The 54,828-nt window shown below is 62.1% G+C and carries 60 protein-coding genes and 1 pseudogene (1 of these 61 only partly in view); 26 read left to right on the top strand and 35 right to left on the bottom strand.

Annotated elements, in window-relative coordinates:
- Positions 1-746 carry the 3' portion of a TnsB C-terminal domain-containing protein gene (locus GTW25_RS15370; RefSeq protein WP_252913132.1) on the top strand. 193 nt of this gene lie to the left of the window's left edge, so 746 of the gene's 939 nt are visible here — the last part of the coding sequence; its start codon lies beyond the left edge, outside the window; its stop codon occupies positions 744-746.
- Here GTW25_RS15370 and GTW25_RS20755 read toward each other — a convergent pair.
- The 7 genes from GTW25_RS20755 to GTW25_RS15340 form a co-directional block, all read right to left on the bottom strand.
- Positions 670-915 carry an HD domain-containing protein gene (locus tag GTW25_RS20755; protein ID WP_443592670.1) on the bottom strand — a complete coding sequence of 82 codons (246 nt, stop codon included), beginning with the start codon at positions 913-915 and terminating at the stop codon, positions 670-672. The two genes, GTW25_RS15370 and GTW25_RS20755, sit on opposite strands and share 77 nt — an antisense overlap.
- Positions 916-1,116: 201 nt before the next feature.
- Positions 1,117-3,594: an AAA family ATPase gene (locus GTW25_RS15365; protein WP_252913131.1), complete on the bottom strand. Its 2,478-nt coding sequence runs from the start codon at positions 3,592-3,594 to the stop codon at positions 1,117-1,119.
- Positions 3,587-3,814: a hypothetical protein gene (locus GTW25_RS15360; protein ID WP_252913130.1), complete on the bottom strand. Its 228-nt coding sequence runs from the start codon at positions 3,812-3,814 to the stop codon at positions 3,587-3,589. The genes GTW25_RS15365 and GTW25_RS15360 overlap by 8 nt, the downstream gene beginning before the upstream one ends.
- 281 nt (positions 3,815-4,095) lie before the next feature.
- Positions 4,096-4,755, bottom strand: a complete 660-nt coding sequence (gene scpB, locus GTW25_RS15355; RefSeq protein WP_252913129.1) for an SMC-Scp complex subunit ScpB — start codon at positions 4,753-4,755, stop codon at positions 4,096-4,098.
- A gap of 2 nt (positions 4,756-4,757) precedes the next feature.
- Positions 4,758-5,711 (bottom strand): DUF1403 family protein, encoded by a 954-nt coding sequence (locus tag GTW25_RS15350; RefSeq protein ID WP_252913128.1) that lies wholly within the window; start codon positions 5,709-5,711, stop codon positions 4,758-4,760.
- Positions 5,712-5,832: 121 nt separating this feature from the next.
- Complete coding sequence (locus GTW25_RS15345) at positions 5,833-6,372, bottom strand: GNAT family N-acetyltransferase (RefSeq protein ID WP_252913127.1); 540 nt, start codon at positions 6,370-6,372, stop codon at positions 5,833-5,835.
- Entirely contained in the window at positions 6,369-6,647 is a 279-nt protein-coding gene (locus GTW25_RS15340) for a type II toxin-antitoxin system TacA family antitoxin (protein ID WP_252913126.1), read from the bottom strand. The genes GTW25_RS15345 and GTW25_RS15340 overlap by 4 nt, the downstream gene beginning before the upstream one ends.
- Before the next feature lie 197 nt (positions 6,648-6,844).
- On the opposite strand from GTW25_RS15340, the gene GTW25_RS15335 reads away from it, so the two are divergent.
- The 4 genes from GTW25_RS15335 to GTW25_RS15320 all read left to right on the top strand — a co-directional run bounded on the left by GTW25_RS15335 (position 6,845) and on the right by GTW25_RS15320 (position 9,242).
- Positions 6,845-8,050: a site-specific integrase gene (locus tag GTW25_RS15335; protein ID WP_252913125.1), complete on the top strand. Its 1,206-nt coding sequence runs from the start codon at positions 6,845-6,847 to the stop codon at positions 8,048-8,050.
- Between the two features lie 82 nt (positions 8,051-8,132).
- Positions 8,133-8,399 carry a type II toxin-antitoxin system prevent-host-death family antitoxin gene (locus tag GTW25_RS15330; RefSeq protein WP_252913124.1) on the top strand — a complete coding sequence of 89 codons (267 nt, stop codon included), beginning with the start codon at positions 8,133-8,135 and terminating at the stop codon, positions 8,397-8,399.
- Positions 8,396-8,818 carry a type II toxin-antitoxin system VapC family toxin gene (locus tag GTW25_RS15325; protein WP_252913123.1) on the top strand — a complete coding sequence of 141 codons (423 nt, stop codon included), beginning with the start codon at positions 8,396-8,398 and terminating at the stop codon, positions 8,816-8,818. The genes GTW25_RS15330 and GTW25_RS15325 overlap by 4 nt, the downstream gene beginning before the upstream one ends.
- 214 nt (positions 8,819-9,032) lie before the next feature.
- Positions 9,033-9,242 (top strand): hypothetical protein, encoded by a 210-nt coding sequence (locus GTW25_RS15320; protein WP_252913122.1) that lies wholly within the window; start codon positions 9,033-9,035, stop codon positions 9,240-9,242.
- 72 nt (positions 9,243-9,314) lie between these two features.
- Here the strand turns inward: GTW25_RS15320 and repC are convergent, their stop codons facing one another.
- The 7 genes from repC to GTW25_RS15285 form a co-directional block, all read right to left on the bottom strand.
- Positions 9,315-10,631 carry a plasmid replication protein RepC gene (repC, locus tag GTW25_RS15315; RefSeq protein ID WP_252913121.1) on the bottom strand — a complete coding sequence of 439 codons (1,317 nt, stop codon included), beginning with the start codon at positions 10,629-10,631 and terminating at the stop codon, positions 9,315-9,317.
- Positions 10,632-10,797: 166 nt separating this feature from the next.
- Positions 10,798-11,784, bottom strand: a complete 987-nt coding sequence (gene repB / locus GTW25_RS15310) for a plasmid partitioning protein RepB (RefSeq protein WP_252913120.1) — start codon at positions 11,782-11,784, stop codon at positions 10,798-10,800.
- A 75-nt stretch (positions 11,785-11,859) separates the two neighbouring features.
- Positions 11,860-13,065 carry a plasmid partitioning protein RepA gene (repA, locus tag GTW25_RS15305; protein ID WP_252913119.1) on the bottom strand — a complete coding sequence of 402 codons (1,206 nt, stop codon included), beginning with the start codon at positions 13,063-13,065 and terminating at the stop codon, positions 11,860-11,862.
- A gap of 276 nt (positions 13,066-13,341) precedes the next feature.
- Entirely contained in the window at positions 13,342-14,559 is a 1,218-nt protein-coding gene (locus GTW25_RS15300) for a sensor histidine kinase (protein WP_252913118.1), read from the bottom strand.
- Positions 14,560-14,603: 44 nt separating this feature from the next.
- The gene (locus tag GTW25_RS15295; protein WP_252913117.1) at positions 14,604-15,149 is read right to left on the bottom strand and encodes a putative pterin-binding protein; all 546 of its coding nucleotides are present in this window, start codon (positions 15,147-15,149) and stop codon (positions 14,604-14,606) included.
- A complete protein-coding gene (locus GTW25_RS15290; RefSeq protein WP_252913116.1) occupies positions 15,139-15,843 on the bottom strand; it encodes an FkbM family methyltransferase in 705 nt (234 codons plus the stop codon). Before GTW25_RS15290 ends, GTW25_RS15295 begins: the two co-directional genes overlap by 11 nt.
- A 3-nt stretch (positions 15,844-15,846) precedes the next feature.
- Complete coding sequence (locus tag GTW25_RS15285; RefSeq protein ID WP_252913115.1) at positions 15,847-16,473, bottom strand: response regulator; 627 nt, start codon at positions 16,471-16,473, stop codon at positions 15,847-15,849.
- Positions 16,474-16,797: 324 nt separating this feature from the next.
- Between GTW25_RS15285 and GTW25_RS15280 the strand changes: the two genes are divergently transcribed.
- Positions 16,798-17,088, top strand: coding sequence for a hypothetical protein (locus GTW25_RS15280; RefSeq protein WP_252913114.1), 291 nt, complete (start codon positions 16,798-16,800; stop codon positions 17,086-17,088).
- 60 nt (positions 17,089-17,148) lie between these two features.
- Here the strand turns inward: GTW25_RS15280 and GTW25_RS15275 are convergent, their stop codons facing one another.
- The 4 genes from GTW25_RS15275 to GTW25_RS15260 are packed head-to-tail and all read right to left on the bottom strand — an operon-like array spanning position 17,149 to position 19,463.
- Positions 17,149-17,634: a hypothetical protein gene (locus tag GTW25_RS15275; RefSeq protein ID WP_252913113.1), complete on the bottom strand. Its 486-nt coding sequence runs from the start codon at positions 17,632-17,634 to the stop codon at positions 17,149-17,151.
- A 22-nt stretch (positions 17,635-17,656) separates the two neighbouring features.
- On the bottom strand, positions 17,657-18,352 hold the full coding sequence (locus GTW25_RS15270) for a thermonuclease family protein (RefSeq protein ID WP_252913112.1): 696 nt from the start codon (positions 18,350-18,352) through the stop codon (positions 17,657-17,659).
- On the bottom strand, positions 18,349-18,885 hold the full coding sequence (locus GTW25_RS15265; RefSeq protein WP_252913111.1) for a thermonuclease family protein: 537 nt from the start codon (positions 18,883-18,885) through the stop codon (positions 18,349-18,351). Before GTW25_RS15265 ends, GTW25_RS15270 begins: the two co-directional genes overlap by 4 nt.
- The gene (locus tag GTW25_RS15260) at positions 18,882-19,463 is read right to left on the bottom strand and encodes a hypothetical protein (RefSeq protein WP_252913223.1); all 582 of its coding nucleotides are present in this window, start codon (positions 19,461-19,463) and stop codon (positions 18,882-18,884) included. The genes GTW25_RS15265 and GTW25_RS15260 overlap by 4 nt, the downstream gene beginning before the upstream one ends.
- Positions 19,464-19,630: 167 nt before the next feature.
- Here GTW25_RS15260 and GTW25_RS15255 point away from each other — a divergent pair, with 167 nt between their 5' ends.
- The 15 genes from GTW25_RS15255 (at position 19,631) to GTW25_RS15185 (ending at position 33,126) form a co-directional block, all read left to right on the top strand.
- Positions 19,631-20,512 (top strand): lytic transglycosylase domain-containing protein, encoded by an 882-nt coding sequence (locus GTW25_RS15255; RefSeq protein ID WP_252913110.1) that lies wholly within the window; start codon positions 19,631-19,633, stop codon positions 20,510-20,512.
- 54 nt (positions 20,513-20,566) lie between these two features.
- A complete protein-coding gene (locus GTW25_RS15250) occupies positions 20,567-20,860 on the top strand; it encodes a TrbC/VirB2 family type IV secretion system protein (protein WP_245414201.1) in 294 nt (97 codons plus the stop codon).
- A gap of 3 nt (positions 20,861-20,863) precedes the next feature.
- A complete protein-coding gene (locus GTW25_RS15245; protein WP_252913109.1) occupies positions 20,864-21,163 on the top strand; it encodes a VirB3 family type IV secretion system protein in 300 nt (99 codons plus the stop codon).
- A 2-nt stretch (positions 21,164-21,165) separates the two neighbouring features.
- Positions 21,166-23,580, top strand: coding sequence for a VirB4 family type IV secretion/conjugal transfer ATPase (locus GTW25_RS15240; RefSeq protein ID WP_252913108.1), 2,415 nt, complete (start codon positions 21,166-21,168; stop codon positions 23,578-23,580).
- Entirely contained in the window at positions 23,577-24,641 is a 1,065-nt protein-coding gene (locus tag GTW25_RS15235) for a lytic transglycosylase domain-containing protein (RefSeq protein WP_252913107.1), read from the top strand. Before GTW25_RS15240 ends, GTW25_RS15235 begins: the two co-directional genes overlap by 4 nt.
- A gap of 11 nt (positions 24,642-24,652) precedes the next feature.
- Positions 24,653-25,351, top strand: coding sequence for a type IV secretion system protein (locus GTW25_RS15230; protein ID WP_252913222.1), 699 nt, complete (start codon positions 24,653-24,655; stop codon positions 25,349-25,351).
- A 29-nt stretch (positions 25,352-25,380) separates the two neighbouring features.
- Complete coding sequence (locus GTW25_RS15225; RefSeq protein ID WP_372493190.1) at positions 25,381-25,572, top strand: hypothetical protein; 192 nt, start codon at positions 25,381-25,383, stop codon at positions 25,570-25,572.
- 9 nt (positions 25,573-25,581) lie between these two features.
- A complete protein-coding gene (locus tag GTW25_RS15220) occupies positions 25,582-26,592 on the top strand; it encodes a TrbL/VirB6 family protein (RefSeq protein WP_252913106.1) in 1,011 nt (336 codons plus the stop codon).
- A gap of 44 nt (positions 26,593-26,636) precedes the next feature.
- Positions 26,637-27,332 (top strand): VirB8 family type IV secretion system protein, encoded by a 696-nt coding sequence (locus GTW25_RS15215; RefSeq protein ID WP_252913105.1) that lies wholly within the window; start codon positions 26,637-26,639, stop codon positions 27,330-27,332.
- Complete coding sequence (gene virB9 / locus GTW25_RS15210; RefSeq protein ID WP_252913104.1) at positions 27,329-28,138, top strand: P-type conjugative transfer protein VirB9; 810 nt, start codon at positions 27,329-27,331, stop codon at positions 28,136-28,138. Before GTW25_RS15215 ends, virB9 begins: the two co-directional genes overlap by 4 nt.
- Entirely contained in the window at positions 28,138-29,355 is a 1,218-nt protein-coding gene (virB10, locus tag GTW25_RS15205; RefSeq protein ID WP_252913103.1) for a type IV secretion system protein VirB10, read from the top strand. Before virB9 ends, virB10 begins: the two co-directional genes overlap by 1 nt.
- Entirely contained in the window at positions 29,336-30,367 is a 1,032-nt protein-coding gene (gene virB11, locus GTW25_RS15200) for a P-type DNA transfer ATPase VirB11 (RefSeq protein ID WP_148914172.1), read from the top strand. The genes virB10 and virB11 overlap by 20 nt, the downstream gene beginning before the upstream one ends.
- On the top strand, positions 30,364-32,403 hold the full coding sequence (locus GTW25_RS15195; RefSeq protein WP_252913102.1) for a type IV secretory system conjugative DNA transfer family protein: 2,040 nt from the start codon (positions 30,364-30,366) through the stop codon (positions 32,401-32,403). Before virB11 ends, GTW25_RS15195 begins: the two co-directional genes overlap by 4 nt.
- Before the next feature lie 115 nt (positions 32,404-32,518).
- Positions 32,519-32,848, top strand: a complete 330-nt coding sequence (locus GTW25_RS15190; RefSeq protein ID WP_192568393.1) for a type II toxin-antitoxin system RelE/ParE family toxin — start codon at positions 32,519-32,521, stop codon at positions 32,846-32,848.
- On the top strand, positions 32,845-33,126 hold the full coding sequence (locus GTW25_RS15185) for a helix-turn-helix domain-containing protein (RefSeq protein ID WP_192568394.1): 282 nt from the start codon (positions 32,845-32,847) through the stop codon (positions 33,124-33,126). Before GTW25_RS15190 ends, GTW25_RS15185 begins: the two co-directional genes overlap by 4 nt.
- 119 nt (positions 33,127-33,245) lie before the next feature.
- Here GTW25_RS15185 and GTW25_RS15180 read toward each other — a convergent pair.
- Positions 33,246-34,474 (bottom strand): IS3 family transposase gene (locus GTW25_RS15180; protein ID WP_252913101.1). Its coding sequence is split into 2 segments (ribosomal slippage): positions 33,246-34,126 and positions 34,126-34,474, totalling 1,230 coding nucleotides; the frame shifts between segments, so codons are not numbered across the junction.
- A gap of 38 nt (positions 34,475-34,512) precedes the next feature.
- Between GTW25_RS15180 and GTW25_RS15175 the strand changes: the two genes are divergently transcribed.
- Positions 34,513-34,923 carry a hypothetical protein gene (locus GTW25_RS15175; RefSeq protein ID WP_252913229.1) on the top strand — a complete coding sequence of 137 codons (411 nt, stop codon included), beginning with the start codon at positions 34,513-34,515 and terminating at the stop codon, positions 34,921-34,923.
- 94 nt (positions 34,924-35,017) lie between these two features.
- Here the strand turns inward: GTW25_RS15175 and GTW25_RS20770 are convergent.
- The 5 genes and pseudogenes from GTW25_RS20770 to GTW25_RS15155 form a co-directional block, all read right to left on the bottom strand.
- Positions 35,018-35,152, bottom strand: a pseudogene (locus GTW25_RS20770) (DUF4143 domain-containing protein); the annotation flags it as partial.
- 57 nt (positions 35,153-35,209) lie between these two features.
- On the bottom strand, positions 35,210-35,374 hold the full coding sequence (locus GTW25_RS15170; protein ID WP_257810537.1) for a DUF4143 domain-containing protein: 165 nt from the start codon (positions 35,372-35,374) through the stop codon (positions 35,210-35,212).
- Positions 35,375-35,737: 363 nt separating this feature from the next.
- Positions 35,738-35,959, bottom strand: coding sequence for a hypothetical protein (locus GTW25_RS15165; RefSeq protein WP_252913100.1), 222 nt, complete (start codon positions 35,957-35,959; stop codon positions 35,738-35,740).
- Positions 35,960-35,968: 9 nt separating this feature from the next.
- A complete protein-coding gene (locus tag GTW25_RS15160) occupies positions 35,969-38,458 on the bottom strand; it encodes a relaxase/mobilization nuclease domain-containing protein (RefSeq protein ID WP_252913099.1) in 2,490 nt (829 codons plus the stop codon).
- Positions 38,458-38,853, bottom strand: coding sequence for a plasmid mobilization protein (locus tag GTW25_RS15155; protein ID WP_252913098.1), 396 nt, complete (start codon positions 38,851-38,853; stop codon positions 38,458-38,460). The genes GTW25_RS15160 and GTW25_RS15155 overlap by 1 nt, the downstream gene beginning before the upstream one ends.
- 277 nt (positions 38,854-39,130) lie before the next feature.
- Here GTW25_RS15155 and GTW25_RS15150 point away from each other — a divergent pair, with 277 nt between their 5' ends.
- The 3 genes from GTW25_RS15150 to GTW25_RS15140 all read left to right on the top strand — a co-directional run bounded on the left by GTW25_RS15150 (position 39,131) and on the right by GTW25_RS15140 (position 40,864).
- Complete coding sequence (locus tag GTW25_RS15150) at positions 39,131-39,832, top strand: ParA family protein (protein ID WP_252913097.1); 702 nt, start codon at positions 39,131-39,133, stop codon at positions 39,830-39,832.
- On the top strand, positions 39,829-40,185 hold the full coding sequence (locus GTW25_RS15145) for a hypothetical protein (RefSeq protein WP_252913096.1): 357 nt from the start codon (positions 39,829-39,831) through the stop codon (positions 40,183-40,185). The genes GTW25_RS15150 and GTW25_RS15145 overlap by 4 nt, the downstream gene beginning before the upstream one ends.
- 175 nt (positions 40,186-40,360) lie before the next feature.
- Positions 40,361-40,864 (top strand): helix-turn-helix domain-containing protein, encoded by a 504-nt coding sequence (locus GTW25_RS15140; protein ID WP_252913095.1) that lies wholly within the window; start codon positions 40,361-40,363, stop codon positions 40,862-40,864.
- A gap of 118 nt (positions 40,865-40,982) precedes the next feature.
- Here GTW25_RS15140 and GTW25_RS15135 read toward each other — a convergent pair whose 3' ends face one another.
- Positions 40,983-41,543, bottom strand: coding sequence for a hypothetical protein (locus GTW25_RS15135; RefSeq protein WP_252913094.1), 561 nt, complete (start codon positions 41,541-41,543; stop codon positions 40,983-40,985).
- Positions 41,544-42,069: 526 nt separating this feature from the next.
- On the opposite strand from GTW25_RS15135, the gene GTW25_RS15130 reads away from it, so the two are divergent.
- Positions 42,070-42,321 carry a WGR domain-containing protein gene (locus GTW25_RS15130; protein ID WP_257810527.1) on the top strand — a complete coding sequence of 84 codons (252 nt, stop codon included), beginning with the start codon at positions 42,070-42,072 and terminating at the stop codon, positions 42,319-42,321.
- A gap of 169 nt (positions 42,322-42,490) precedes the next feature.
- Here GTW25_RS15130 and istB read toward each other — a convergent pair whose 3' ends face one another.
- The 10 genes from istB to GTW25_RS15080 all read right to left on the bottom strand — a co-directional run.
- Positions 42,491-43,228 carry an IS21-like element helper ATPase IstB gene (istB, locus tag GTW25_RS15125; RefSeq protein ID WP_252913093.1) on the bottom strand — a complete coding sequence of 246 codons (738 nt, stop codon included), beginning with the start codon at positions 43,226-43,228 and terminating at the stop codon, positions 42,491-42,493.
- 11 nt (positions 43,229-43,239) lie between these two features.
- Positions 43,240-44,766: an IS21 family transposase gene (gene istA, locus GTW25_RS15120; protein WP_252913220.1), complete on the bottom strand. Its 1,527-nt coding sequence runs from the start codon at positions 44,764-44,766 to the stop codon at positions 43,240-43,242.
- Positions 44,767-45,005: 239 nt separating this feature from the next.
- Positions 45,006-45,329, bottom strand: coding sequence for a hypothetical protein (locus GTW25_RS15115; RefSeq protein ID WP_252913092.1), 324 nt, complete (start codon positions 45,327-45,329; stop codon positions 45,006-45,008).
- A 63-nt stretch (positions 45,330-45,392) separates the two neighbouring features.
- Positions 45,393-45,716, bottom strand: coding sequence for a DUF736 domain-containing protein (locus GTW25_RS15110; RefSeq protein WP_252913091.1), 324 nt, complete (start codon positions 45,714-45,716; stop codon positions 45,393-45,395).
- A 713-nt stretch (positions 45,717-46,429) separates the two neighbouring features.
- Positions 46,430-46,963: a hypothetical protein gene (locus tag GTW25_RS15105; RefSeq protein ID WP_252913090.1), complete on the bottom strand. Its 534-nt coding sequence runs from the start codon at positions 46,961-46,963 to the stop codon at positions 46,430-46,432.
- Positions 46,964-47,299: 336 nt separating this feature from the next.
- Positions 47,300-47,719, bottom strand: coding sequence for a hypothetical protein (locus GTW25_RS15100; protein ID WP_252913089.1), 420 nt, complete (start codon positions 47,717-47,719; stop codon positions 47,300-47,302).
- Positions 47,709-47,969, bottom strand: a complete 261-nt coding sequence (locus GTW25_RS15095; protein WP_252913088.1) for a type II toxin-antitoxin system prevent-host-death family antitoxin — start codon at positions 47,967-47,969, stop codon at positions 47,709-47,711. Before GTW25_RS15095 ends, GTW25_RS15100 begins: the two co-directional genes overlap by 11 nt.
- A gap of 163 nt (positions 47,970-48,132) precedes the next feature.
- Complete coding sequence (locus GTW25_RS15090; RefSeq protein ID WP_252913087.1) at positions 48,133-49,074, bottom strand: DUF2493 domain-containing protein; 942 nt, start codon at positions 49,072-49,074, stop codon at positions 48,133-48,135.
- A gap of 251 nt (positions 49,075-49,325) precedes the next feature.
- A complete protein-coding gene (locus GTW25_RS15085) occupies positions 49,326-50,375 on the bottom strand; it encodes a DUF7146 domain-containing protein (RefSeq protein ID WP_252913086.1) in 1,050 nt (349 codons plus the stop codon).
- A gap of 12 nt (positions 50,376-50,387) precedes the next feature.
- Positions 50,388-54,828 (bottom strand): strawberry notch family protein (locus tag GTW25_RS15080; protein WP_290128069.1); only part of this gene is annotated, 4,441 nt, incomplete at its 5' end.

Below are 54,828 nucleotides of genomic sequence, written 5' to 3'. Positions count from 1 at the left end.
GCCCTGGTCAGTTCAATGCCGCCAAGCCGAACGCCCTTTGGCAGATCGATCACACCATTGTCGACGTCATCGTTGTCGACGAACAGTTTCGTAAACCCATCGGTCGACCTGTTCTGACAATTGCCATCGACGTCTGCACGAGAATGGTCGCGGGGTTCCATTTATCACTGGAGGCGCCATCAAGTACGTCTGTTGGCCTCTGCCTTCTGCATGCGGTCTACGACAAGACTGCCTGGCTGGATGAGCGCGAAATCGACATCCCCTGGCCTGTCGCTGGATTGCCCGAGGTTCTTCACTGCGACAATGGCGCGGATTTCAGGTCACGGGCATTGTCCGATGCCTGCAAGGAGTATGGGATGAGACTCCAGTTCCGACCGCCGGCAACACCGCGCTTTGGGGGGCACATCGAGCGGCTGATCGGGACAATGATGGGCGCCGTGCATCTGCTGCCCGGCACAACATTCAGCAATGTGAAGATCCGGGGCGGCTACGATTCCGAGGGCCGCGCCCGTCTCACATTGCGAGAATTGGAGAAATGGATCGCCAGGCCCGAAAGACCTCCAGCGCGTTCACCCAATCCGCTTCCGTCATCCTCGTGGACATCGCCGACCTCCAGAATCAGTCGGCAATCTATGAATCAGACGGAATTCCTTGGCGGAACCCTCAAACCTATACCTGAGTCAATTCGTCCACACGGCCTAAGGCGAGGCGTGCAATGGCGTCCTTCCATGCAATGGTCGTCCTAACTTCTGCTAGGCCACCGGAATATGCCGCGAGGCTCATCGCTGCATCATGCAGAAGAATACTCGCGCCAAGAACGAATGCCTCAGCCGGATTGACGTTGACGGCACCCTCGGAAACTGAAGAAGCGGTGTCCCATAGAGCATCCAAATGACTGATGTCGTGTACCGTCATCGCCGGCAAATCGACTGCAATCCGGGAAACGAGCTGCGCCGCACGCTCTCGAATTGAGAGATATTGCGTCCTGAAAAACTCTTGCTCTTCAATTGTACTATCCGAGCGTGGCGTTTGAAATGCCTGTCGCCAAAGCCATGTTTGACGGAAATTTGGCCCATTAACTGTCATACAATCCTCGAGGAAAATAGCGTTGTGCACTCACTGCACCGGAGCCGCCGCGAACTCGAACTGAGCCTCGCAGCCGTTGTGCGCGCAGACCGGCCTTTTCAGAGCGAATGGCCGCTGGAATTTCGTCCGGCTACATTTCTTGCAAGCGAACTGGCTGCGGAAGGTCTTGAATTCCCCCCAGCGCGTCTTCTCGTCGCCGATCGAACCGTCGCCATAGGGCCAGTCCTGGAAGTGGCTGCCGAAATTCTCGATCTCGCCCTTCACCAAACTGTCGAGGAACCGGTTGTTGACGCCCGGCACCAGCGCCGGCATCAGCTTGGCATCCTTGAGCAGACCGGCGAGCGCCGAGGCCAACTCGCTGCGTTCGTAGGAATAGGCCCTCTCCAGCGGTCGGATGCGGACGCTGACCCCAAAATCTCGGCAGATACCGAGAAGCCATTCCTCCTCGGCCTGGCGCATCTCGTTGGCCGCCGACTGACCCTCAGCCCAACGCGCCTCGATCATTTCGTCGCTGACCTTGTGGTCGGCAAAACGCGGCCCATAGGCCGGATCTAGGCCAATGATCCGGGTGAAGTGCCACGCCTTCGCCTCAAGCTGATCCTTCAAATAATTGAAGAACCGCTCGTCGTGAGTGGTGATCAGGATCTGGCAGTCGCCGAACATGGTGGCGATGAGCCCGGCGATGGTGCGCCGATGATCGGCATCGTAGGAGGTGACGATGTCATCCAGCGCGATGATGGGCGCGCCGACGTTAAATTGCTGGATCGCCGCCATCCGCAACGCGAGCGCCACCGAATGGATCTGTGAGTCGCTCAAATAGCCACCCGGCTGCACGCCCGTGCGGTTTTTGGCGAAATCGATCAGAAGGTTGAGCCGCTGCTGGTTCGTGTCGTCTTCCCCCGGCAGCTCCAGCCGGATTGGCGTGGCGCCAGCGCCCTGGATCAGCTTGTAGATATCGTTCATCGGCGTCTGAAGCTTGTCGAGCAGAGCCTGCACCTTCTTGCGGATTTCGGCCGAGATTATCGTCGCCTGCGCCGTCAAGGCGTTGGAGAGTTTCACCAGCTCATCCAGTGTCCGCAGCGCAAGGTTCCGCTCGGTTTGTAGCTCCAGCAGTCGATCGATCTTCGCCTTCGCCTTAATATAGGTGTGGTCGCCTTGCTTCGATTCGATGTCGGCAATGGCCTGATCGAGCATGGCGAGCAGCTTGGCGATTGCCGAAACAATGTCAGCCGAGGCAGGAACGGTGGTCTGAGGCCAGCCGGCTATGTCTGCTTGATAGGCGATAAGATCAGCTTTCAATGCCGCCTCGCCGTCGCCGAGGTGGCCAATCAACCCCGGCAGCACCGCTACCAACTGGGTATGGGCCTTGGTCGCCGCAGTTTTGGCCTCCTCGAGCGCCTTCTTAGCGGCGGCGTAGTCCGCCAATTCCTCAAGGTGCTTGGCAATGTGTGCCCGGATCGTCTCAGCGCTACCCGCCGCCGTGTCCGCGACAGGTGTTGTACAGACCGGGCAAATGTCAGGTGCCGCGACCCCTTCGGCAAAAAACGGCTCTGCGGCCTTCCACAAAGCCTGAAACACGGTGCTCGCCGCCTTGCCGCGTTCTTCCGTTTCCTTAATCGCCGCCGCCGACAGCGCCGCGACGGCCGAGTCAAAAGTCAGAATCGCACCGCTGACGACGGTCTCGCCGCTCTCCGTGTCCGTCGTCTGCGCCCGCAAGGCGGCAGCCGCATTGCGGATCTGGCGCAGGCCCGCAAGCCCGATGTTGTTCTCCTCGGCTTTGGCGCGCGATTCCAGTTCGAGATAGGCCGAATCACCGGCTGCCAGCGCCGCCAGCACCAGCGATGGATCGAGTGGCGCGAGGATCGACGTGTTGGCGTGGGAAAGCACCGCCGCCTCATCCCAGGTATTCACCGCCTGGGCCGTCTCCTTAGCAAGCTGGGTGTCAACGCGCTGCAGCGCCGTCTCGTCCTCGGCGGCGGCCTTCACCTGCGTGCGCAGCGAACGAATATTCTTCTGCACCTCGACAAGCGGGCCGAGCTGCAGCCAATTGGCGACATCAGCATAGCGCTGTTCAGGCTTATGCGTTTCGACGAACGTGCGCAGCGCATGCCCGCGGATGATCGGCGGCACCGCGAAGCAGGCGTTCAAAGTCGTGGCCACCGCCGGTATCAGTCGCTTCGCCCCCGTCGCCGGTCGGCTGCCGTTGATGACATCCTTGCCCGAGACCACGCCGATCGTAACGGCCGACGCAATCTTCGCCTCCTCAGCCAGATTGTGCGCCAGCGCCACGGGACCAGCCTGGTTATTGATGGCGCGTTGTCCGAGCCGTTCGAGAGTTCCGTCCTCAGAGAACATGAACTCCAGCGCGTCGATGACGCTGGATTTGCCGCTGCCGTTTGGCGCGAAGATCGCCAGACAGCGCTTTTTTCTGAAATCGAACGTCTTCGGTTGGAGATACGCGCGGAACCCAGAAAGTCCCAACGACTGAAGGAAGTAGGGGTCAGTCATTGTCCACCTCTGGCTGCGGAGGATTTGCTCGCTCGGCTGCGAGTTTCAGGATCGCGTCCTTGGCCTGAGCGACGGCGTTCTGAGCCGGAGCCGCTTTCAGAATGTGGTTCTTAAGGACGTCTGCCAGGCCGACATCGACACCCTCTCTCTGCTTCAGACCTTCTCCCAGGGCCTCAAGAAATTCGTCCGGCTTATCTACCAGCTCTGCTTCATCCTCCATGCTCACATGCCCCCCAAGTTTGGCTGTTGTAGACAATACAGCGAGATCGGCCACAGACGAATGATGTTTTGCCGTGAATCCATGCGCCTTGTTCTGGTGAACACCACCCCTACATCTGGTCCTTGCTCCTCGTTAAGTGGACGGCCTGTTTGGAAACGGAGCACGCTGTCAAGACAACCGGTTGAAGCGGATAGTTGCCGTTGAGCGACTGCTCTAACCGTGCACCTCATCTGCTCCTCTCCTCGTGGGGGTTCGACGCTCACCGTCTGCTTTGCGCTGCCCTATTCCAATACGCCCGCTTCGTCCTCTTCATTTGCAATCGGCGCCAATTTATCGCCTACCGCGCCTTGGCTCAGCAACCCGGCATCCTCAAGCGCTTCGATATCCGGCAGATCGCGCAGCGTATCGAGCCCGAACTGCTCCAAGAACTTTCGCGTGGTCACATAGGTGTAGGGCGCGCCGGGCTGGGGCGAGCGCGGTCCCGATGCGATCATGTCCAGCCGCCGCAGATGGCCTATGATGTCGCGCGATACCTCACGGCCCAGCATGTCGGACAGCGCCGCACGCGTGACCGGCTGGTGATAGGCGATCGAAGCCAGCACCAGCATCTCGCCTTCGGTTATCTCGGCGCCCGTGGTGGTGCCGCAGAAGGCGGCCTTCAGCACGTCGGCCTGACGCGGCCGCGTGCGAAACTGCCAACCGCCGGCGACGGCGACGATCTCGTAGGGACGCGGGGCCAGCTCGGTGACGATGTCCTCGATCAGCAGATCGATGCTGCAATTGCGGCCGACAACGCCCGCGAGCAGTTGTCGCGTGACCGGTTCGGGCGATGCGAAGATGACGGCCTCCACGCGCGTCATCCATTCGCGCCAGCGAAGGTCCGGCGGCAAGGCGTCGAGTTCGGTATCCAGAAGACCGGCATCGCGTGACGGACGGCCCATGGCTACAACCCGTACAGTCGGAAAGTCGACCGGCCGCTGAGTTCGCGCACGGCGTCGACTTTTTGTAACCGCTCGAACAGCCGGCGGCTGGCCCAGCGGGTCATCGCTCTGCTGGTGAAGGAACCGGACACGGCATCGTCGGACAGCAACAACGCAATGACGTCCCCTGCCCCCTTGGCGCGCAATTTCGGCGTGACCTCGTGCAGACGTTCGGCCTGCTGCGCAATACCGGCGGCGAGCTGGCAGGCCTCCGCCGCGCCGGCCGCGACGGCAAGGCAGATTGCCCGCTCAAAGCCAGGAGCATCGGGGCGCCCCCGGCGACGATCCGGACCGGTGCGAAGCACGTCCGCGTGGATCTGGGTCGCGAGCAACGGAACAGCCGGCGACCAACCCATGCGTCGGGACAGGGCAAGATCGGCCATCCACCAGGCCAGGGCTTCGGCCTTCGGGTCTTCGCGCATGATCGCCGTTGCGGCGCGCGCGGCGATTACCGGCGCGGGAGCCGCCGAGCGCACGCCGTCGGCAACCTCCTCGATGCACTCGGCAAAGACATCCGACCAGGTGATGCCGAGCAGATCGGCGACGGATTGCAGAACCCCGACCGTTGGCAGCAACGAACGGTCGGTGAGCTTTCGCCAAGCCAAAAGCACGTTGCCGGCTGGGCCCAGCTCGTCGCCGGGCTGGCGCAGATACCAGGCATCACGCAGGGCGGATTCGTCCTCGGTGTGGCGCATCAGTTTGACGCTCGCGGCGGCGGCTTTGAGGGCGAGCCGCTGCCGCCAGGCGCCGAGCCATGGCGCATTGTAGCAAACCAGGTTGTCGAGTGAATTCAGGGCACTGCCGGCCATATAGGCAGCCTCGACATCGCTGTCGATGGTGCTGCGCGGCACCGCCCAGGCCGGCACGCGCGGCAGCGGTATGATAGGATGCGATATTGGTGTGACTGGCCGATTCATTGCAGATCAGCCTACACGCAATGTGCGGTTTATGCGAGAATTATCAACAGAATCCGCACCGGCTGTTTGGAGATAAATACGACCGATAATGTTGCATTATCGATCGTTTGGAAATTGGCCTTCAAAGATGGCCGGCAGCCCGCAAATCCGCCGCGAACGTCGTCAGATGGAGCGCCAGCCGCAACGGCCCGCCCTGGGACTGGCCCTGCAGGCGCTCGGCGCCAAACGACGCGTACCAGTCCGCCGCATGCTCGGTCTTGGCGTCGATGATCAAAAGGATGCCGCCACCCTCCGCCACCAGCCGCAGGCACCGCCTAGCTGCGGCAACCAGCAGCTGGCCACCCAACCCCTGCCCCGCGACCGACCTGTCGGTGGCGATACGCGCCAGCAGAAAGCCCGGAACGTCGTGGCGCGCCAATCCCTTGGTCATCCGCGCCGGCACGGCTGCGTGGGCCACAGCCGACGGCGCGATCGAATAGAACCCGAGGATCCGCCCGGGACGGGCCAATTCTATCGCGCAATAGGTCTTGGTGGCGTTCTGCTCATGGCTCTGGCGCGCATAACGGGCCAGAAACGCGTTCATGTCCGCATCGCCGCAATCGAAGCCGCTCCGATCGTGCTCTTTGGCGATCGGCTCCTCATGCCATGCCGGAACGCTCATCGGTCACGCGGCAAAGCGGCGATCGCGGCGCGCAGCTTTTCGTTCGGCGGCGGCGGGTTGTCCAGAAGCTCCAGAATGCGCAGGAAATCCCGCTCCGAGACTTCTATCCTCTCGGCGCTCTCGATGACCGCTTCGGCCTCGCGCAAGGCCGCACGGGTGACGAACTCCGTCAAGTCCGCGTGCACAAGCGCGGCCGCCCGCATCAGCGTCGCCTTCTGCTGCGCCGCCACCCGCAAATTCATCCGTTCGTTCGCTTCAACCGCTGCCCGAGGCATAAGAACGTCCTTTACTCTCTCGTCCCTGATGTAGCTGAGCAGCGCCCGTGCGTCAAGTATATGTGTCTTAAAGGCGTACAAGCGCTATTAGCTGCCTGCGAAACAGCCATCAAACAGCCGGAAGGCACTCAACCAGCCGCGCGACTGTCTCGATCGCCCCTCGCCGTCGCCGGCCAAATCACGCTATAATCCCTGTCATGACCGACGACGCCGACAACCAGGACCCCAATGACCTGCCCGACATCGTCGATGTCGTCATGGAAATGGGCCGCGCGCCGGAGGGACCGTCGGCCGAAGCCTCGGCCCTCCGCTATGGCTCCGGGCGTTCGTCGCTCGAAAAGCCAAATCATTGGCTTTCCGCCGGCGATGCCGACCACTCCTCGCCCCCTCTCCCGGCCGTCGCCACGCCACGCCTGCCGGCGCATCTCGACGCGCTTGCCGGCCACGCCCGCGACTATGTCGAAGCAGCGAGCTCGGCTAACACCCGCCGCGCCTATGCCGCCGACTGGAAGCATTTTTCGAGTTGGTGCCGACGCCAAGGCGTCGAGATGTTTCCGGCCGATCCCCAGGTCGTCGGCCTTTACATTACCGCCTGCGCCTCGGGAAAGGCGACGGGCGTCAAGAAGCCGAACTCCGTCTCGACCATCGAACGACGGCTGTCCTCGCTGACCTGGAACTATGTGCAGCGCGGCCAGCCGCTCGACAGGAAGGACCGTCACATCGCCACCGTCATGGCCGGCATCCGCAACAAGCACGCCGCCCCGCCCCGGCAAAAGGAAGCGATCCTGCCCGAGGACCTCATCGCCATGCTGGAAACGCTCGACCGTGGCACCCTGCGCGGCCTGCGCGACCGCGCCATGCTGCTTCTAGGCTTTGCCGGCGGCCTGCGCCGCTCCGAGGTGGTCGGCTTGGATTGCGGCCGCAACCAGACCGAGGATTCTTCCGGCTGGATAGAGATCCTTGACAAGGGCATGCTCGTGACGCTGCGCGGCAAAACCGGATGGCGTGAGGTCGAGATCGGCCGCGGCTCGGCTGACGCCACCTGCCCGGTGGTCGCCCTGCAGACCTGGCTCAAGCTCGGTCGGATCGCGCACGGCCCCTTGTTCCGCCGGGTGACAGGGCAAGGCAAGGCCGTCGGCGCCGATCGGCTCAACGACCAGGAGGTCGCCCGTCTGGTCAAGCGGACCGTACTGGCCGCCGGCGTGCGCGGCGATCTGCCCGAGGGAGCACGTGGACAGCTCTTCGCGGGCCATTCTCTGCGAGCCGGACTCGCGTCCTCAGCCGAGGTCGACGAGCGCTATGTGCAAAAGCAGCTTGGACATGCGAGCGCCGAAATGACCCGCAAGTACCAGCGGCGGCGCGATCGTTTCCGCGTCAATCTCACCAAGGCATCAGGGCTCTGAAAAGCTCCCTCCCCTCCCCTGTTGCAGCCGTATGGGCAATCCCATATAGTCAGGATAGTCATAGTGGTCATGGAGGCCTACGATGCTATCTGCACCCAAAGAAGATACCAACTGGACCGTCGCAGGAGCCAAAGCTCGGCTGTCGGAGGTCATCGAGCGCGCACAGTCTGCACCTCAAACGATCACCCGGAACGGCAAGCCAAGTGTCGTTGTCGTCTCGGCCGAGGAATGGCAGCGCAAGACGGTGCGCAAGGGCACGCTTGCGGAGTTCCTTATGGATTCGCCGCTGCGCGGCACCGATCTCGACGTCGACCGTCAGCGCGACGAACCGCGTGATCTGCGGCTGTGAGGCTATTGCTCGATACGAATGTTCTCTCTGAGGTGACGAAGCCAGCCCCCGACCCGCGGGTTCTGGAATGGCTGGACCAGCTCGATGAGGACCGTTCGTTCATCAGCGTGGTGTCGATTGCCGAGATCCGGCGCGGCGTCGCCCTCATGGACGAAGGCCGGAAACGCGAGGCTCTGGCCGAATGGCTGGCGCAGGATCTGCCGCAGCGTTTTGAGCAAAGGGTTCTCCATGTAGACGAGCCGATCGCTTTAGCGTGGGGCGATCTGATGGCCCAGGCCAAGCGTCGCGGCCGCGGTCTGTCATCCATGGATGCCTTGATCGCCGCGACAGCGACCGCGAAACAGCTCACCTTGGCGACCCGCAACACGAGGGATTTCGAGGGGTTTGCCTTCGAGCTGTTCGATCCTTGGACCGCCTGAATCCCGTTCGAAACCCCGGCCATCTGGGAGGGCTGCGTGACCGTCTACGGCCTCCCCTCAGGCGCTAAGGGTCTTCTCGACCGGGCAAAGCGGAACCGCTTGTCCAGCAGGGACTGAGAGGCCATGATTGAATATGCGCGAACGCAATACCTATCGCGCCCCCTGACTTTAGCCGGATCGGCCGAAGGAAAGGTAAACGCCGGAGCGCGCATTCATGGATCCCAGGATCGTCGACAGCCGAGACGATTTCGCACAATGGGCGATCGATCGGACCAATGCGATCCTGACCGATCAAGGTTCGAATCTGGCCACCGCTTCGCGCCGCGGAGACGAAGCACAAACCCGCGAGACTGCTCACGCGCTTGGTCAAGCGATCGTGGATGCGCTGCTTGAGGCGTTCGACGGTCTCGTATGCGAAGAATGAGCCCATGGCTCGACCCACGCGCGCGACCGTACCACCGATCAGCCGTCTGTGGACACACCGATTCATCCGCCATCACGATTTCGGCCTACGCAGACTTCTGAGAAGCGCTTCCGACACCTCAAGTCGCCCTTCCCCCTCGTCACCATCATCCGCCGATCTGCCATGGGTCTGCGCTGCGGCCTTCTGGGTATCCAGTTTCGCGCGCAAGAGCGCCATCACCATTGGCCAGGCCGAGAATTTCCCGTCGCGGGCCCTGTCCGTCAGGCTGCGCAAATAGCCGCCGGCGCTCTTGATCTGATCGGCGCGCTGATAGATGGCAGCCAGCGTGATCGCCGCCTGGCGTTCGCCCAGCGCCTCGCAGGCCTCTCGCCAGGCGCTGGGGCTGACCCCCAGCATCGGCCGGGCGACCTCCGCCGCCGCCAAAAAGTCGCGCCAGTTGCGGATTTCGCCATCCTTGGCCAGCTCGCGCCAGCTTCCGCAGGCGTCCAGCACGATCCCCAAGGGCAACTCCCGCTTGGGCAAGCTGTGCAGGTTGTCGTTTTCCGCAGCGTTGCCGGTCGCTTCTTCGTTATTTCCTGAGCCGCTTTCAGATTCAGAGATGGAGTCTGGGTTTGAATTCTGTATGTGGCGACCGGAATGGGACTCATTGGCGTCCGGATTCTGTGTTTTCGTGAAAGATTCCAGCACGTCACGAACTTCGATCCAGAGCAGATCCAGGTCCTCGCAGATATCCTCGAGGAGTTGCCGGGGAGCGGTTCGAGGGAGCCGGCCGATAATCCCTTGATAGGTTCGGGTCATCTTGCCCCAATTGCCTGGAACCCCCTCCTCGAGGCCGGCGTCGATCATCTTCACGATGTCCCGGCGCAACAATGTGAGGCGCTCCCTGGCAGCCCTGTAGGCGCGCTTTTCGGTCTGAACCGTCTCAGCCAGCTCGGCGAACTCCCCGGCTCGCGCGACGATCGGCGACAGATCGAAGCCGTAAGCCTGTTCGATCTGCCCGCCCCTGCCCTTGCGCGCAAAGCGTTTGCCGTTTGGGCTGTCCCGGCGGATGATCAGCCCGCAATCGACCAGGACGGCCAGATGACGCCGTAATGTTGTCGCCGGCATGCCGTTTGCACGGGCCATGAGCTGCTCGTTCGATGGCCACACGACGAGTTCGCCATCGGCCGAAAGCTCCATATCCCGATGGAAGGACAGCAACGCGTTGAGGATCGCCAGTGAGCGATCGGTGGCGCCGATCAAATCCTTGGCTTCACGTATGAATTTGAAGACATGCCATTTCTGAACGCTGGCGCCTTCCGGCATGGCGTTTGCTGCGACCTGGCTGGCCATCATGGCGAGCGTCATCGGCCGCCGCCCAAAGGGCGTCGTTGTGATATGCGTCTGCATCTTCTCTCACCTGTCGTTAGGCAAAAGAAATCCGCTCGCCGAAACAGCGCCGAGACTCTTGACAGTGATTCGCGGATTTGCGATTCTCGATCTTGTCAGAGAATACGAGAAGGGCTTCCGCGCGGTGACGTTCGGGGGCCTTTTTCTTTTGCTGGTTCGATCTCCGTTATCTATTTTCCGACTTCCTGAAGGCCTCGTAGAGGCTGTCCAGATTCCTGGCGAGCCATTCGCCAAAAGGCTTTGCTCCCTTGTCCTTGAACTCGAGCGAGAGACCGCCTGCCCCGGGATTGACAGCGACTACGAGCGATCGATCCTCTGGAGCCCAGTCCTTCGATCCAGGAATGACACGTGCTTTTCTCGGGGTTCTAGTGCTCTTTAGAAAACTCAAAAGAAGATTGAACCCTTGCTCGCTGTCTTGAGCTTTGGCGAACTCGTCGGCCTCGACAAACTCGACCGATCTTTCCGCGTTCGTCGGATTCTGAACCAGCTTCTTCAGTTCTTCCCAGCGGTCTCGGCCGACTCCCTTGGCAGCACCAACAGCGCTCAGAACGGGTTTAGGTATCCCCCCGGCGACAGACAACATGCGCGAGAGCAGCGTATCATCCACAGTCAAAGCAGACTTGATGGTGGACCTGGTCATTCCTTGGTCGAGCAATCGCTGCGCGAACAACGCTTTCTCGATAAATGACAGATCGGACCGGGCGGTATTTTCCTGGCCCTGCGCAATTACGTGTTCGATATCGGCGAGCGGCTTGACCACCGCTCGGACCAGAGTCCCGAGTTCTCGCGCTACCTTGGCCCGACGATGGCCGAACACGATCATGTACCGGCCCGCAGCATCAGGATGCGGACGCACCAAGATCGGCGTCGATTGGCCAGACTGCTTGATGGCCTCTCGCAGCTGTGCGTACTCTTCATCGCTTTCGTCAATCCGGTCGGAGACGAATGAGCTATCGAGGTCAGCTGGATCCAGCGAAACCACTGTTTCACCTGCAAGCATCTTCATGCTGCTCTCGGCAAGTTCGTCGAGAGACTGCCGCATCGAACGCGATGCACCCTTCCTCGTATACTCGGATCGAGCTTCCGACGATGATTGTGATCTCTCAGCATTCAATGAAGCTGTCACGCTTGCGAGGAGGTGTTTTCTAGCCATTCGCACACCGAGGATGACCTGTGAACGTGTTGAAATTGTAAGGCGAATTGCCGATCTGCACGGCTGTCAAGACAATCATCTGCGCCCCCACGCCTTGTGAACAAGGGAGACGATTTCCGCATTTACGGCGTTCAAGCTCTCAATCGCTCGCTCATATGTCGTGCGAGTAAACTGACTTTTCTCGACCTCGTAGAGGGTTTGCTTCGTAATCCCCGCATCGGAGACGGCAGTGGACTTGAGCATCTGATTCTTCAACATGCGCTTGTTGAAGAGCGCCTGCAGGAAGCCCACCATCTGGGCCTGAGGGCCATCGGTGGGCTCGTAGCGCGTAACCAAATAGCGAAACCACTTCAGCCGGACAGTGGCCCCGGCTTCCTTGATAGATTGAAGAATGCCGCCAAGCATTAGCAGGAACTGGCTCATCGACATGACATCGAGCATCTGTGGATGCACAGTGATAAGAACGGATGTCGACGCCGTCAGCGACGTTAGAGTGAGGTAGCCCAGTTGTGGCGGGCAATCGATCACGACGACATCATAGCGATCGTCGACTTCGCCAAGTGCGGTGGAAATGCGCGTAAAGAACAAGCGGCCTTCTGGCGAATTTCGATTCGATGCCGCCAACGGCGTCTCGTACTCGTACTCCTGGAGCTCTAGATTGGCAGGCACGATATCGAGGCCAGGAAAGTTCGTCGGGCGGATAACCTCCTTAATCGACTTTCTGTACTCGTCATACCGTAGCGCTTCATAAAGCGAGAGGTTCTTGTCGAGTTCGGGCTGCACGCCGTGAAGCGCAGACAATGACGCCTGGGGATCTAGGTCGATCACCAGCACGCGATGCCCGGTCAGCGCCAGATACTGCGCCAAATGGGCGGCGGTCGTAGTTTTACCGCTGCCGCCCTTAAAGTTGACCACTGAGATAACCTGAAGCGGCTCGCCAAGTCGACGTTGCGGCACATAACGCTTAAAGTCCGAACGGCCATGTTTGTCGAGGTAGTGACGCAGTTCCAACATCTGCTGTGCTGTATATGAACGACGACCGGAACTTGAGACGTCCGGGGCAGGACCCTTGCCCTCGAGGTGCAGCTTCTTAATATGGTTCTGCGTAACTCCAAGAAACTCTGCCACCTCGGCCGACGAGAACCGCCGCAGTCCCTTCAATGCATCGGGAGGATACTGTTCAAGCCGCAGCATGTTCAGTTTGTCGGAAATGAGCTCTCCTTGCTCGAGAATCTCCTCGTCGAACTCAAGCTCAACATCGATCTCTGGCATCACATTCATCGGCGCCTATTTCCGGAATAACGCTTTTCCGCAGCGAACTGCATCGTAAGCGTGATTAATGGCCGATTCGGACGATCCAGCAAGAAGTTTTTCGTTAACAGAAAGTAACCGTCATCCAACGGCATACGGCGCCCTGAGACAACCGGACAAGGCTTCACTGAGAACGCCCTCATCCGCGCAATGACCATGCAAACGACGCGGAGCGAGTATCGCGCCGGGCCTATGCTGCTGAAATGGCAGCAAAACTCTTCGCATTGCACGGCTGTCAACTCCACCTCATTCGTGACAATCGAAGGGCTCGATCGGAATTGAAACCCGGACTGACGTACCTTTGGAATATTCCGAACTTAGCACCAGCGTCCCGTTGAAAGCCGCCGCCATCTGCGTACAGCCTGTCAGCCCCAACCCGGTATGTGAGCCCGCGCGTGTAGAAAAGAACGGCGTTTTCGCCCTCGCCACTACCTCGGCCGACATTCCCGGGCCGTCATCGACAATCTCGACCACCAGGTCGCGCCGCTTGGAGAAACGATGATCTTTGACCTTCGCGGCGACGGTGATCTGGCCCTTCTGCTGGGCTCCAAGCGCGGCCTCGGCATTCTGGACGAGTTCATCGAGGATCAGTCGCATGGGCGCGGCCGGCACCTGTACCTGAGCGGCGTCCGGGCTGACGCGCATATGAAGTTTGCAGGAACCGATCGCGCTTAGCTGATCGAGAACCGTCGCCAGACTTTCCCGTCGGGTATCCCTATTTGCATACGCTATTGTGCCGAGGCCGTTTGTGATGGCTTCCAGCTGCTGGACCGCTTCTCTCGCCGGCATCAGCATCTCGGGGTTCTTTACGTTGTCTTCGTCCTGGTAGCCCAGAAACAGCTTCAAGGCGGTGACACGCGACCGCGTCATGTGCGCGTAGAGCGAAGAGAACGACCGCAAGTGCTGTTCCTGCCGTCTTGCGAGCGCATTTCGCAGATGGATGATCGCATAGCCGACGGCGGCGAGTACCAACGCAACCGCAAACAGGAACCTGTTTCGTGACGCCGCTTCTTCAATGTGAGCCGTCGTGTTCAATGTCTCGGCATGCGCAACCGCGGTGCCGGAAACCTCGAACATCCGCTGTTCCAAATCGGGCATGACCTGAAGCGCGCCCTCGAAGTCCGTGCTGCCCTCGAGTATTGGATCGAGATAGTCGCTTGCCACGGCCTGCAAGCCGCGCAGTAGCTCGACATCGCGGTCGCCGAGAAATTTTGGGGCATATTCGAGCTTTAGCAGCTGGTCTACATTCGCATTGAGCAGGAAGACCTGGCGTTTGAGATCAGCTTCCATCCGGCCGGTCGCCGCCGCCAGGCGCAGCTCGCCGTGGATACGAGCAAGATGCTCACGGATCTGCGTCGTCCGCCACTGAACCTCGTACGTCTGACTATAGTTCAGGTCCGATTCGGCACGATACTGTTCGGATCGGACGAAGGCACCGCCGCAGAGAAGCAGCGCGATACCCAAGCTTGCGAAGGGGAGGGCGGCTTTGAGCCCCGGCGCATACCCCCTCATTCCACCGGCCTGACGGCCACGACGAACCAGACCCAGATCGAATTGCGGGCGGGTACATATTCCGCAGGGAGCTGATCATAGGGCCAGACGAGAAAGATCGGTCCCTGCTCCTCGGGAGATAGCGGCGTGAACTCCTGATCTGACTTGCATCTACCAGCCCGTACGTCCGCGCTCACGCAGGCGCGGTCGATCGCAAAGATCGGCTGGTAGCTCTGGATCTCCTTGAGCAGGATCTCCGAGGTGAAATTGTCGTAGGCGATGAACTGCACCGACTTTGCGGAATCCAGGCCGTGCTTGAGCAGAACGTCGGCGATCCTCGGTCCCCGGAAACTGATGGCCTCACCTTCCTTGGTCCACGGAGTTCGTGTTTCGATCTCGACGTTCTTGAAATCCGAGCGCAGCCGCTCGACGGGATATCGATCAGAAACCGTCCGCTGACTACCCTCGATGGTCAGAATGCTGGGATCAGAGTAGGCAGCGATGGCCGTCGATGCGAAGGCTAACAGCCCCGAGACGGCGCTGAGGAATGTTTCACGTCGCATGGGCAACCTCCGCATCGAATTGCCTTTCCCCGTCATCGACCGAGTACAAGACACAGGGGCCACTCGACCCCCGAGGATCGTAGATCAGTTCCTTGCGCGCCATGGCCGCGGTGATCGTCTGAACGCCTGCCAGGCCGTAGAGGTGGTCGTGCAGCTCGAGGAACACACGCTCTATCCCCGGCAGTGACGCGTTCTGGAGCAGGTCCAGTTCGGCTCCTTCCACATCCATGACCAGGACGTTGATGCCGTGCTTCGCTATGAAGGCATCGATATCCCGCGACGTGATCTCGATGACCTGCTGGTATGGCCCTTGGTCGGCAAACCCCGACGACATCCAGAAATCCGATCGCCGGAAGAAGGAAACCTTCTGGGGAGGTCCTGCGGCGAGGATACCGTTTGAGAGCAGGACATTGCCGTTGCAATTCAGCTCAATAACGCGTTGGGCAAGCTGGGTGGTCTGCGGATCGGCCTCGAAGCTCCAGACGCGAACGTCGTCGACCGACGCTATGATCGATGTGATGACTCCCAACCCGGCGCCAAGTTCGAGGACACGATCCCCGGGTCGAATCGCACGAGCAATCCGTCGCGCCTCGTTGGCCTCGTAGCTGCCGCTCCGCAATGCTCGCCAGATTTCGGCGGAAACTTCGTCGGGAGAGATCGGCACGCGCACGCCGTGGACGGTGAGTTCGGTCATCCGTCAAAGCCCCTTCGGAAGGCGGCCCAGTTTCAGCAGCTTGGCGCGCGCCTGCTTATAGTATTTCTCGGCGCTTGCCGGGTTGATCCCGGTCTTGCCCGACATGGTCTCGAAGACTTCGCGGCGCTTCGTTCCCGCCTTGCGGCGCATCATCATAGCGAGAATCTCGTCTTCACGCGGGGTTAGGGTAGGGAAGCGCACATCCGGCTTCGCGGCGTCCAGCTCGGACAAGCGGATCGGCGTCTCGCCCCTGTCAATCTGCTCGAGGACATTGCGCAGCTCGCCTGGCGCCAACCCGGTCTTGCAAACATAGCTCCTGGCGCCGAGCAATCGGCAGGCCAATGCCTCGTCCTCGTCATCCGAACCGGTGACGACGATATGTGCGGCGTCCGGTGCGGCCTCAACAATCGTCTCGACCACGTGAAGTCGATCATGACGCGAAGTGGGATCGAAGCCTGGCAAGCCCGGGTCCGTAATGACAAGGTCGAACCGATCTTGCTCGAGAAGCTGTCTTGCCATCGGAAGGGTTTGGGCGCCGGCGACATAACAGTCGCGCAGCCCCGCGCGAAGTTCGGTCATGAGGGCCAGGCGCATCAGATTCTGGTCTTCGACGACGAGGGCTCGGTGCATGAGTCGGTCTCCCGATCAATCGAGTTACCCCGCCGCCCAGCACGATGCATAAGACCGCATATTCGCGCTGGACAAAAGGGGATGAGGCCATCCCCCTTCGCCAAAAACGGGAGGCAAATGCCCCCTTTCAATCAAACTTGATTGCTGAGAGTAAGATTCGGCACGCCTCGCACGATTTGGCAAACCTTCGCATGCGGAGAAGGCTATTGTGAAGAGAACCGGATGCCTATCAAGTTGAACGGTCGGGTGGTTACCATCCGACAAGCAGTATCGCTGCACAACAGAACGCGTACGACTGCGAATCGGCTGAACGGATATTCACGAATGCCATGGTCGATTCTGCTCTATCCTCTCGCCCAGCTCAACCGGCTACGCGGAAAGACCGCATTGGAAGCTGTGGTTGCTCTTGATCCAGCGGATTGCGAGGAGGCGCGCGAGAAGCTCATTTACCTGATGGCGCTCATGTCCTCGAACGCTGTCACCCTGCCGCCGAGCGACGTCCAACGCGCTATTCTGACCCTGCGTCCGTTCAAGTCGGACCTTGGCGACGCTCTCTCCACCGGGCCTTGTGGGGACCGCCATCGAGATTGGCGAAGACCCGCCTCCGATATCTAAGTTTACCAGCGCGACAACACAATCGGATGTGTAACCGGACGGGTCAAAGTGTCGTGACGACTATCGGCGCAGGCTGAACCAGTGTCGCGTGACATTGCCGTCATCGTGCCGGATGTCGAAATAGTATGGGTCTTCGCGGAGCGGCCGGGCCGTGGTGACAGTTTGCTGGCAATCGTCACGGCCACCGAAGCCTGAGGGGCAGGTGTCCCGCACCTGCACGCAAAGGTCGGGCTTACCGCCGCGGTGGTCCTGGTTGCTGTAGCCGATGTTCCAGCCTGCCGGGCAATCGTCATAGGCTTCATAGCCCGGTTTTCCTGTCCCGGCTTCGGGGCAGGTCGGCCAGGAAAATCCCCAGTTGCCCATCGCCGAAATCAGGCGATACATCGGAGCGTGGCACGCCGGTACGCCGCGCCAGGACGGGTTCGAGGATGACGCACACAAGAGCACCTCGCATCCCCATTCACTCGCCTCAGCACGGTCCGGAAACCACATCCACGTCGCCACGGCGAGGATTGTCGCTGTCGCGGTCAGCCTGACTCCGTTCATGGGGACGTCTCCTTCGATCAGCCTATCGATCTGTCCGCTTGGGGCGCCTGCGCGCATCTTCGAACGGCGGAGAGATCTCGCTTTCGCGTTCGGCAAGCAGGTTGAAATCCGCGATCGGTCGCCGGGACAACGTCCGGTCCACGGCCTTTGCGCGCCATTCCGGCATATCGAGCACATAGGTGGCCCACATGCCATGCCGGGCGGACATCGCGTAGTTCTGCCAGGCGTCATACTCGGCTGGCGCCCGCGCGATCGTACGGGCCCAGCCGACCCGTAGCATCTCGAGGGCAAGATCACGGCCACGCATGGTGCAGCGGCCGAGAAGGGCGCCATCGACATCCTTCGCCAGAACCGAGCAGGTCACCTGGGCGTTGCCTACTGTCCGTTTCAACCACGCCTTCGCCAGAGGCCCGCACGGCACCGGCTTCGGGATCGCGCTTTCGCCGTGGCGGCGAGGATCGTAGGCCCATTGCGGCAGTTCACAGCTGTCGATCGAAGCCAGTCGTACCTTGTGCCGGCTCATCGGGAACCAGAGCGTTCTGCCATCGATGACAGATGTCCGGCCGTCGATTCGTATTGCCTCGCTCAGTTCGGGAACCGAGTTTGCTTCGACGGAAGATCGTCTTTGATCGCGCAGGAGGTCCGCCGCATGGGCTGGATAGGCCTGGGCGGCCAGCAGCAAAGCCGCGACGGTCGACTTGACGGCCGCTGACGTCATGGCGACGTTCCTTCACCGGCCGCGCCTTGTCCGAGCAGGAGCGCCGGGTGCTGGACACCGTCGAATTGCCAGAGACCGGCCTTCTTTTCCCGGGCGGCCTGCTCCACCACGGCGTAAGGCGTGTGATGGGGCAGGCCGCGTTCGTCCAGGGACGCGAAAGCAAACCCGGAGGAGATCATCAGATTGGCCAGATCCAGCCTGTCGGCGCCGATCGTTGCGTAGCAGGACACGAAGACCGTTCCGGCCGATTGCGCGACCTTCGCACAGACGGGATGTGTATCTGCGATGTAGGCGGCCAACACGGCCAAGGAGGCCTCGCCACAGTCGCGACGAGCGCCCGAATTATCGATATAGGCTGTACCGCGCAGACAGGCCTGCACGCCGAAGAGACGGAAATGTCGGCCGCTGTCCTGCCAGCTGTCTCCGCTTTCGAGCGTCACGCCTGGTTTCAGCTCGAAGTAACCCTCCGGCGGTGTGGCCGTTGCCGGCGTCAAACCGACGGTCAGCGACAGGAAGAGGGCAGGGGACTTCATTGGCCGGCAACCCTTGGATCCGCCCACATGCCGTAGCCGCGACGACCGATGTCCTCGGCCTCTTTCAGATCGGCTCTTGTGGGTGTCCCGTCCGCCCGCTTTGCGATGCGGTGAGTGCCGAGCGAGACCAGCTGCTCCTCGAACATGTCGATCGAGTCGAGGCTGCCCGGGTAGTTGTAGTAGCCGTAGCAGGTTGCGTCCTGCGCCTGCGCGCCGGACTCGCTGACAAAGGCGCGGCAGTAGATCACACGGGGCGACTGGAGCAGCGTTGCCAGACCCTGGCGAGCGTAGTCGTCACAGGACCCGGCAAATCCTTCCTTGCGATTGACCATGTCGCCCGCGCAAGGCTCGATCCCGTAGAGGTGCACCGTCAGATTCGCGTCGACGCGGAAGTCAGTAGGCGACACTGCCTTGAATCCGGAAGCCGACGCATAGCCTTTGCGCTCCGACACGTTCCCCTGGCCGTCGTAATATTCCATGACCAGGACGGTCTTCCCGGGTGCCGCGAGCGAACGAACATAGGTTTCGTCCACCGGCCCGGCCGCATAGGCCGGCAGGCATGCGCCGATCACCGCCAGGCAACTGGCCGCTCGTTTCAATGCAATCGCCTCCAGGTTGTCACCTTGCTCGACATTGACCTGCCTCCTCTCTCTTTGCAAGAAAAAATCACAATCAAATTGACATTGTTTTTTCTCTCGCCTAACCATTCCTGCATCTGTCGTGACAAGGCTTTGGATGCGGACCCATGGCGATGCAGGCAAAATCACCGTCGATAGCGCCGATCCTGGCCGTGACAATCCTCACGAGCATATGCGTTGCCGCGGCCAAAGTAACATTGGCTTCAGAACTGTCCTCGCGCCTGGCATTCCAGCCGGTCGAGACAGGCGAAAATGGACAACAACATGATGATGTTCCGTCGTCCGCTGACGCCGTGGCCGAAGCACGCTGGGCGCGGCTGCCTGACGACTACGTGCTGGGAGAGGGTGGTCAGATAGTTCCCCAAAACCAGGCGCCCGAGCTGATCGGAGTGCCAGCAGCCGAGGTCGTCGGGCTCGAATCCCGCGGCAGTCATTTTGATAGTGGTATTCAGCCTGGCACGCCGGAGTGCGGGCCGTCTCCGGCAACGCCTGCTGAGATCACCCGCCTCGTGATCGAGGCGGCAGAACGGCACGATGTCGATGCGGGATTCGCCGTCGCGGTTGTGACCGCCGAAAGCCGGCTCGATCGGCTGCGCAATTCGCCCAAAGGCGCGCGTGGACCCATGCAGCTAATGCCGGCGACGGCCGAGCGATTCGGTGTGACCGATATCTGCGATCCCGAAGAGAACATTGATGGTGGGGTCCGCTACCTGCGCGAACTAGCCGACGAATTCCGCAATCCGCTTCTCGTTGCCGCCGCTTATAACGCAGGCGCGGGACGCGTGCGCGACTATGGCGGCATTCCGCCCTTCAAGGAAACGCTCGGATACGTCGCCGAGGTCCTCAACATCCAGATGGGTCCTGAGGGCAGCGGTGCGACTGCAAGCGAGCCGCGTGACGTTGTTGATGAGCAGAAATCTACCCCTGCCAGCGGAGTCATCACGTCGCGCGAACGCCGCCAGTGGATCGGCGGTGTCATGCATTTCTAGCCGGAGGTCATCATGAACGACGTTTCCTATTCGCCTGCTGCTCGGCCCATCCCAATGCCAATTGCATTCGTCACGATGCTGGCCATCTGTCTGCTGTTTGCAGAGCCGGCATTGGCGCAATCCTCTGGCGCCTTTGCGCCGCTGGAAACCGCGGTCCAGATGATCGTGGATTTCATCACCGGGCCGTTCGGACGGCTTCTCGCCATCATCGCGGTGATCGCGCTCGGCTTCCTTGCTTTCGCCGGCCGCCTCTCCTGGTTCACCGCCGGCGCGGTCGTGCTCGGCATCGGCCTCGTCTTTGGCGCGCCGGCGATCGTGGACGAGATGATCGCGGCCGTGGGGAACTGAGCCATGGGCGAGGTCACCGACGAACAACCCCATCTGACGCCGCTGGTGATCGGTCTGACACGGCCGCCAATGATGTGGGGCATCCCTCTCAATGCCTTCTACATCATCGTCGGCTTCACGCTGATCGCCTTCCTCGTGAGCACGAGCTTCTGGTCGGCGCTGATCGCGCCGCTGATCTATCTCGCGCTCTTCGCCTTCTGCAGCCGCGACATCCGGATTCTCGATCTCGCGCAGGTCGTCGGTCGCCGCACACCTCGGACGCCCAACCGGCTGTTCTGGCGCACCAACTCCTACGGGCCGTGATCATGTTGAACGTCGTCATCGAAGAGCTTGGATTTGGACGTGAGAGCCGGCGCGAACGGCCCATGTCGATCCACATCCCGTATCTGCGCCATGTCGCCGACGCCGTGATCGGCCTCGAAAGCGGGGCGATCCTTTCGGTGATCAAGCTGGATGGTTTGTTCTTCCAGACCGAGGACCAGGCCGAGCTCAACATGCGTGCGGCCGTCCAGAACACGCTGATTCGAGCGCTCGGCTCGAGCCGCTATTCGCTCTGGTCGACGGTGATTCGCAAGGAGGTCAAGCCCTGGATCGGCGGGATCTACTCGGACCCGTTCTGCGATCTTCTGAACACGCGCTACGTGGCATCGTTGCGCGACAAGCGCATGTTCACCAACGAACTCTACCTCACGATCGTCCGTTCCGGAATGCGCGGCGCGCTCGGCGCCGCCGAAGGCTTTTCAAGACTGCTCGACCGCTCCTCCGGCAAGGAGGTCCTTGAGCAGCGGCTGCACGAACGCATCAACGAACTCGAAGAGATCGTGGGCAACGTCACGCGTGAGCTGCAAAAGTACGGCGCGCGTCCGCTTGGCGTCGTCTACCGGGACGGCGAGCCCTATTCGGAACCCTGCGCCTTTATCAACACGCTGCTCACCTGCGGCATCGCGCGCGATATGCGCCTGCCCCGAATGGGCATCCGCAGCTATGTCGGCACGTCGCGGCTACACTTCTCGAAGCGGGCGTTACAGGCGCAGGGTCCGACCGAGGCGGAGAATCGCTTTGGCGCGATGATGTCGATCAAGGAATATCCTCCGTTCTCCGGACCTGGGATGCTCGACGGGCTCCTGCAGATGAATCACGAGTTCATCTGCACCCAGTCGTTCACGCTTGCCGACAAGCCGATCGCGCAGGAGCGCATTTCCCGGCTACAGCGTCAGATCCATGCATCGGATGAATCGGGCAGCACCGTCGAGACCGATATCGATTTCGCGCTGAACAGCCTACTCAACCAGGAAGCCGTCTTCGGCTATCACCATTTCAGCCTGCTGTGCCTGTCGCGCGATCTCGCTGGGCTCGACAAGGCCGTCGCCGAGCTCGGCTCGTGTCTCACCGACATGAACATCAACTGGCTACGCGAAGACCTTAACATGGAGGCTTCGTTCTGGGCGCAACTGCCGGGCAACCACGCCTACATCGCGCGTTCCTGCATGCTGTCGAGCGCGAATTTTTCGGGTTTCTCGTCGCTGCACAACTTCGCGACAGGCTCGGCTAGCGGCAACCACTGGGGATTGCCGATTTCGATCCTCGAAACGACGTCGCAGACGCCCTACTGGTTCAATTTCCACCAACGCGATATCGGCCATTTTTTGGTAACCGGACCGACCGGGTCGGGCAAGACCGTGGCGCTGACCTTCCTGCTTGCGCAGGCCTTTCGGATCTCGCCTGAGCCGCGGGCCGTCTTCTTCGACAAGGACCGCGGCGCCGAGATCTTCATCCGCGCCGTCGGCGGCGATTATGAGGTGCTCCAGCCAGGCGTTGTCACCGGTTTCAATCCGCTGCAGCTCGAGAACAACGCCACAAATCGCGAGTTCCTGCATCGGCTTCTCAAGGCCATGCTCGACCCGGCCGACGGCCACGGTTTTTCCCAGGAAGAAGAGGACACGCTGGAGCGCGCGATCGGGCGCATCTGCCAGGAGCCGGTCGAACAGCGCACGCTCGCCAACCTGTCCGGCCTGTTGATGGGTCGCGCGCGCTCCGACGCCAACGATCTTCAGTCACGTCTGCGTCCATGGTTCGAGGGCGAGAAGGCCTGGCTCTTCAACGCGCCGCAGGACGTCTTGTCGTTCTCGGGCCGCCGAATTTTCGGCTTCGACATGACGCACATCCTCGACAATCAGGATGTGCGTACGCCGGCGCTCATGTACCTTTACCATCGGCTGGACGAGCTGCTCACCGGCGAGCCGGTTCTCATCTTCATGGATGAGGGCTGGAAGCTTCTCCAGGACCCGATCTTCTCCAACTACATCGTCGACAAGATGAAGACGATCCGAAAGCTCAACGGGATCGTCGGGTTCGGCACACAGTCGGCGGCCGATATTGCGCGCTCGCCGCAATCGCACACGCTGATCGAGCAGTCGGCAACCAATCTGCATTTCCCGAACCCACGCGCAGATGAGGAAAGTTACATCCGGCGCTTCGGACTGACCGCCAAGGAATACGCCTTCATTCGCAACACCCCGCCTGAGCGGCGGACGTTCTTGATCAAGCACGGAAACGACTCGGTCATCGCCCGATTGGATCTATCCTCAATGCCGGACCTCGTGCGCGTGATGTCCGGCCGCAAGGAGACGATCGAGCAATGCGCAGCACTTCGCGCGCAACTCGGTGACGATCCGGCGAAGTGGCTGCCTGTTTTCTGCGGCTGGGAGGTTCCAGCATGATTCGGCCTGTTTCCATGCTTTTGGTGTTTGCAGCATCACCAGCGCTTGCTGACATTCCGACGATCGACAATACGGTCCTCGACCAGCGCGAGGATCGCGACCGGAAAACCGGCGAGATCGAGAAGGTCGATGAGGAGCGCTACGTCAACAATCAGAGCGTGACCTGCTCAATGTACCGGCCAGGCCGAAAGGATGATCCGGTCGCAGCGGCGAATGCCAATCCGGCGATCGCCGGCCTCGTTCGTCGGATCGCGCGGGAAGAAGGTGTCGACGAAAACCAGTTCCTGGCGCTCGTTTACCAGGAAAGCCGTTTCAATCCTTGTGCAAAGTCCGGTGCCGGGGCGATCGGCCTCGCCCAGCTTATGCCGGGAACCGCCGGCGACCTTGGCGTCGATCCCTACAATATCGATCAGAACCTGCGCGGCGGCGCGCGCTACTACAAGCAGCAGCTTCGAAAGTACAACGGCAATGTCTCGCTGGCGCTTGCCGCATACAATGCCGGCGCGGGGAACGTGAACAAATATGGCGGCATCCCGCCGTTCAAGGAGACGCAGGGCTATGTCGCCAACATAACCCGGAAGTGGCTGCCTGCCTTCGGCGGCTCCGACAAATCGGGCATTCCGGTCAACTATGGCGGTGGCGGCGCCTATGCGGGCGCCCGGACCAGCACCATGATCGCAATGGGCCTGACCGCGGCGATCGGAGAGGGGTCCGGCGATGTCACGTCCTGGCTGACGCAACTTCGCGACATGAGTTCGGGCACGATCCAGGACAGCTGGGATCACAATTCGGGCGCGCACAACGCGAACATCGAGCTCATCAATCGGCTGATCCTGCTCAGTACGGCCTTCGCCGATCTCACCAATTCCACCAACGCCATGACGCTAGGCGACCTGTCCGGCACAAACCGATCGACCCGGTATGAGACGGGCAACGAAGGCGACGATCGGCCAGTGGCTGGCTTCTGCGACGGGCGCGAAGGCTTTGTCTGGGACGCCGACGCGAAGGCATGTGTTCAACACATCGACGCGCAGGCGCAGCTGCTCCTCGATATTCAATGATGGAGATCGACATGAAACGCTCGTTGGCAATTCTGGCGTTCGTCGGCGCAGGCATAGCGCCGGCAGCAGCCGATATCCCGGTCATCGACAAGACCAACTACGCGGTCGCACGTGATACCGCTGAAAAGACCGGCAAGATTCTCGATACGAACAAGGAAATCCTCACAACGGTCGAGGAGACCCTGAAGGCGGTCACCGGCGACCGCGGGGGCGACGCTGGTCCCCTGAAGGATATCGCGATCGGCAACGGTTTTAGCGTCTCATCCATGCCGTCCTTCGACAGCATCCTGAAGGGTGAGATCGCCGATTTCGGCTCACTCGATCCCAAAGTGGTCGAAGCTGCCACGCTTTTCATCAACGGCTTGCAACTCGTGCGCTCTCTTTCGGGCAAGGACAACAGCTCGCTGGCCAGCGACAAATCCTATGAGGAGCTCATGAAAACGGTGATGGGCGTGTCGGCTCTGATTACCGGTTCTCAAGCTGCGGTCGAAACCCGCCGCTCCGCACTCGAAACCGCCGGCGGCGACATCGGCAAGGCCGAGGATATCAAAGGCTCTATCGACCAGAACACGCAGCTCCAGGTCCAGACGGGCCTGACGTTGAACGAAATGATCGGCGTGCTGAACGCCGGCGTGCAGTCGTTGCACGCCGAGAACCAGCGCAAGCTGACCGACATGTCGAACACCAAAAAGGCGCTGCGGTACGAATGAGAGGGCGGCAGTGCATCTCGAACGCTTTGGTGTTCGCACTGGCCGTTCTCTCCAGCGGGTGCGGCACACCGCGCGAGAAGACGGCGCCGTGCACACGACCGGCCAATCTGTCGAGCTATGCCAGCACCGGGGACGAATGCGGACCGATGTTTTCGGTCAACGCGGACAGGGCTGCGGCATTGGCGGCGATCCAGGGCTTCGCGACTGGCGACGAAGAATAGGGCAGGGCGGTGGACGATTTCATTGGAGAACTGCTGGATCGGATTGACGCTTCGGGAGAGAACTTTTCCCAGAGCGCGTACGAGGCGCTGAGCCAGGATCTCGAGCCGCTTCTACGCCTGCTCTTCGTCCTTGCCGTCCTGTTCTACGGCGTGCAGCTTTTCCTCGGGACTTCCCGCCTCAGCGTCGCCGAAATCATTGGTCGGCTGGTGCGTGTATTCGTCATTCTCATTTTGGTCGGCACATGGTCGAACTTCAACGATCTTGTCTATGACTGGCTGACGACGGTGCCGGAGGCGGCCGGCCGCGCCATTCTGGCGGCGTCGGGTACCGGCGTGACCGAACCCACGAACGGGCTGTCGCAAATCTGGAAAACCGCGAACACCGCCGCAGCGACCTTCTCTGAACAGGCCGGCTATCTGTCCGTTCTGCCGGCCTTGATTGGCATCGTCATTATGCTGTTCGCGGGCATCTTCGTCGCAATCGCCTTGGGAATTCTGGTTCTTGCGAAGGTGATCCTCTGGGTTCTCCTCGGCACAGCGCCGATTTTCATCTCGTGCTTCTTCTTCGATTCGACTCGTAACTATGCCGTCGGCTGGCTCAATCAGTCGCTGCTCTATGCGATGATTCCTTTGTTCGTTTACGTGATCGCCGCATTCCTGATCGCGGCGATGGAACCGGAACTGACGACGATCGACAGCATCTCCGGCAATCGCGAACTGAAGCTCAGCGACTTCGCTGCCTTCATCATGCTGTGCATCGCCGGCGCGTTCGTGCTTTTCCAAGTGCAGTCCTTAGCGCAAGGCATCGTTGGGGCTTTCGCAACCGCCATCGGTCACGAGTCGCGCCGACATGCTTATCGCGGCGTCTATCTCGGACGCGAAGCGATTGGGCAATCGGCACGCCAGACACGGGCTGCCGTGCATCGCGTCCAGGCCCGACTCCACTCACCTCGGCAGGATGGCGTGGGCGCCTCCATGCAGCGCGCGATCACGTCAAATGGAACGCCTCGGCAGACCTGACGGCAGGTTGATGTTGGATCCCGAACAACACGAGAAGGGCAGGGATGGCAGACAAGTCCGAATCCGCGCTGCGGTCCTATTTCCAGCAAGGCGATATCTGGGAGCAGGAGATCATCAAGCCAGCGAAGCGCTCGGCGCGCGTCGCCTGGTTCTTCTCGATCGTCTTTGCCGGGATCGCCATGCTCAGCCTGCTCGCCGTGGTGTTGATGCTGCCGCTGAAGAGCTTCGAGCCCTATGTCGTCACCGTCGACCAGACCACAGGCTACATCGAGGTGAAGTCCGGCCTGACACGGCCGGCCAACCTCAACGAGCAGCAGGCGATCACACAAGCCAATGTCGTGCGCTACATCCGCGCCCGCGAGGGCTACGACCCCTACGCTATCACCGAGAATTTTGGTATAGCAGCGCTTCTTTCCGCGGACGAAGCGGCGCGGGAACTGCAGACTCTCTACAGCGCGGCAAATGCACAGAACCCCACGAAGGTTTATGGCCGGCTGAAACGGGTCCTCGTCGAGATCAAATCGGTGACGTTCCCGAACGCCAGCACGGCGATCGTCAGGTTCTCCACCAACGAACGCAGCGACACGGAATCGGTCGTCCGTCATTGGATCTCCGTCGTGCGCTTCCGCTACACCGACACGCCGATTCGCAACGAGTGGCGCTTCGAGAACCCGCTCGGCTTCCAAGTCTATTCCTACCGCCGGGATCAGGAAACGGTCACGCCCGGAGATGTGCAATGAGGGGCCGCTCCTGGACGGCTGCGCTCATGCTGTGCGGCTCCCTCTGGCCGGCGATGGCGGCGCAGACCCCGAAGGGCGGTTCTCTGGATGCCCGCGTGACCAGCGTCACCTACCAGGAGAACAACGTCGTCCAGGTTTTCGCGACCTACGGCATCTCGACCATGATCATCTTCGACGAGGACGAGAAGTTTGAAACGATTTCGCTCGGCGACACGGAAAGTTGGCAGGTCGTCCCGGCCGAGAAGGGCAACATCCTCTTCGTCAAGCCGATCGCCAAAGACGTCGTTACGAACATGAACGTCGTCACCGACAAGCGCATCTACTATCTCGAACTGCATGATTTCGCGCCCGAGGCTCGCCGCAAGGTTTTTGGAATCCGCTTCCACTACCCGGAGAAGAATCTCAACGCTGCTTTGCGACAGGAGGCCGAACAACGAGCTGCCTGGCCGAACATCTCCGGCATCGACAAGGCCAACGTCAACATCGACTATTCGTTCTCGGGTGATGCGCGCCTGAAGCCGCTGATGGTCTTCGATGACGGCAACAAGACCTTCTTCAAATTCGACCGACGCGTGCCGGCGATCTTCGCGGTCAATTCGGATTTCTCCGAAACGCTGCGGAACTTCCGCAGGGAAGGCGAGTACATCGTCGTCGACGGGACGGCGACCCAGTTCACTCTGCGTGATGGCGATCAGTGGATCTGCATCTTCAATCTCAGAAAGCCGGATTTCGCGGCGCCTGATCCGGCAATCCTCGGGCCAGTCGAAGATGACAAGGCCAAACGCCGGCGTCGGAGCGGAAACTGATGAAGCGCTCCCCCGAACTCGAGGCTCTCGGTCAGGGCGACGATTCCGTCATTGCCGACAATGCCGTTCGTCGTAAGCAACTCGTCGGTGGCGCTGTTCTGGTCCTGCTGGGCATTGCTGCCGGCTATCTGGTTCTCGCCGGCAGGCAGCCGCCGGTCCGCGAGATGCTCGACGGCGACGAGGAGTTCACCACCACGACGTTTCGTCCTCCATCCTTTGTGCGCGAGGGAGAGCCCGAGCCGGAACCTCCGGCGCCGGAGATCGTCCAGATTCCGCCGCCACCGCCTCCGCCTCCTCCGGCCGAAGAGGCCGATACGACCGAGTTCGAGGTGCCACCGCCGCCCGTTCCCGGTACGCCGCCGCCGCCGGAAGCGGTCGATGCGCCGGCTGAAGAATTCCCCGAGCGCTTCCGCTCGAAACTGGTCGTGGTCGACAATGCGACCGCCGGCGGGCAAGGCAGTTTGACCGGCAACGAGGTGGAGGGGCTGACCGTCGCCGGTGAGGATCGCAGCAGCAAGTTCCTCGCCGCAGCCTCCAGCATTGGCGACCGCGGCGCCAAGGCGCGAAAGATCGAACGTATCGACGCACTCGTTCCTGAAGGCACGTTGATCCCTGGAATATTAGAGACCGCTATCGTCAGCGACCTTCCCGGGCAGGTGAGGGCGATCGTCTCTCAGGACGTCTACTCCTTTGACGGTCGACGCATTCTGATCCCCACCGGCACCCGTCTCATCGGTGAGTACCAGTCCGAAATCACGCGGGGTCAGACGAGAATTTTCGTGGTCTGGACCCGCATGCTGCGCGATGACGGCGTGTCGGTCCGGCTAAACTCGATCGGCGCCGACAGTCTGGGCCGTGCCGGCCTGACCGGGCGCGTCGACAAGAAGTTTCGCGAGCGCTTCGGCGCAGCCATTCTGCTCTCAATCGTCGGCGCCGGCGCCAGCTACCTAACCGGTTACGGCAGCGAGGCGGCGGCCGGAGACAGCGACAATGCGCAGAACGCTGAAGAGCTGGCCCGTGAAACCCTCGCGCAGACCTTCTCCGACATGGCCAACCAGGCATTGGGAGACTCCTTACGAATTCCACCGACGATCAGCGTCAGCCAAGGCGAGCGCATCTTCGTCTTCGTCCGCCAGGACCTCGATTTTTCCGCCATGTACGAGGATCCCGTCACCGAGGCACTGAGGGAGATCCGTCGTGAACGTAATCTCGACTAGCTTCGCCGCCGAACAGAAACACCATTTTCTGAACCGGGCGCTTGAGTCGCTGCGGCCATTTCTTGATGACAGCCAGGTCGTCGAGATCTCCATCAACTCCCCGAGCCAAGTTTATGTGGAGCGGATGGGCTCGGCCCACATGGAACACTATGAAATACCTGAGCTCACCGCCGACGAGATCGTCAACATCGGCGAGCGCGTCGCGGCCACAACCAACCAGTTCATCAACCGGTCAAGTCCGATCCTCAGCGCCGCCCTGCCGACAGGAGAGCGAATACAGGTCGTCCTACCGCCCGCCGCGCCCGAAGGCGGTGCCGTTTCCATTCGCAAGCAAGTCATCAGCAACTTCACGCTCGACGACTATCGCGATCAGGGATCGCTTGATCAGGTGACGGTCGCCGTCGGCGGTCTCAGCGGGACCGATCATACGTTGATCGAGCAGCTCTCGGCCAGGGACATCTACGGCTTCATTCGAACGGCCATCATCAATCGCGTGTCCATCCTGATCAGTGGCGGCACCTCCAGCGGCAAGACGACATTCCTCAACGCGTGCCTCAAATCAGTTGACCTGCAGGAACGTATCATCACGTTGGAAGATACGCGGGAGCTCTTCCCGCCACAGAAAAACGCGGTGCATCTGCTCGCCTCTCGTGGCGACCAGGGAACGGCCAATGTGACGATCCAGTCCTTGCTCGAGGCCTCGCTGCGCATGCGACCGGATCGGCTTTTCGTTGGAGAAGTCAGGGGATCGGAAGCGTTCGCCTTTCTGCGCGCAATTAATACGGGCCATCCCGGCTCGATGTCGACGGTCCATGCCGACACGCCGCTTGGTGCCTACGAGCAGCTCGCCATGATGGTGATGCAGTCGGGCTTATCGGCCGCCTATCCGAAAGCCGATCTCATCTCCTACATCCAGAGCGTCATTCCGATCGTGATCCAGTTGCGCAGGGAAGGGGGCAGACGCGGCGTCTCCGAAATCTTCTTCGCTCGCGGACGGACGGATGCGGCATGACCGGGTCGCTCCGCGTCTTCTATTTCGGCTTTTGCCTAACCGTCGCCCTTGCCGTCTGGCTGTTGGCTTATGGTCTTGGTTTGCAGTTGCTGTATCGCGATGGTCGGGTCCTGCAGGCGACCATCACCACAAATCCGTTTGCCCCATTACAGCAGCTGATCGCCTATGGGGACAGCGGCGTCCTGCGCGTTGTGGCGCTTGGTGCCCTCCTCCCAGCCGCGCTGGTTGCCGGCATCGTGGCCTATGCCGGCCTTCGACCGAACTTGAGCCCCCTCGGCGACGCCCGATTCCAGACCGCGATGACCCTCCGCCGTGATGGATGGTTCCGGCGGAAGGGGAAAATCCTCGGCCGTTTCGGGCGCCAAATCCTTCGTGTCGACGACGATCGGCATCACCTGATTATCGGGCCGACACGCTCGGGGAAGGGGGCGTGCTACGTCATTCCAAACGCACTTTCGCATGAAGGCTCGATGATCGTCACCGACCTCAAGGGCGAGATTTTTCGCAGCACCGCCGGCTATCGCAAGTCCAGGGGCAGTCAGGTATTCCTGTTCGCGCCAGGATCGGAAAGGTCGCATCGCTACAATCCGCTAGATTTCATCAGAGCGGACCGCGGTGACCGCACCACCGACATCCAGAACATGGCTGCCATTCTTGTGCCGGAAGTCACCGAATCCGAGAATTCGATCTGGCAGGCTACCGCCCAGCAGGTCATCGCCGGCGCAATCAGCTACATCAACGAAAGCGTCTACTATAAGGGACATCGCACTCTCGGCGAGGTCACGTCCTTCTTCAACAGCGGCGCAAATCTCCAAGCGATGATGACGCTCATCAAGAAACGGGAACCGTATCTGTCTCGCTTCACGACGGAGAGTTTTAACGCCTACATCGCCCTGTCCGAACGCGCCGCCGCCTCGGCGCTTCTTGACATCCAGAAGGCTTTGCGGCCGTTCCGCAACGAGCGCGTCGTGGCAGCGACATCAGCGACCGACATGGACCTACGCGCCCTGAAGCGGCGTCCGATCTCGATCTACCTCGCCCCCAAGGTCACCGACATCACACTGCTGCGGCCGTTGCTCGCACTGTTTGTGCAGCAGACTCTCGACACGCTGATGATCGAGCACGCGGAACGTTCGGTGCCGGTCTACTTCCTGCTCGACGAGTTCCGTCAGTTGAAGAAGATGAGCGAGATCACGACCAAGCTGCCCTACGTGGCTGGCTACAACGTCAAGATGGCCTTCGTCATCCAGGACCTGAAGAACCTGGACGAGACCTATGGCGAGACGTCCCGCCACTCATTGATGGGCAATTGTGGCTACCAGCTGGTCTTCGGCGCCAATGACCAGGCAACAGCCGAAGCCGTGTCGAAAGCCCTGGGCAAGCGCACCGTCCGATACAAGACCGAGTCCCGCACGATCGAGCTGATGGGCCTGCATCGCCGTACAAAGGTCGAGCAGTTGAGGGAGCGCGACCTGATGATGCCGCAGGAGGTGCGGCAGATGCCGGGAGACAAGATGGTCATTCTGGCCGAAGGTCAGGGGCCGGTCTTTGCTGATAAGCTTCGGTTTTTCCGGACATCGCCGTTCCGCGAAATGGAGAGCTTCTCACAGACACATGTGCCGGACGTGCCGGCAACCGAGTTCCTGCCGCAGCGGCCCGTACCGGCAACAATTCCTGCCTATGCTGGCGAGGGCACGAATATCTCGAAAACTGAAGTCCAGGGTGCCCAGGCACCGGACAAGGCAAAGCGTGCCGGTCGAGAACTTTCCGCTTGGGCCGAACCCGCTGATGTTGGCGACAGGCGCCAAACAAGAGCGGTCGCGCCGGCCAAGGCACAGTTGCGAGCAGGGGCCGCAGCGAAAGCAACGCCTGGTCCACTCGATGCTCGTTTCGCAAAAGCCGCCCGGAAACTGAAGGCTCTTACCAAGGCTCCGGCCAGGTCCGGAAACCAGCGTGTAAAGCAAGGCAGTTGGGCTCGCGTGTTCGACGAGACCATTCCAGACGAACTGGAGATCGCCGAGGCCGAGGCGAGCTGACTCTCCACTTTCATCGCGTTCTGTTTCGAGAGCGCGAACATGCCGTTCTTGGTGAATAGGATCGATCGCGTAGTTGGCTCCTTGCCAAGCATACAAAAGTTTGTATACTCCGCCGATGAAAGTGCTTAGGTTTCGGGGCAGCGCCCTCAATGATTTGCGCGCCTTCCCCGAGTCGGCACGGCGTGAAGCGGGCTATCAACTCGACAAGGTACAGAACGAGCAGGCTCCAGCCGACTGGAAGCCAATGGGCACCGTCGGGAAGGGCGTCCAGGAAATCAGGATTCGGGACGAAGCCGGTGCGTTCCGGGTCATCTACGTCGCCAAATTCGCTGAGGCCGTCTACGTGCTACACTGTTTCCAGAAGAAGTCGCAAAAGACCAGCAGGTCGGACTTGGACCTTGCCGCGAAACGCTACGGCGATCTGGTGAAGGAATTAGGCCAATGAGCAACGAAACTTTTGCAAGTGTTTGGGACGCGATCGAAGACACGCCGGCCGAAGCGGAGAACATGAAGCTCCGCTCCACGCTGATGATGGCGCTGGAGCAGCACATCCGGGCAAAGGGCTGGACCCAGGCCGAAGCCGCGCGCCAACTCGGCGTGACGCAGCCGCGCGTGTCCGATCTTCTGCGCGGCAAAATCAACCTGTTCGCCCTCGACACCCTCGTCAATATGCTGGTCGCGGTCGGCCTGCATGTCGAGGTTAGTGTCCGGGAAGCTGCATAATCATTAGCGCCCGGTCTGTGGGCGATGTCACCCTGATCAGAGGACACAATGCCGAACCGGATTCCGCTGGACCCCAAGCTGGAGTTGACCCCGTTTCGCCGGACAGTCGGCGGTTGGGTTTAGGCACTGAGACGCAGGAACTCGCGTGGTGAGCGGAACCGGAGTCCGGAGTGCGGGTGGACCTCACAGTAGTCCTCGATCCAGTCGGGCAGCAAGGCCAGGATGGTGTCGGCATCTGGGAGGATGACAGTTGAGGCATAGTCCCTTTTCAGGGTTTTGACGAAGGCCTCGGACATGCCGTTACTCTGCGGGCTTCGAACCGGGGTAAAGAGCAGATCGATGCCAAGGGCAGCGGCGACCTGCGCGGTCTGCCTGGCGATATAGGCGCTGCCATTGTCGGAGAGCCATTCCAGTCGGTGCGGGACCTTCAGGGTCCCGAAGCGGCGTTCGACTGCGGCGATCATAAGGTCACACACCATTTCGCCGGAGATGCCGGCATTGGCCACGGCCGACCAGGCGATGATCTCCCGGTCGCAGGCATCGATGACGAACACGATGCGGGCCACCTCACCATTGCGGGCGTGGATCTCCAGATGATCTGAGCACCAGCGGATGTTGGATCGTAGGGCAACGACGACGCCATCGTGAGCGCGGGTAGGCCGCAGAGCCGTATGCTTTTGGAGCGTCAGTCCGTTCTGCTGCATGACCCTGAGCACGCGCTTGGGGTTGACCATGGGCAGGTCATCCCGTCGCCTTTGCCGGTTCAGCAATGCCGTCACCCGGCGATAGCCATAGGTCGGCCGCTGGTCGATGATCGGGCGTAGCTCGGCTAGGAGGACGACGTCTTCGGGCTTGCGATAAGGCCCGCGTGGCTTGGACGGCTTGTTGGTGCGTTCGATCAGGTTCGATCGGGAGACGCCCAGCGTTCTGGCGATCGCGCTCATTGGGAACCGCCCTCGGGATCGCTCCACGACAGCAACGGCGGCGTCCGTTTTTTTGGGCGAGCGAGTTCAAGGGCTTCCTTGAGAATCTCGGCTTCCATCGTCTTCTTGCCCAGCATGCGTTCAAGTTCGCGCACCCGCTTCTCCAACTCGCGGACCTGGGATGCGCCGACGACGTCTTCGTCAGCGTGAACGGCGGCATGACCGCCTTCGAGCATGCGACGCTTCCAGGCGAAGAGCTGAGAGGGGGAAATGCCGGCACGACGTGCCACGTAGGAAACGCTCATTCCCGGCTGCATGGCTTCCTCCACCAGCCGAACCTTCTCGGCCACTGACCAGCGCCTGCGGCGCTGCACGGAGGTGATGACTTCGATCCGCTGAAACGGCTCATCAGAACTCTTGGACATAGTCGTACTCATAGGCGAATGCCTATGCCTTATCGGCTATGCCGCCTGTCCGGTCAAAATGGGGTGCGCTCCACAAGCTGCCGAAGACTTTTGACGCAACCCCGAACGACACGCGAAGCAAGCAACAACTCGATGCGTGGTGGGATCGTCCCTACGGCATCACCTTGTCGGACGGCCGAATCGAGGTCCGGTGCTTGAATGGTGGGGCGTGGGACCGTTCAACATATCTCGGCGTCGCCGAAAACTACGATGCGGCGTGTGCATTGGCGGAAGCCAAGCAGGCGGAGTGGCTTAAGTTCCGTGAGCGTCCCAGCGTCTGTCTCGACGCAGAACAGGTCTTGGTGATCCGGCAATCGCAGCGGCCGGACGAAGAACCAAAAGAACTCGGGACATTCCCAACCGCCGAGGCCGCCAACGACTATCTGTGCGCCAACTTCCCCGAAACGTAGCCGCTAGGCGGTTGCGCCGTCTGGGCCGCGAGAGAAGTGACAACGGTGCGGCCTGCAGCTTTTCACCAAACGGCGTCGCCCGATCATGGTCATGGAGTACGAGTCCACGCACGAAGCGGTTGCCCACCGCTTCCTGCAGCTGACGAAGCCCTCGGAAATCCTGCGCCCGCACCGTTGCGCTTGCCTTTACCTCGATTCCGATGATCCTCCCGCGACGATCTTCGATCACGACATCGACCTCATCCTGGTCCTTGGTCCGGTAGTGCGAGAAGGAGACGCGTCGCTCCTACCACGATGCGAGCTTAAGGAAGTCCGACACGACGAAGGTTTCGAGCAGGGCGCCGAAGCGCGTCCGATCCTGCTGCAGCGCTCCGTGCTCATCCTCGCGCAATGTCGCGAGTAGCCCGCTGTCGAGAAAATGCAACTTCGGCGTCTTGACGAGGCGGCTCAACCGGTTGCTCGACCACGGCGCCAAGGTCCGGACTAGTCTAGGAAGAGGCGCTCGAGGTTGACGGCACCAGCATGATCATCGAGATCGCGTCAGGGCCTCGTTTGGACGAAAATCACCCTTCAAACAGAGGTCATCATTCCATGAAAAATCACAGGTCACGCGTTTTTCGTGCTCGACCTTCTGCCAATAGCAAGCGAGAGGGCGTGCCACCTCCGCGCCGTCACAAGCCTCCCGATGTGTTGATCGCACACGCCGGACCGCCGGGCAATCTCCGTCGTTGGCATCGACCAGACTAGATCGTGCAGCTCGCGACTTAGTTTCATCATTGCCTTCGGACGCGGCTTGTGCTTGGGCCGTGGCGTCCTAGCTGAACACAAACTCCCTGATGGGAGCCACCCAACTTTCGACCGTACGGTAGAGATCGACAATCCACGCTTCGACGCTGCCGAGCTGGGGCCCGAAGTAAATGAGCGGAGCGATCAACAGAAAGGCGAGCAAGAGCCAAGAACCGGGCCAGCCGTGGTCGTTTTCTGGCAACTCGTCTGGAGGCGGGCCGTATTTATATGGCCAGTTGTCATTCTTCATGACCAACTCCTACCTTTCGCGATCGTCGCGATCGCGGTCATGACGCTCCTCGAGTTCCAGTTCGATTTGGCGAAGACGCGGCACATGCTGCTGCGGCGGATCGGATCTGGCAAGTTCCGCGTCGAGGGTCGGTTTCCTTTCAACGGATCGATCATCGGGATGCCTTGTTCGTTGCTCGGACGGCATCGTCGCCTGCTGCTCGACGATCTGGTCATCGTGCTCCGGCGTCGAACGGACCTCCTGACCCGGATCGCGATGTTGCTCGGCTTCGGCAGCACCTTGGAACCCGCCAGGCGCGCCGTCATTCCGGCGCTTCGCGTCGGCGTCGATTGAATCAGCTTTCTGATCGCTGTTTTCTCCCCTGTCGCTGCGCCTGTTCTCGACGCGGGACAGCTCGATCTGATCGATCGTACGCTGCAGCTCCTGATCCGATTTCGCGGCTTCGCGCATATATTGGTTGTCGCCATCGATCGCCATTTCCGCGGCCCGGTTGATTTCCCGCTCAAGCCCTGCCCGGTAGCTCGCCGTGTAGGATTGCGGCAGCTCGCGCGCTTCGATCCGCTCAAGCCCCTCACGATAGTGACTAACCTGGACGAGAACCTCGTTTGCTGTTTCGACCACCTGCAGTCCGAACCGCGCAACCTCGGCATTCCAATCAGCATTGGGGTCTTCATACGGGTCGTCGTACGAGCCGTCAGATGCCCGCCCGCCCTCACGGTCGCACTGGCGTTCGGTCAACTCGAGATATTCACGACGAATGTCGACCACCTCGCGCGCCGCGGCCACGACCTCCTCGAAATCGGCGCGATCTGTTGCATCGAGCGTTTGCTCCACCGACGCTAGGACCGCTTCCACGCGGGTTTCATAGGCCTCGAACTCGGGACGCGTCATCTCTCGCATCTGTCCATCCTCATCGTTCACGAGCTCCGTCAACTCTATCATATTGGTTATGTTTTTGACAGATTCACTTGGACTATCTACTAAAACACGCTCATTTTGAGTGTTCTCCGTTAATCGTTCCAGACGACGGCTCTGACGCATTGCAAAGGCGCCCTCGCGCGTGCCGCCCGCCTCATTGGCAAGATCGCCCCAGGCCTCGGCCGCAGACGCTGCATATTGCCGGCTGCGATCGGTTGTTGCGAGAGTCACCTTGTTCGACCGCTTGGCCCTGTAGCGGGTGTGCGCGGCGGCGCTGGTCCCCTCATGCTCGGTCCGGCCGCGATAGCTGACAGGCCGGACTTGATTGCGGGTATAGGCCGGCGCGCTGGCAAACTCACGACGATCAGTCAGCTCCATGTCGATCCCCTGCTCACGCGCCTTTTCCGCCATCACGGAGCGCCATTCCCGGAACATCTGCGGGCTGGTGACGATCCGATCACCGGTCTCCGAGCGCATGGTGACGATCGCATGGGCATGAATGTGTGGCCGCTTGCCGCCCTCAGCCATTTCCTTCGGATCGAGCGCCGGATCGTGAACGGCGAACACATAGCGATGTCCCGCGAACTGTTCGCCCAGGAACTCGCGAACGGCTGCTTCAAACGCGGCCCCATCCGTGCCGGCCCGCGCCGACACGATCAGATGCATGACGTCCCTGCCCCTGCGGCTGTGCAATTCCTTGCGCCATTCTTTCTGGACAAGATCGCCGGCGAGCGCCGCATCCCCGATTAGCCGCCCGGTGTCGTCACGAACTTCCCTGTCGGTCCCAGTGAGCAGTTCGCGCACGCGCGCGGTGCCCCATTCCACGCCGTTGCCGTAACCGTGGAACCGAAAGCTCGCCTCGACATCACGGCCGGCGTCGGAAACCTCAAAACGCTGCTGGACGATCTCGGCAGCTTTCCGGTCGCCGCTCAGCCGCTCGCCCTGCCCATCGCGCAGTACAACGATACCGGAGACATAGACCTCGTCAGGGGATCGCTCCCGCGCGGTGTAGATGAACCGCCGATCACCAAATCCCGAGCGCAGGATCTCGCGCAGCTGGTCATCCTGGTCGACATCATCACGCAGTGATGCTGCATCGACCGAGACATGAAAGACCCCGAGATCCCGGCTGGCAGTGCGATTGTCGAAGAGATGCTCCCACTCGGCGCGCTGTTCGGCAAGCGCGTCCCTTCCGAGCACCCTTTCGCCGCGCTCATTCTCGAGGGCGAGTTCACCGCCCCGCGACGTATAGCTCATCATCGCGCCGGCACGGCCGCCGCCGCCGTAGGAGGCCAACTTGACTACGGCAGGCTGACTGCCGCGCGCCAGCGCACCAAAGCGCGTCCTCATCGAGCGGCCGGCCGCGCCCACGCCACCACGCGACCACCGCGCCCCGATTCCGCCCTGCCGCCGCCGCGCTCGGCCGAAGCCGTCCAGCCGCTCATCGCCGATCCGCGCGATCCCTCCCCTTCGCGGCTCTTCCCAGTCGCTCTTTTCGATATGACCGAGCTGCATTTCATGCACCAGTGTGGCGCGACGGCGCTCCCATTCCCGTTCGAAGGCGCCGGGAAAGAACTCCATCAGGCGCCCTCCCCGCGTCGGGCTGCAGCGGACCGCCGTGTCATCTCGGCGAGTTCGGCAGCGAGCGTGGTCGCAACGCTGTGCGCATCCTTGATGCTGCCTGTGACGTCGCCGTCAGTCGGGACTCTGCCGGTGTTGATGGCTCTGGCAATCTGATTGAGGTTGCCGCCGATCGCCCGCATGCCGTCGGCGAGCAGGCCGAGCACCATGCGATCCTCGTCCCCGAGAAACGGCCGCACGCCGGCGCCCTCCATCGACAGCGACCGGACAAAGGCGGAAACGGTCATCCCGGCGGCGCTCGCGGCCGCCTCCAGCGCATCGAACTCGGCCGGCGAGAAGCGGACATGCGCGACCCTGTCCTTCCGTTTCGACGCTTCGGAAATGCTGCGAACCATCGCCAGCCATACCTCTGATCGTGTGGTGGTTGCGGCCGCAGGCCGCGGATCGAGGGCCTGTCCCTCGATCGTCAGGAAAAATGTATCACATTTTTCCGTATCCTGCCAACACAAATGGCAGAGATTTTTCCTATATTGACGCTTGATATGCTTTTTTCCATATCAATATGATTGTGTTTTTCCATGTTCGTGTGTTTCTATATCGATGTGAATCCACGCCCACACGAACATGGATTCGTGTGTGAGTAGAAACACATTTTCTAGGGGAGATAAGTCGATGACCGTCGTGATCGCCGCCATCAATGGCAAGGGAGGCGCGGGCAAGACGACCGCGCTGATGAACATCGCCGGCGAATATGCCCTGCGCGGCGGACGTGTCGCCATGATCGACATGGACGCCCGGAACAACCTCATGAAGTGGTGGACGGACTGTCAGGAGAAGGACGCTCAGCCCGAGGGCATCGAAGTCTACAGCCACAAGACGGCAAGAGGATTGGAGCGCTGGATGGAAGACAACAACAGTGTATTCGATCACGTGCTGATCGACACGCCCGGCGAGGACACGTCGATCGTGGACCCGGTGATCGCGGCGGCCGACCTGGTGATCTCGCCGATCCAGCCGTCAAAACGCGAAGTGCTCGGTGCCATCGACAGTTTCGAGAATGTGCTGCGCGTAAACGAAGCGCTGGGCAGGACTTGCCGCCATGGCGTCCTGCGGACCCGGATCACCGTGACGGTCCGGCACACGGAACTGTACCGAAAGATCAGGCCGATCATCGAGGACAAGGTCGGAACCTATCTGTTCCGCACCGAGGTGTTCGAGCGCAATGTCTACAAGGACATCCACAACGGCATCGGCACGCTTCAGATGCTGGAGGTGACGGAGGCGATCGCCAAGGCGCGGCGGGAAACGCAGGCGCTGGTCGCGGAGGTCGACGAAATGCTCATGAACGAGGCGGCGACGGGACGGGCAGCATGAGCGGGAAGGAAAGCCTGTCGCTGGACGAATTCGTCACCGCGCCACGCCGGCAGCGTCCGGCGGCTCCCTCTCACCCCGGGCGCGCGCAGAACGAGGGTACGGCCGCGACGAGGGCCATGCCGGACGCTGTGACAGAAGTAGAACGCGAGAAGGGCGAGACGTCCAGCGAAGCGAGCAAGGCGCTGCGGCAGATGAAACGGGCGCGGATGAAAGGGGCGAGCCACTTCGTGAATGTCAATCTGGATCGCGACACGAAGCGCCGGCTCAAGCTGGCCTCCTTCAACCTGGAAACGTCCATGCAGGCCCTTATGGAGAAGGCCATTCGACAGTATCTGGACGCGAACGGATTTTGACGGGAAGTGTGGTCTGCACCGAGCTACGCCGAGAGTCGAGTTGATGTCGTGTCCGAATCCCTGCTAGGAATACTATCGTTTTGGCTCCGATTTTTGGGGTTTGGAGCCAAATTGGGGATTTTCCCGTCTCTTTTGGCGGGGTTGGGGCAGCGAGCGGATTCGAGCGAGCCAGACAATGGCAATCAAGGACGTACAGACTTACATCGACAGGCATGGCCTTGTCGAAACGGAGGATTCCGAGGCTGGAAAGCCGATCTGGCGCAAGCCGGGATTTGACGGCATTCGCGGTCTCCTCGAAATCGAGGAGGAACTGAGCCGCTTCCTGCGGGAGCGGCGCGATGCGCAAAATCTGAACCGCGAGCAGGTCGGCATCATGGTCGGCCTGCATCACGAAATTTACGCCCGGCATGAGCGGGCTGGAGCCAAGTTACGAGTAACACGGCTACTGCATCTGGCCGAACTGCTCGATTTCTCACCAATCGAAGCGATCTACGCGGCGGCTCCGCAGTTCTTCGGCGAGACCGAGCAGGAGGCGGAGGTCAGGTTCAAGCTCGTGATGCGAATGCTGGACCTGCCGGCTGCGACGGCACAGAACCTTCTCATGCTGGTCGAGGAACTGTCGCCGGACAGCGGGACGGACAACGCGACCAAGCCGACAGACCCGAAACGTCGGGGCTGACTGGGCACGATAGACAGGAACGGTACTATCGACCGATAGGCGGCGTCGACACGGTGAGCCCGCCGCGCCGTGATAAACAGAAGATCGAGGCGGCTTTTCGCCGCCTCGATCGCCGGTCTCATGGGTGGTTAGCTTCGGTCATTGCGAGCACCTCGTCCGGGTTGGCCCCTGTGCTTGCCCACCACGCCGCCTCGGCTTCGGCCTCGCTGTAGTAGACATTCTCGACGCTGAACCTCGCGCCGCTGACGTCCTCGATTTCGGCGATGATCCTACTGAGGCCGCAGAGCTTACCGGCCGGAACCGGCACCGCGATTGGGATTTCTGAGTCGCGGTGATGCCATTCACCGGTGTAGAAATTGAAATATTCGTGCGTGAGATCGTCGACCAGATAGTCGTCGAGAAGCGCGACCGGCTCAATCAGCCACGTTTCATAGTAGGCCATCTGGTAGTGGTGAAGGTCGTAGAAGGCGTCCTCTTCGTCCGATGTGCCGCGCGCTGCAACAAGGGTCCGGTCGGCCGCGAGGATCTTGCGCTGCGCGTCGATCATTCTCGCAAGCTTCGCAGCGACGGTGTCGTGCACAGTGCGGGCGAGTTCGGTATCGCACCCGAGACGACTGGCCAGAACGCGGATCCACAAGCCCGAGAGTTGCGCGAAAAGCATGAGAGTGTTGTGTGCCATGTCATGGTCTCCTTCATCTTGATGACGGAGGCCGGCGACGGGCAAGTCGAGCATCGGGTCAAGGATCGCGCAGCGACCGCCAGAGGCGGCGCGTGGGGGTCCCGATTTTCTGACGGCGCCCGCCAGGTGGACGGCTGAAAATTGGCGGGACCGCGCGTCCTTGAGGCGATGGGAGCGGCCAGTAGACTGGGATGTCAGAGAGATAGAGACCCGCATCCCCGATCGGGGATGCGCCCATATGCGGCGATCAGCCGGCGGGGTGCGCGAGAGGTTGCCCCTCGTGGCATCGGGGGCGGTCGATCCGGTCCCGGATGCCCTGCGAGAGGGGATCGTTACCGAAGGCGGAGACCGCTTCAGCGGGCTCCGTGAGCGGCGCGCGAGCGAAGCGAATAGAGCCCGGTCGGCCGCAGGTCGGCTCGCCCGGCCACCGCACCTCAACGGATGCATCAACATCCTGAATCGATGAGGCCGGACCGATTCATAGAACTCGTTGGACGGCGTTGATCCCAGACGCAACGATCACGTTATGCAAACCGAAGACGCGATCCATCTCCACCGCATCGATCCTGCGTGCAACATGGCACGGTTCTATCGCCTGTCGGCGACCCCGAGCCTGTTCGGCGATATCTGTCTCGTGCGGGAGTGGGGAAGGATCGGCCGGCCAAGCCGTATGCGCATTGACCTCTACGCTAGCGCGGAGGATGCGAAAGTCGCACGCCTTGCATTGGAACGAGCCAAGAGGCGACGCGGCTACCGTGACGCGCCTGGAGATAGGTGAGAAGGATCATCATGACGACCGGGCAAAAAAAGTGGCCCGCGCTGCCGATTCCGACGAAGCCGCCCCTTCATTCTGAGATGATGCCGCCCCCGGATTCCGACTTGATGTCGCCCCCGTTGGGCCGGGGTCTTGCTGGCTATGATTGTTGTCGTTTCGGTCACCTTCCGTGTCAAGCTTTCCGCTGCTGGTTTCGGCGCATGCTCTCGCCCGTCAGATCGATGCGATGGGCGTTGTGCACAAGCCTGTCGAGGATGGCGGCGGCGTAGGTCGGATTTCCGATCACGTCATGCCATGCTGATACAGGCAACTGGCTGGTGATGAGGGTCGACCGCCGCCCGTATCGATCTTCGAGGATTTCGAGGAGATCATGGCGTGCCTGATCGTCGAGCGGCTCAAGACCCCAATCGTCGAGGATCAGCAACTGGACATTGCCGAGCGTGCGTTGCAGGCGCACATAGCGTCCATCGCCTCGGGCCAGCGCCAGATTGGCGAACAGTCTTGGAACGCGCTGATAGAGAACCGATCGGTCATCGCGGCAGGCTTTGTGACCCAAGGCGCAGGCGAGCCAACTTTTGCCGACGCCGGCCGGCCCGCAGATGGCTAAATTGTCATGGGCGTCGATCCAGTCGCCGGTGACGAGCTTGAAGAACAGCGCTCGGTCGAGCCCGCGCTCGCTGCGATAGTCGATATCCTCGGGCGCCGCCTGATGCCGGAGCTTGGCGAAGCGGAGGCGCGCGGCGAGCTTTCGATCATGGCGCCAGGTCCACTCTCGTTCGAGCAGCAGGCCGAGCCACTCGGCATGGGACAGCGGTTCGGCCTCGGCATTGGCGGCGAGTTCGTCGAATGCCTTGGCCATGCCGGTCAGGCCCATGGCGTGCAGGCGGTCGAGGGTGGGATGCGCAAGCATGTCTTTCTCCTTCAGTGGTAATAACGTGAGCCGCGGATGTTCGGATGGTCGATGGGATCTCGTGATGCCGGCCGCGGCGCCGACGCCTGGTCGAGGCAGTTGTCGAGGATCGATCTGACGGAGCCGTAGGTCCGAGCGCCGATCTCGAGCGCACGGCCGCAGGCCGCGTTGACCCGCTCCCGGCCGAAGCCCTTGACCAGGCGGATGATGCCCAGGCAGGCGCGGAATCCCTGCTCGGGATGCGGACGGTCGGCGAGAATGCGTTCGCACAGCAGCGCCGCGTTCGGGCCGATCGCGGAGGCCTCGCGGTTGATCCGCTCGATCGTCCAGTCGGCGAAGCGCCGGTGCGAGGATGGCATGTGCTCCGGGACCGTCGTATGCCGGCCGTTGCCGCTCGATCGCATATGGGCGGCGATCCGCTCGCCCTTGCGGAACAGTTCGATCGTGTTTGCGGTAATCCGCGCCTCGACCTGCTCGCGCGCGAAGCGGTAAGGCACCGAGTAATAATGGCGCTCCATCTCGACATGATAATCGAGACCGGCACGGCGCAACCGCCATTCGGCGAATACGTAGCGTTCGGCCGGCAGCGGGCGCAGCGCCGGTCGATCGATCTCTTCGAACAGCTGACGCCGCGTGCGGCCGACCCGGCGCAATATCCGGCGCTCGTTCAGATCGGCGAGCAATTCGCTGATCGCGGCATTGACGTCGGCCAGGCTGTAAAAGACGCGGTGGCGCAGCCGGCCGAGGAGCCAGCGCTCGACAATCAGCACCGCCGCCTCAACCTTCGCCTTGTCGCGTGGCCGCCGCGGCCGGGTCGGCAACACCGCGCTGTCATAATGCGCCGCCATCGCGGCGTAGCTGCGGTTGACCTGCGGATCGTAGCGGCAGGCCTTGATCACCGCGACCTTCGCATTGTCGGGAACGAACAGCGCCGGCGCGCCGCCAAACGCCTCCAGCGCATGCACATGGCAGCCGATCCAGTCCGCTAGCGTCTCGCTCCAGCGCGCCTCCGCATAGGACAGGCTCGACGCGCCGAGCACCGCGACAAAGAGATGCGCTTGCCGGGTCTTGCCCGTGAGCCGGTCGACGACCACCGTCACCGTGTCGCCCGCATAATCGACGAACAGCTTGTCGCCGGCGGCATGGTTCTGCCGCATCGTCACCGGCAGGCTTGCCGCCCAGCCCCGGTAAAGGTCGCAGAAGCGGCTGTAGCGATAGCCATCCCGGTGACGCGCGATATATTCGTCCCAAAGGATCTGCAGCGTCACGTATTTGCGCTTGAGCTCGCGATGGACATAGGCCCAGTCGGGTTCGACGCTGCGACGGTGGCCCGTCTTCGTGCCCGCGGCCCTGTAAAGCGCGGCTTCCAGAACCGCATCGGTGATCTCATCGCCCAACGGCCAGGTCAGCTCGGCAGCCTCGGCGCGTCGCAGCGTCTCGCGCACCGTCGAAGGCGCGGCCCCCACTCGGTACGAGATCGCCTTGTGGCCAAGACCATCTTCAAATCGGTATCGCAAAATCTCGCGGACACGCCGCATGGTCACTCTCTCCGCCGGCATCTGGTTCCCTCCTCCGGACAAGCCAAAAGAAGCGAACCTGAACGCACCAGCAGACCCTGCCCACCGCCCCGAAATAGGGGGCGGCATCATCTCGGTATCAGGGGGCGACTAATTCTCGGAACAGGGGGGCGAGATCATTTCGGAACAAGGGGGCGACATGCGTCGGAATCAGCACCGCGCCGGATCGTCACCCAGCGCGGGCCTTTCGGTTGAGGCGACTATTTCGTCTGCGGATGTCGCAGGAGGGCGGAGAGAGGACCGTCGTGCGGCGGCCTGTCGGCATCTCTGGCCTTGTCGTCGGCAAGCTGCACCGCGACACTCTCGGATAGTGTGAAGCGGTAGCCTTCGGCTAGCGCCGCATGATGGAGCCCATCCAGCGTCTCGAACTCGTAATCGAAAGTGCCGAGCCAGAGCGCAGGGTCATCGGTGACTTGGTGCGGAAACGCCTGCAGGAAGAAGGTGCGAAGCGGCGGATCGTAGCCGATGACGGCGTCGGGATCTGAGCGGCCTCCGCTCGTGACGGTAACGGTGTAGCGGCTCATGGAAGCCTCCTGTTCTTGTGGAGCGGAACGGGCCGGCCCCTTGTGGGGCCGGCCCGTTGCGGCTCACTGCGGGTTGTTCCAGAGGATGACCTTCTTCGTCTCGTCGCCGCCGGGGGCGGGAGCGAGGTTGCCGAAGATCACGCCGATCTCGGGAGCCTCGAGCTTGACCGAGAGGTATTCCTCGCCCGAACGCTGGGAGATGCGGTGCCAGCCGGCTCCGATCTCGAAGCCCGTGCGCTTGTTGACGATGCGGTAGTCCGGGGCGTCCTCGCGGGACTTGGTGTTGTTCGGGATCAAGGTGATCGGGGCGTTGACCCGCAGCGTGGCGAACACGCCTTCCATCGAGCCGTCGGCCTTGGCGGTGAGGTTTGCGATCGTGGTGGCCATGGTAGTAGTTCTCCTTCGGTTGCATCGGGACCATTCCCGATGGCGTCGAAGGAGAGGGCCGTCCTGCTGCGGTCATCTCGGCACAAATTCTGGAAAATTCTATTTGCCGAAATCGGCGGGCCGCACTTTCAAGGGCCCCGCTTGCGGGAAGGAAAGTGCCTGGCCCGTAACCAAAAACGAAAATCGAATTTTCCTGAATTTTTGTCGAGAGTACCCCAACGGGGTTGACCGCATAAGGCAGGCGGTCCTCTACAAAGGCGACATGAAAAGGGAATGGACCGGATGTGACCGACGGCGAGGCACCCCCCGGCCACCATCGCAATCCCCACTGCCCCGGCGCGGCAATCAGGAGTGCGGTTTGCCCGGCTGCGAGCCTGCCCCTTCATCACCGTCCCGCGCCCGACTACCCCGCGCGGAGGTCCCTGCCCCGTCTTCCGTCACGCGTCCGGTCCCGCGGTCGCTGCGGCTGGTGACGCTCTGTCGCGGCGCCGGCCGGGTACTTCCCGGGTCAAGCGCTGCAGCCGGGAATGCGCTGCCTGATCCCGTAACCGCCCTACCCGCGGGCGCGGCAGACAGGCAGGACGTTTCTGAGGATTGCCGGCAGGCTGCGACGGGTCGGCTTCGCAAAGGAGCCGGTGAACGCCTGCGGCCGGGTCAGCGCGGACGGTATTAGCCGCCCCGGTCGCGATCTGGTGTCTGTCGGCTCGCCGCGATCAGTCGGCCAGTGCGAGGCGCTCGTCCGCCGTCATGCGTGCATCGACCTCGCGGCGCACGTCAGATCCAGCATGGTGCACCATGGCCTGCCAATTCTCGATGTTGTGGATTGTCGCAACCCTGCCGCGCATCATGTCGTAGACGACGCAGGGGCTGCCGATCACGGCAAGGCGCAGCATGTTGAGGCAGGTGCCCGGGGATGCGCCGTCCCAGATCATCAGACCGAAGTCGGCGCGGCGAGCCATTTCGCGGTCCTTCCCGGCGTGGACGGCAAAGCCTTGCGCATCGTCCGGTGGGGGAATGCGATAGGCAGCCCAGTCGCCGAGATTGTTGCGGGGTTCTGCTCCGGAATGGAAGACGCCGACATGCTCGTAGTTGTAGCCTGCGAGCAGGCCCTGCATCTCGGCGTCGGCTCCCGGCGCATCGCCGATCAGCACACCGTGCTCGGCCGAGACGATTGCGCCGATCCGTTCGATCGCGGGGAACGGCAGTTCAAAGATGTCGCGTGAGCCGCCCAAAAATATCATCGCCATGGTCGCTTTCCTTTCTCTCAAATCAACCACCCCGGCCCGGCTCTCCTCTCCCTCTCTCCCGCGCGAGGGATCGTCACCTAAGGCCGAGACGGCGAACCCGGCTCGGGGAGCGGCGGCACACCGCGAGTAGAGCCCGGCCGGCCGCAGGCCGGCGCGCTCTGACAGATCGGGAGACGGGAACTTCAGTCAGCGCGCATAGCGCAGGAGAATCGACAGATTTTCCCACGAGGAAGAAGGACCAACCGTGCAAGGAGCGCTCGGCGTCGACTCGCGATGACAATGACTGAATGGGCAAAGAAATCAGCGTCGTCGGTCAGCCCGATCGGTCAACACCTGTCAATCCAGGCGGCTGATGCGACGTCCCGATTGTCGTGCTTGGGCAAAGGCGGTCGCAACCTTCATCACGAAGGCTTTGCTGAAACGGCCGAGGACATGGCTGCCCGGCTCGATGTACCAGGAGCGCTCGGCGATATCATAATTGTATTCGTCGACGACGATCCAGCATCGCTTGAGGTCGCCGAGTCCGGCGCGCTGGCGCTCTATCTCCGGGATGTCCAGCGCCATGCGACCGCCCTGCGGCGGCTGCGTGGTGATGGCTAGCAGCGCTAGATGCGTGAGTTCGTCGTTCACGTCGCGCACGGCGACGATGACACAGGTCGGCCGGTTCTTGCGGCCTTCGGTCTCGCCGCGATCCTGCTGCCATGCCCAGAGATAGGGATAGGCGATGATCTGACCGGGCAGGTATTCACGGCTCATCGTCATAGCCCTCGCCGCGCGCGAGCCGGTCGATCTCCCCGGCGAAGAGGTCCTTGTGCTCCTGCGGCATCTCGGAGACGGGATAGGCGCGACGCGGATTCCGGCCTGTACGCATCCGCTCATAATGCTCGTAGCTCATAAGCACGAAGCGGGGTTTGCGGTGCTTGGTCAGCACAATCGGTTCGCGGCTGGCGGCATCGGTGACGTCGCCTACCTGCTTGTTGAGATCGCCTGTCGTGAACTGTCGCATGCCATAGCTCCTTATCGAACTCCATTTTATCCCGATTTTCCCGATTTGCAAGAAAAGCTCTGACGGTATGACACCAGAGCGGCGGATCCAGGAAGCTATGCGCGCGACAAACCCGACCGCGCAGACAGTCGGGTTCTTCGACGCGGTAAAAGGGAGGTGGCGCTCACGCGCCACCCTCGGTGAAGCGCCAGACGGGGATGCCAAGGCGGCGTGCCTTGTCGGCGAGGTTCTCGGTGATGCCGGAGCCGGGGAAGACGATTAGGCCGTAGGGCACGACGGACAGCAGCTGATCGTTGCGGCGGAAGGGTGCGGCCTTGGCGTGCCGGTTCCAGTCGGGCTTGAAGGCGATCTGCGTGACCTTGCGGTTCTCCGCCCAGCAGGCGGCGATGCGCTCGGCGCCGCGCGGGCTGCCGCCATGGAGCAGCACCATGTCCGGGTGCTTCTCATGGGCCTTGTCGAGCGCCTCCCAGATCCGATCGTGATCGTTGCAATCGAGACCGCCGGCGAAGGCGATCTTGGTACCAGCGGGCACCAGCACCTCGGTCTCGGCGCGGCGGCGTGCGGCGAGGAAGTCCCGGGAGTCGATCACCGCCGACGTCATCGCCTGATGGGAGACCTTGGACCCGGTGCGCGGCCGCCATGCCGACCCTGTTTGCGCCTCGTAGAGGTCGGCGGCCTCGTCGCGCATGATTTCCAGCACGTTGCGGCGCTCGATATAGGTGGTGCCCTCGGCCGTGAGCCGTTCCAGCTCGACGGACTTCACCTCGGAGCCGTCCTGCTCTCCCTGGCTCGATCGCTGCGCTTCCTCGTTGCGGTCGAGGTTGCGGGCGACGCGCTCGGCGGCGCGGTGGAAGAGATTGGCGAAGGACCAGAGCAGGTCGTCGAGGTCGGGTTCGAGCCTGGTGTCGCCGAGCATGCCGGCGAAGGTCTCGACGATCCCGGCGAGGCCGGCACGGATCACCTCGTCGTCGGGCAACGGGCGGGGATCGGGCTCGTCCTGATGCGGGCGATGGCCGTACATCTGCAGTTCGAGGATGACGCGGTCGGTCGGCGAGGAGGCGTGGTAGGGCTCGTAGACGTCGTCGAAAGGAAGCTCGTACGTCATGGCGTGTCTCCGTCGGTTGTGCCGCGCCGATCGCGGCCTGACAGCGAAACCCGGCCGCGCCCAGGGCGCGGCCGCACCGAAGGCCGGAGTGAAGCGGAGGACGGCGCAGCCGTTGCGGCCGTGACCGGGGAGTGGCAGGGATCGCCTCTCGGCAGGCCGCGGGCGCGGCCTCTCCGATGGACCTCCGCCATGCCTGCGGGCGTTGCGGTGACGCCGCCCCTGCCCGCCTGCCGCCTGCCGGCCGGAACCGGTCATGCGGGCGGCAGGAACAGACGGGCATCCTCCGGCACGAGCTGTTCGCGCAGGCATGCCGCGAGATGGGCCGGGCCGAGATGGCGCAGATCGTCGTTGAAGTCGCCGAGCTGCGGCCGTAACGCCAGAGCGAGGATCCCGGCCTCACCGGCGCGCTGGCTGAGACGCTCGATGCCATGCCGGCCGGCGGCGTCCGCATCGGCCGCGATGTAGAGGCGACGGCAGCCAGGCGGGAAGGTCAGGCCCGCGAGGTGATTGGCCGAGGTGGCCGCGGCCACCGGCAGCGCCGGCATCAGCGTCCTCAGCGACGCCATCGTCTCGAAACCTTCGCCGGCGGCCATCACTGGAACGGGCACACCGGGATCGAGGCCAAGCCAGATGCCGTTGCCGAGCAGGTGACCGAGCGACCGGCGCGGATCAGCGACGGGCGCCTTGCCGTTGCCTGCCGGATCGAGCCAGGTGCGCTGGACCCCGGCGATACGTCCGTCGAGGCCGTTCACGGCCGCGATCAATGCGGGCAGGGTCAGCGTCTCGCCCGTCACGAGATCCCGGTAATAGCAGCTAGGGTGGAAGCGCAAGGTGCGCTCAGGCGCGGCCAGCAAAATGCCGCGGCCGGCGAGATAGCGTTCGGCAAGTGTGCCGGCGATCTGCTTCGACATGGCGAAGAGGCGCCGCGCAGCGTCTGGAGAGCCGCGCGCCGCAGGTGGTTCGCGCGTGGCGCCAGATGGTCTGGATTGGGATTCTGGCCGCGGCATGGCGAGGAAGCGACGCGCTTCATCGGCGACCTCGCGGAACTCGATGAGGCCGCAGGTTTCGCGGATCACATCGAGCAGATCGCCATGTTCGCCGTTCGATTCATCGACCCATTTGCCTGCTGGACCCTTTGCGTTTGCTTTCAGCCGCACATGCATGGATCGGCCGCGCGTATTGCGCACGTCGCCGACGATCCAGTGATTGCCGGAGCGATGACCCTTGGAGAGATACTCGCGGCACACCGCCTCGGCATATTCGCCTAGACGGCGCGCCAGTTCGGAGGCCGAGCCGGTCATGATCGCCTCCGTTCACGCTGCGGCCGTGCGGTCGGTAACACCGACCAGCGTGTGACGATCGAGAAGCGAGGCGAGCATGGTGGAGCCTTGCGCCGTGTTCGGAATGAACAGCCTGAGCTTCCAGGAGATGATCTCGGAAATCAGGCCGAGAGCCTTCAGGCGCGGGACCATTGCATCGGTGAAGCCGATCAACTCGACCCGGTAGTCGTTCATGACGCGGCTGCGGCGCAGGATCAGGCCATCGGCAAGCTGCAACCCGATCCGGCCGTCTGCCAGGCCGGTCCATGCCTCGTCCGGTGCGAGGGTCGGGACATCGTCGAGACCGAGATTGCGGAGCATGGTCGCGACCAGTGTCGGCGCGATATGGCGGCCGATAATGCGTTCGCCGGCATCGGTCTGGATCCGGTAGACACGACAGTCGTCGTCCGGCAGCCGACGCCAGATAGGCAGCAGCAAGCCGGTGACGATGTGGAAGGTGCTGGTGGTGAATTCCGGGACGGCGGCGACTTCGGCGTCCCAGAGTTCCGCGAACAGTTTGCGGTCGACGGGTTGCCAGTGGGTTTCCGCAAGCGCACCGAGGCCGAAGCGCTGCTCGTCGGTCGGTCGAAGCAGGCGCACACGGTGCTCGATCGTTCCGTCGTCGAGCATCAGGCTCGCCGTCGGCAACTGGATCGCCGCGCGTCTCGACCGCGTATTGGCGAGCAGGACCGATTGCGGCTCGGCGCGTTCGATCGCGAGCGCGTCGACCAAACCGAGAGGGCGAATGCGGTCCTTGCGGGCGACGGTGAGGACATGCGACTGCGCGCCCGAGACCGGATGGGTGTAGACCGTCCGACGATCGGTGACGGTGATGCTCTCCGCCGTGATCGTCTCCAGACCCTTGTCGTAGGCGCCGGCGGCAACCGCGCCTTCGATCTTGGCCGTCATCAACTGCTCGAACACTTCGAACAGCAGGTTCTGGGTCTCTATGCGCATCGCCAGCAGACGGTTGAGCCAGGTCGTGATCGGCGGCAACTCGTCGCGCAACCCGCCTTCATCTGTGGCTAGCGACAGCCCGGTGACCGCCTCGAAAGTGGTCAGCGAGTAGCCTTCGATCCTACCCTGATGCAGCAGCATGTAGAACTGCCGCAATGCCGCGCGGGCATAGGGGCTTTCCAGATTGTCCTCGGCGCGGAACAACCCTGCCCCGCCCGTCTGGCGCTGACCGCGCGTGATCGCGCCCAACGTGTCGAGCCGTCGTGCGATCGTCGAGAGGAAGCGCTTGCCGGCCTTCACGTTCGCTGCCATCGGCCGGAACAGGGGTGGCTGCGCCTGGTTGGTGCGATGGGTCCGTCCGAGACCCTGGATGGCGTTGTCGGCGCGCCATCCGGCTTCGAGCAGATAGTGCTTGCGCAACCTCTGGTTTTTTGCGCCGAGATCGGCGTGGTAGGATCGGCCGGTGCCACCGGCGTCCGAAAAGATCAGCACGCGCTTGTCGTCATCCATAAAACTCTGGGTCTCGGCGAGATTGGCAGAGCCGGGACGGTTCTCGACGGCGAGCCGGTCGATGCCGTCGCGGCCTGTCTTCCTGACGATACGGCGCGAGCGGCCTGTCACCTCGGCGACGGTGTCGGTGCCGAAGTGATGGATGATCTGGTCGAGCGCACTGCCGACCGGCGGCAGCGAGGCGAGCCTCTCGATCATCTCGTCGCGCCGGCGCAGGGCTTCCCGGCATTGGACCGGGTTGCCCTCCGCGTCATGCACGGACCGCGAATAGACGTTCCCCTCGGCATCGGAGTATTCCTCGAACAGCCGCGTCGGGAAGGAGTGCATCAAATACCCGCCGACATATTCGCGCGGTGTCACGTCAACATGCAGATCAGACCATTCCTCGGTCGGGATTTCGGCGAGCCGACGTTCCATCAGCGCCTCGCCGGTAGAGACGATCTGCACCACCGCCGAATGACCATCGGCGCGGTCCTGCTCGATCGCGCCGATCAGGGTGGGCGTCATCATCGAGGTGATCAAATGGCTGAAGAAGCGCTGCTTGGTGCTCTCGAAGGCCGATCGCGCTGCCGCCTTGGCGTGGCGGTTGAGCGTGGCGGAGTCACTGGTGATGTTGGCCGCCTCGAGCGCCGCGTTGAGGTTGTTGTGGATGACCTGGAAGGCGTCCGCATAGGCATTGTAGATGCGGATCTGCTCCTCGGTCAGTTCGTGCTCGAGGAGGTCGTATTCGACACCGTCATAGGAGAGCGAGCGCGCTGCATAAAGGCCAAGCGATTTGAGGTCGCGGGCAAGAACCTCCATGGCGGCGACGCCGCCATCCTCGATGGCCGCCACGAACTCGGCACGGTTGGCGAAGGGAAAGTCTTCACTGCCCCAGATGCCGAGGCGCTGGGCATAGGCGAGGTTTTCGACCGCTGTCGCGCCGGTTGCGGAGACGTAGACGACACGGGCGTCGGGCAGCGCATGCTGCAGGCGCAGGCCTGCCCTGCCCTGCTGCGAGGGCGCCACGTCGCCACGCTCGCCTTTGCTGCCCGCGGCATTGGCCATGGCGTGTGCTTCATCAAACACTACCACACCATCGAAGTCTCTTCCGATCCAATCGATGATCTGGGCAATCCGCGACTTCTTGCCCTCGCGTTCCTGCGAGCGCAGGGTCGCGTAAGTGGTGAACAGGATGCCTTCGGCAAGGCGGATCGGCGTTCCCTGCCGGAAGCGAGAGAGCGGCTGGACGAGAAGACGTTCCTGGCCAAGTGCTGCCCAGTCGCGCTGGGCGTCTTCGAGCAGCTTGTCAGACTTCGAGATCCAGATCGCACGGCGTCGGCCCTGAAGCCAATTGTCCAAAATGATGCCGGCGACCTGTCGACCCTTGCCGCACCCGGTTCCGTCACCCAGGAACCATCCCCGGCGGAACCGGACCGCGCGTTCGGCGCCTTCGGGGGCGGCCGAGACCACATCGCAGGTTTCGTCGACCGTCCAGTCACCGGAGAGATATGCGGAGTGGGCTTCACCCGCATAGATCACGCTCTCGAGTTGTGCGTCCGACAGTAGGCCTTCATCGATAATCGCATCCGGCAGCAGAGGCCGGTATGATGGCTTCGGCGGGGCGACCGCAGCCATCGCGGCCGACTGGACCAGCGGCGTCGGATGCGGCTTTGCCCGCGGAATTTGGATCGACTGGAGTGCATAGGGCTCATAGATCGTGTCGGTGAGCCGGCCACCTTCCTCCGGCATCCAGTCGCGCAGCTCATAAGCAAGCGGTGCCGCGGGGGCGATGTTTGCGGTGTCCGGGCCGATGGGCTTCGCCCGGGCAACTGGGCGGACTGACCGAACGGCTTTCGGAGCGGCCGCTGAAGCGGCGATGGGTGCGGCTTTCGCCGCAGATCGGGCGGCAGCCATTTGCATCGCGGCCTTGCGTAAGATGCCGTTCGACAGGGCGCCGATCGAGTTCGGATGGCCGCCGGGCGTCCTGAGCGGGATATCGGCAATCCAGGAGAGCAGCGTCTCGACGTCCATCGCCTTGCCGGGCGAGGCGACGAAGCGGGACGGGTCGGCTGCTGGCACCTTGTCGATGACCGTCAGGCGGGTTTCGGCGGTGGTTCCATGTCGGGCATAGACCCGGCCGTCGATAGCAGCGGTGAAGAGCATGGTTCCCCGGTGCTGCAACCGCTCGAAAGCAGGCCGCCATCTGGGGTTTTCCGGCGAGAGCCCGGCGCCGGTGATCGCGACAAGACGGCCGCCAACCCGCAGCCGTGCGAATGCCGATGACAGGTGCCGCCATGCCGCATCGGCGACATGGCCGTCGACATAGGCGCCGACCGAAAAAGGCGGGTTCATCAGCACGACGGATGGCTCGATGCCGGCATCGAGATGATCGTCGATATAGGTTGCGTCGTGTCGGGAGATCGGAACACGCGGAAACATCAGGCCGAGCAGATCGGCGCGCGTCGCGCCAAGCTCGTTGAGGGCGAGCGAAGCACGGACGATCTCGGCATGAACGGCGAGAAGGCCGGTCCCGGCCGAGGGTTCGAGCACGAGATCGGAAGAGCAGATCGCGGCTGCGTGGGCGGTGACGAAGGCGAGCGGCAGCGGCGTCGACAGCTGCTGCATGGCCTGGCTCTCGTCGGAGCGCCGTGTGTGGGTGGGAACAAGTTCGGCGATGCGTTTCATCATCGCCAGCGTCGCCTGCGGCGAGGCCGATCTGGGCAGGATCGCCGGTCCGAACCTGCGGATGAACAGGACCTGTGCGGCTTCGAGCGCCTCATAGGCGTCCTTCCAGATCCAGAATCCCTGGGCATCGGTGCCGCCGGAGCTCTCCGTCATGGCGGCGCGCAGTGCGCCTGTGGTGATGGGCTTGCCCTGTTCGAGAAGGGGAAGAAGCAGCACTGCCGCCTGGTCGATCGCCTGAGCGTTGTCGATGGCAACGGGTGCCGGTGCTGCAAGGGGAGCGGCCGTCCGGGCGACGGCCGAT

The organism is Aliihoeflea aestuarii (genome assembly GCF_024105665.1).
Taxonomy (GTDB): Bacteria; Pseudomonadota; Alphaproteobacteria; order Rhizobiales; family Rhizobiaceae; genus Aliihoeflea; species Aliihoeflea aestuarii.
Note: the sequence above shows the minus strand (reverse complement) of the source record. Positions and strands in the feature narration are given on the sequence as shown.

Excerpts from the sequence above, each read along its gene's own strand:
- GTW25_RS20755 (WP_443592670.1), bottom strand. The coding sequence starts at position 915 with ATGACGGTACACGACATCAGTCATTTGGATGCTCTATGGGACACCGCT.
- GTW25_RS15365 (WP_252913131.1), bottom strand. The coding sequence starts at position 3,594 with ATGACTGACCCCTACTTCCTTCAGTCGTTGGGACTTTCTGGGTTCCGC.
- GTW25_RS15360 (WP_252913130.1), bottom strand. The coding sequence starts at position 3,814 with ATGGAGGATGAAGCAGAGCTGGTAGATAAGCCGGACGAATTTCTTGAG.
- scpB (WP_252913129.1), bottom strand. The coding sequence starts at position 4,755 with ATGGGCCGTCCGTCACGCGATGCCGGTCTTCTGGATACCGAACTCGAC.
- GTW25_RS15350 (WP_252913128.1), bottom strand. The coding sequence starts at position 5,711 with ATGAATCGGCCAGTCACACCAATATCGCATCCTATCATACCGCTGCCG.
- GTW25_RS15345 (WP_252913127.1), bottom strand. The coding sequence starts at position 6,372 with ATGAGCGTTCCGGCATGGCATGAGGAGCCGATCGCCAAAGAGCACGAT.
- GTW25_RS15340 (WP_252913126.1), bottom strand. The coding sequence starts at position 6,647 with ATGCCTCGGGCAGCGGTTGAAGCGAACGAACGGATGAATTTGCGGGTG.
- GTW25_RS15335 (WP_252913125.1), top strand. The coding sequence starts at position 6,845 with ATGACCGACGACGCCGACAACCAGGACCCCAATGACCTGCCCGACATC.
- GTW25_RS15330 (WP_252913124.1), top strand. The coding sequence starts at position 8,133 with ATGCTATCTGCACCCAAAGAAGATACCAACTGGACCGTCGCAGGAGCC.
- GTW25_RS15320 (WP_252913122.1), top strand. The coding sequence starts at position 9,033 with ATGGATCCCAGGATCGTCGACAGCCGAGACGATTTCGCACAATGGGCG.
- repC (WP_252913121.1), bottom strand. The coding sequence starts at position 10,631 with ATGCAGACGCATATCACAACGACGCCCTTTGGGCGGCGGCCGATGACG.
- repB (WP_252913120.1), bottom strand. The coding sequence starts at position 11,784 with ATGGCTAGAAAACACCTCCTCGCAAGCGTGACAGCTTCATTGAATGCT.
- repA (WP_252913119.1), bottom strand. The coding sequence starts at position 13,065 with ATGAATGTGATGCCAGAGATCGATGTTGAGCTTGAGTTCGACGAGGAG.
- GTW25_RS15295 (WP_252913117.1), bottom strand. The coding sequence starts at position 15,149 with ATGCGACGTGAAACATTCCTCAGCGCCGTCTCGGGGCTGTTAGCCTTC.
- GTW25_RS15290 (WP_252913116.1), bottom strand. The coding sequence starts at position 15,843 with ATGACCGAACTCACCGTCCACGGCGTGCGCGTGCCGATCTCTCCCGAC.
- GTW25_RS15285 (WP_252913115.1), bottom strand. The coding sequence starts at position 16,473 with ATGCACCGAGCCCTCGTCGTCGAAGACCAGAATCTGATGCGCCTGGCC.
- GTW25_RS15280 (WP_252913114.1), top strand. The coding sequence starts at position 16,798 with ATGCCATGGTCGATTCTGCTCTATCCTCTCGCCCAGCTCAACCGGCTA.
- GTW25_RS15275 (WP_252913113.1), bottom strand. The coding sequence starts at position 17,634 with ATGAACGGAGTCAGGCTGACCGCGACAGCGACAATCCTCGCCGTGGCG.
- GTW25_RS15270 (WP_252913112.1), bottom strand. The coding sequence starts at position 18,352 with ATGACGTCAGCGGCCGTCAAGTCGACCGTCGCGGCTTTGCTGCTGGCC.
- GTW25_RS15265 (WP_252913111.1), bottom strand. The coding sequence starts at position 18,885 with ATGAAGTCCCCTGCCCTCTTCCTGTCGCTGACCGTCGGTTTGACGCCG.
- GTW25_RS15255 (WP_252913110.1), top strand. The coding sequence starts at position 19,631 with ATGGCGATGCAGGCAAAATCACCGTCGATAGCGCCGATCCTGGCCGTG.
- GTW25_RS15250 (WP_245414201.1), top strand. The coding sequence starts at position 20,567 with ATGCCAATTGCATTCGTCACGATGCTGGCCATCTGTCTGCTGTTTGCA.
- GTW25_RS15245 (WP_252913109.1), top strand. The coding sequence starts at position 20,864 with ATGGGCGAGGTCACCGACGAACAACCCCATCTGACGCCGCTGGTGATC.
- GTW25_RS15240 (WP_252913108.1), top strand. The coding sequence starts at position 21,166 with ATGTTGAACGTCGTCATCGAAGAGCTTGGATTTGGACGTGAGAGCCGG.
- GTW25_RS15235 (WP_252913107.1), top strand. The coding sequence starts at position 23,577 with ATGATTCGGCCTGTTTCCATGCTTTTGGTGTTTGCAGCATCACCAGCG.
- GTW25_RS15230 (WP_252913222.1), top strand. The coding sequence starts at position 24,653 with ATGAAACGCTCGTTGGCAATTCTGGCGTTCGTCGGCGCAGGCATAGCG.
- GTW25_RS15215 (WP_252913105.1), top strand. The coding sequence starts at position 26,637 with ATGGCAGACAAGTCCGAATCCGCGCTGCGGTCCTATTTCCAGCAAGGC.
- virB9 (WP_252913104.1), top strand. The coding sequence starts at position 27,329 with ATGAGGGGCCGCTCCTGGACGGCTGCGCTCATGCTGTGCGGCTCCCTC.
- virB10 (WP_252913103.1), top strand. The coding sequence starts at position 28,138 with ATGAAGCGCTCCCCCGAACTCGAGGCTCTCGGTCAGGGCGACGATTCC.
- GTW25_RS15195 (WP_252913102.1), top strand. The coding sequence starts at position 30,364 with ATGACCGGGTCGCTCCGCGTCTTCTATTTCGGCTTTTGCCTAACCGTC.
- GTW25_RS15190 (WP_192568393.1), top strand. The coding sequence starts at position 32,519 with ATGAAAGTGCTTAGGTTTCGGGGCAGCGCCCTCAATGATTTGCGCGCC.
- GTW25_RS15185 (WP_192568394.1), top strand. The coding sequence starts at position 32,845 with ATGAGCAACGAAACTTTTGCAAGTGTTTGGGACGCGATCGAAGACACG.
- GTW25_RS15175 (WP_252913229.1), top strand. The coding sequence starts at position 34,513 with ATGCCGCCTGTCCGGTCAAAATGGGGTGCGCTCCACAAGCTGCCGAAG.
- GTW25_RS15165 (WP_252913100.1), bottom strand. The coding sequence starts at position 35,959 with ATGAAGAATGACAACTGGCCATATAAATACGGCCCGCCTCCAGACGAG.
- GTW25_RS15160 (WP_252913099.1), bottom strand. The coding sequence starts at position 38,458 with ATGGAGTTCTTTCCCGGCGCCTTCGAACGGGAATGGGAGCGCCGTCGC.
- GTW25_RS15155 (WP_252913098.1), bottom strand. The coding sequence starts at position 38,853 with ATGGTTCGCAGCATTTCCGAAGCGTCGAAACGGAAGGACAGGGTCGCG.
- GTW25_RS15150 (WP_252913097.1), top strand. The coding sequence starts at position 39,131 with ATGACCGTCGTGATCGCCGCCATCAATGGCAAGGGAGGCGCGGGCAAG.
- GTW25_RS15145 (WP_252913096.1), top strand. The coding sequence starts at position 39,829 with ATGAGCGGGAAGGAAAGCCTGTCGCTGGACGAATTCGTCACCGCGCCA.
- GTW25_RS15140 (WP_252913095.1), top strand. The coding sequence starts at position 40,361 with ATGGCAATCAAGGACGTACAGACTTACATCGACAGGCATGGCCTTGTC.
- GTW25_RS15135 (WP_252913094.1), bottom strand. The coding sequence starts at position 41,543 with ATGGCACACAACACTCTCATGCTTTTCGCGCAACTCTCGGGCTTGTGG.
- GTW25_RS15130 (WP_257810527.1), top strand. The coding sequence starts at position 42,070 with ATGCAAACCGAAGACGCGATCCATCTCCACCGCATCGATCCTGCGTGC.
- istB (WP_252913093.1), bottom strand. The coding sequence starts at position 43,228 with ATGCTTGCGCATCCCACCCTCGACCGCCTGCACGCCATGGGCCTGACC.
- istA (WP_252913220.1), bottom strand. The coding sequence starts at position 44,766 with ATGCGGCGTGTCCGCGAGATTTTGCGATACCGATTTGAAGATGGTCTT.
- GTW25_RS15115 (WP_252913092.1), bottom strand. The coding sequence starts at position 45,329 with ATGAGCCGCTACACCGTTACCGTCACGAGCGGAGGCCGCTCAGATCCC.
- GTW25_RS15110 (WP_252913091.1), bottom strand. The coding sequence starts at position 45,716 with ATGGCCACCACGATCGCAAACCTCACCGCCAAGGCCGACGGCTCGATG.
- GTW25_RS15105 (WP_252913090.1), bottom strand. The coding sequence starts at position 46,963 with ATGGCGATGATATTTTTGGGCGGCTCACGCGACATCTTTGAACTGCCG.
- GTW25_RS15100 (WP_252913089.1), bottom strand. The coding sequence starts at position 47,719 with ATGAGCCGTGAATACCTGCCCGGTCAGATCATCGCCTATCCCTATCTC.
- GTW25_RS15095 (WP_252913088.1), bottom strand. The coding sequence starts at position 47,969 with ATGCGACAGTTCACGACAGGCGATCTCAACAAGCAGGTAGGCGACGTC.
- GTW25_RS15090 (WP_252913087.1), bottom strand. The coding sequence starts at position 49,074 with ATGACGTACGAGCTTCCTTTCGACGACGTCTACGAGCCCTACCACGCC.
- GTW25_RS15085 (WP_252913086.1), bottom strand. The coding sequence starts at position 50,375 with ATGACCGGCTCGGCCTCCGAACTGGCGCGCCGTCTAGGCGAATATGCC.